The sequence below is a fragment of the Kitasatospora sp. NPDC002965 genome, from assembly GCF_040611255.1.
GTDB lineage: Bacteria > Actinomycetota > Actinomycetes > Streptomycetales > Streptomycetaceae > Kitasatospora.
In genome coordinates this window covers 1-47802 of the sequence record NZ_JBEXNT010000072.1, presented here as the reverse complement: position 1 = coordinate 47802, position 47802 = coordinate 1, and the positions used below count along the sequence as shown (strand labels likewise).

Sequence of the window (47802 nt, the reverse complement as noted above, 5' to 3'; positions counted from 1 at the left end):
CCATCGCCGCCTGGTGCGACCTGGACGCCGACGGCATCGCGATCGTCGACAACCTCGCCCGTAGGCTTGGCACACCCGTGCACGCGGTCGCCATGGAAGCCGCGCACTGGCGCCAAGGACCCTACCGCAAACGCGACAACCCGGAGAAGGACAAGGCCCGGGATCGGAAGCTGGCCGTAGAGCTCGCCGAACGGGTCGCCCCGGACTTGCGTGACCTGGCACTCGCGATCAGCCACAGTGGCGAATCCCGGGAACAGGAGACCATGTACACCGACGCGCTCCCGCAACTGCCCGCACTTCTCGAACCACTCCTGCACGAGGCCACCACCGGTGCAGGGGCGTCGCTGTGAGCGCCGTCCAACTGTCCTGGGACGACGCCGGGCAAGAGGACCTGCTGGCCCCGGCCGAGCGGCTGACGAACTGGCGTGCGTTCATGGCCCCACTGGCAGCCCACCGCGAAGCCGTCGTCAAGGACCCGGAACTGGTGCGGCTGGCCGCAGACGTGGTGGCGGTGTTCGCCGAACACGCCGCCCTGAGCGGCCTCACCCGCGCCCGGCTCGCGGAACTGCTCGGCCCATCGGGGCGCGGCTGGCCGACCACCGTGGTCGACAACCGTCTCGGCCTGCTGATCGACATGAGATTTCTGGAGCCCTACGTCCTCAAAGCCCACCAGGACCGCTACGTGATGCGCCCGGCCGGACTGGCCGGGGCGATCGCGGCCGAACGGCTGGCCCTGCACGGCGGCGTCGACGAACTCATCGCCCTGCTGGACCGCACCCGCGAACTCCTGGAGAAAGGAAAGGACCTCGACCCCGGCACCGTCCTGCAGGAACTGCGCACCTGCCGGCACGGGCTGACGGTATTCGCCCTCGACCTCCAACGGCAGGTCGCCACCGCCACCCCCGCAGAACTGATCCTCGCCCAGCGCCGCCACGATCACACCGACTTCATGCGCCAAGTGAAGGCACTGAACGAACTGGTCACCCGCCACTTCTCCGGACACCTCCTCCTGGAGGACGCCGCCACCGAATTGATCGAGGCGGCACAGTTCCACCACCAGGAACTTCTTGCGGCGATCGGGAAGATCCTCGAACACGGGGGCGGCAGTCTGAACCTGGACGTCCTGACCGCAGCCGAGTACCTGCACACCGCACGGACCGCAGGAACCGCACAACTCGCGCACTTCGGCGAACACCTGATCGCGGATGCGCCACCACCATGGACGGACGGCCAGACAGTGGTCGACATCGTCGCCTCCTACGCCCCCGCACGCCCCCACCGGAGCCGCCCAGCCCCACCCGCGACAGAGCCGGGACAAACGCCAGACCCCTTCGCCGGCCTGGACGAAGCGGACGGCATCGAAACGATCCGGCGGACCGTCCTGGCCGAGGACCTGCTCGACGGACGCGAACACGCAGACATCACCGCGGCCCTGGAAGAACGGGGATGGCCGGCCGCAGCCCGGCTGTTGGTCGATCTCATCGATATCGACCGCGACCCCGATCTGCCCCACCGCATCGACATCGCCATCCCCGTCCGCATCGACCCGCAGGCGAACGTCACCTACCTCCATCAGATCACCTTCGGCCTCGACACCCCCACGGTGGACACCGATGACTGACGGAACCGATTTCCGAGCCGCGCTCCTGCTCGCCGCCATTCGTGCCACAGGACAGGTAGCCCCGCCACGCGACACCACCGTCACCGCCCGAGCTGCCCAGGCCGCCGCCCAGGCAGGACGGACCCTGCTGGAGCTGCGCGGCCCCGCCGGTACCCTGCCGACGCTGCGCCTCGGCTGGCCGACCGGTTCCGCGCCCAACGACGAGCACCTGGCCGACCAGCTCCCGCCAGCCCTGCCGCCCGTCGTGACCCTGGTGTGGGCACTGTGCGTCAAAGCGGCCTGGCCCGACCCCTCCGTACCGCTCTACCCCGGGCTCCCGTTCTCCGCGGCCCGGATAGAAGAAGCCTGCAGCAACCTGGGAGCCGACCCGAAGCGGGTAACCTCCGCCCTGGAGCGTGTCCTGCCCGAGCACGCCCTGATCGTGCGCGCAGGCCGACTCCTGCACCTCGGCCCCGCAGCGGCGACCCTGCCCGACCCGGTCGTCGCCGCGCTCCGCAGGGGCCACCACCGCCTGCCAGAGGTTCCCCCTGACGCACCACCACCGCCGACACAAGCCTCCGATGCCCCCATGCTCCACTGGACCTGGGCCCGGTGGACACCGACCCGGCACCAGGGACAGGGACCGACCAGATCGCGCGCAGCACGGTCACAGCCCTGGAAGCCGCCCGCGGACCACTGCCGCCGCGGTACGTGACAGCCCTCGCCGACCCGCACACCAAGGCCAGGATCGAACAGATCCTGCAAGGAACAGGCCGCAACCTGCTCCACACCCCCAGCGGCAGCTGGACCACCGGCTACCCCGACCGGGTCGCCGATGCCCTCGCCACCGCCGGAATCGGTACCCTCCCGCCGACCGAACGCGCCGTCCTCGCCCTGGTGCTCATCCACACCGTCGCGCTGCCCCGCGCCCGCGGCCGCCACACCCACCCGCACTGGAACACCACCGCCCATCCGGTCACAGCGAACGAACTGGCACGCAACCGGGCGCTGTCCCGGACCGAGATCGACAAGGCACTGCGCACCCTGCGGGGCACCGGAATGGTGGACACCGCCGGCGGACAGGGCCAGTACGTTCCCGGTCCCGCCCTGCAACGCCTCAGCCCAGCCCGCGCGGCCGCCCTGTGGGAGGACTTGATCCTCGCCGGACGCCCCGGCGGCCACCTGGCCAGGGCGATCACCGAACGCCGAGCCACTCACCATGACGACACCCTGATACCGGGGGAGAGCCAGTGAAGTCCGACACCAACTTCGGCACCACCACCGGGATCATCGGATCCCGCCCGCTCGCCGCAGTACAGACCTTCGGCATCGCCCGGCTCACCAGCGACCCGGTCGCGCTGATCCCCGGCACCTTCGTTGCCGTCACCGGCCGAGGCCCCAAAGACTCCAACGAGTCCGGGAAGACCAGCTTCCTGGCCGCCACCGCCCTGCTCCTGGGCGACCCCGAGTGGCAGATCACCGGCAACGGAACCGCCAACGCCACCAGCCTGCTCTTCGAACCCGTCATCGCAGGAGCCTCAGCCCACCTCGCGGGTGCCGCCGAACGCGGCTACATCGTCGGCATGTTCACCGACCCGCGGGGCGAGCGGCCCCACACGGTCTGGCTGCAGATCAGCAACGACAAACCCCACGTCCAAGTCCGCCACCGGCCCGGCATCCACCTGCTCACCGAAGGCACCGACGAAGAACGACACAAGGCAGCACCCGAGTTCTACAAGAAATTGGGAGGTGATCCGCTCGGATCCAGCGAATACGCCCACCGCCTCTACGGCCGCGCCCCGAAAGTCCTGGCCTACGTCGCCTCCCGAGGCCAGGTCCGTTCCCGGCCGTCCCTGCTCAAACTCGAAGCGGCCGCGTACACCCCCGACCGCATCGGAGAGGCCCTGATCGCCCTGTCCGGCAGATCGGGCCTTCTGGAACACGACCGGCAACAACGCCAGGACCTCGCGCAGAAACAGCGCGAGTTCGCCGAAGCGCTCGCAAAACACGAGAAGGACCTCACCCGCGAGGAAGAGATTCTGCGTGCCGTCGCCATCCGCACCGACCTCCGCAACAAGACCCGAAGCGCCGAAACAGACCGCCGTGCCGCATTCGCCAGAACCGTTCTCGACAGGGTAGCTCTCACCCACAGCGCCTGCACCCTGCTCCCGCACCTCGAACAGCAACTGAACAGCGCCAACACCGCCTGCCGCACCCTGAAGGACGACCAGCGCCGCTACAGCGACACCAAAGCGCTGGAGCAAGCCGCAGAACAAGCAGAGAAGCAGGCCCGCCTCCTTCACAAGGCACTGCTCAAAGCCGGCATCGAAGAAGCGAAGGCGGTAGAGGAGCTGAAGGAGGCGAAGAGGCAGCTCAACGAACTGAAAGCTTCGGCCGCCCAGCACACAGGCGAGTCATCCGCAGTCGTAGCCGACCGGCTCAACGACCTCACCGAAGCACGCGCCGACACGGACGCGCGCCGCCGTATAGCCAAGCAGGACGAGAAGCACTGCGAGGAACAACTGCGCGAGGCCGAGCGCGGCCAGGCCGGATTCGCAGGCCGGATCCTCGCCGTCCTGCGAGCCGCCGGCATCCGGGCCCAAGGGCTTCACGACCGGATCGAACTCGACGATAGGCAGCGCGATATCTGGGAAGCCGCCCTGCACCCCTGGCGCGAGGCCGTGTGCGTGCCGGGCCCCGTCCTCGCCGCAGCCCTCGCAGCACTGACAGACACCCCTGGCGCCGTCCTCATCTCCTCCCCCCAGACCGTTACCACCAGGGAAGGCGACCCCACGAGCCTGCCGCCCGGCATCCGATCGGCCCCCGACGCTGCCCACGGCTTCCTCCAGGCTCTCGCCGAACAGAGCACCTGGACCCCGCAACCCCCGCACGCCACGATGACCGGCCTCGGTGTCCACATCACCGGCGCGTTCCCCACCCCCGTTGTCGGACGCGAAGCCCTGTCCGCACACTGGCACGCCCGCAAAGAAACAGCCCGCAACAGTGTCCAGGCCCACCAGGACCAACTTCGCAAGCTCGACACCCGGATCGCCCTCGCCCACAAGCAACTCGAATTCGCTCAGGCCGCCGAGGCGCTCCCCGCAGCAGACCACCAGCACACCGAGGCCACCGGAAAACTTGCCGCCCTGCGCCTGACCCTGCCCGTACAGCAAACCCAATCCGAGCAGGCGAACACAGCCTGGACCGATGCGAAAGCGGCACTGAGCAGCCGCACGGACCGCCTCGGCCAGCTCAACCGCGAGATCACCCGGGCCGAACAGCTCATCACCGACCTCACCGCCCGCCGCACCGCGCTCACCACCGCAGCGAGCGAGGAGCCCCTCACCGAGGCCGCCACTGCATTCGGCGGAGACCAGGATGCTGCCCGCACCCTCCTCGGCTGGCCCGCCGACTGGCTGCCCGAAGACCCCGGAGAACTCCTCGAAACCGCCCCGCCACCGCCAGCATCCACCCTCGACGGCTCCCCCACCGAGCGCCGTACCGCAGACCAGTTGCGCGCGGACGCCACCAGCACCACTGACGCCTGCCGCAGCCTCCTCCAACTGGAGGCCCGCACGCAGGGCTACCCCACCGACGCACTCGCCCGCGCCGCACAAATGGACAGTGCCGACCCCGAGACCCGGACCACCGCGACCCTGCGAGCCCTGACCGACTGGCTCGCACACAACGAGGCCACCGACGCATCAGCGCAGACGGAAGTCGAGAACGTCCGCCGAAAGCGCCAGGGGGAGCACCACTTCATCACCACCCGCATCGACACATTGACCGAAGACCTTCGCAACACCCAGACCGTCATCATCCAGCGGGTCGAAAGCGCCCTCGACAACATCACCACCGCACTCGACCGCCTGGACCACAAGGCCGGAGGCTTCGGCGCCGACCTGCTCCACCAGATCGCCCCACCCTCCGACGACAACCACGGCTGGCGCTGCTCCGTCACCCCCCGCTGGCGCCGTAACCCGGGCGGACCGCTCTTGCCCTACAACACCGCGACCAACACCGCCCAAGAGAAGCTCTTCTCCATCAACCTCGTCCTCGCCGCGCTCCTCGCCGCTCCGCACGCACAAGGACGCGTTCTCATCCTCGACGAACTCGGCGACTCCCTCGGCCAGGAACACCGTAGGGAAGTCCTTGCAGCGATCAGCACCGTCGCCGCCGAACACGGCATCACCGTCCTCGGCACCTGCCAGGACACGATCATGAAAGACGTCGCTGGAGTCTGGGGCGAAATCCTCTACTTCCACTACCCCTCGAAATCCGAATACCTCAACCTGCCCACACGCATGTTCGGGTACGACGGCGATGCCAGGCGTGTGGAACTGACTGCAGAAAAACTCCTGCGGCCTGATGAGACAACGAGTGAGCACTGATCGACTTATCGCCCCCAGGAACCCCTCACAACCTTCCTGGGGTCCGACGACTTCTCTGGCGCCATCCTTGACGTTCAGGTATCTGAGACGGGACTACGACACGGAGCCGAAGGCGAGGAACGCAGCACGGGCCTGGAGCCGGTGAAGCAGCAGGGTGCCCCTGAAAGGGGCCGCGCCCACGACAGGCCGTCATGCCCGCTCCGGTGAAGCCCTGGCCTGTTCGAGAAGCCTCTGGGCGTGTGCGCGTAGGTGCCGCGCCTCGGCGGCCATCACCGGATCGAACAGGCTGTCCTCGACGTGGCCGCCGGTGAGACGGTGGTGGGTGCGGGCGCCGGCGAGCAGCGGACGTGCCCATGTTGGCACAGTGTGCAGGCTGCACTGGCGGTGTCCTGGGCCGTGGGTCCTGACCGCGGAGATGTCGCCGTTGATGTCGATGTCGCGTACGGACCGCAGTCCGACCGCGGTGCTGCGGGTGAGTGCGAGGACGGTGAGGGCGCCGGCGAGGAGGGGGTGGGCGAGGACGGCCAGGGCGGCCGCGGTCTCGGGTGAGACGCCGAACGCGGCTGTGGGCCGGACCCGTTGGGCGGCGGCGGTGGCCCCGGGGCAGTGGGCGCGGACGCGCGGCGTGCTGGGGGGTCTGCTGGATCGCGGGTGTGGGTGCTGCCCGTCCGGGTCTGGCACGGAGGCGTCGGTCTCCGCGGCCGCAGTGGGGGCTGATCGGGGCGGGTACAGGTGCGGGTGCGGGTGCGGGTGCGAGGGGAGCGAGGCCGGTTCTGCGAGCAGCGCGGTGAGGTGGCCCAGACCGTCTGCAGGGCGCTCAATGCGGTTCAGCCGGAGTGGGATGCGCCGAGGGCTGGCCTGCCACAGCAGTGTCAGCCGGAGCCCGGCCTTGTCCTGCCAGGTAAGCAACTGGTCCAGGCGGCGGGCGGTGAGCAGGTGCGCGCGGATGACCACGGCATCCCTCACACCGATCGTGGCGCTCCATGCCGCGGCTGCCAGCCACGCGGTGTCCAGCGAGTCCATCCACACGTCGGGGGAGTCCGGCCCCGGGGCCAGTCGCTTGCCGAGGGCATAGAGGACGTCGTGGGCGAGGGTGGCGGGGGCGCCGCTGGCAGGGGTGGGCTGCACGGTGATGCGCCCTTCGGCGGGGCAGTGTGCCTGGAGGGCCGTTCGTGTGTGGGAGACGTCGTCGCGTTCGTCGACCACGAGGATCACGTCGCCGATTCCCACGGCCATCGTCGCCTTCCGCCTTGTCGTCTCGAGGCGGACCCGGGCGTCGTGCCCGGCCGTTCCCCCGGGGAGTAGCCGGTCGCGGCGGCCTCGCACGGTGCCGCCGCGACCGGCAGCGGTGGCTACATGCCGCCGATCCTGCTGTAGACCCAGTTCACGAGGTCGTCGTTGATCTCGGTCAGGTTCATCTTCTTCATGCCGTGCTGCAGGTGCTTGGTGACGGTCGCCCAGTTGCGGAAGTTGCCGTGTGCTGCGGCGCGGTCGATGTCGCGGATCATCTCCGGGCGCACCCCCGACCACACCTCGTGGAACAGCGGGAGAGTGCCCGCGACCTCGTCCTCGGGCATGCGCTTGAACTTCTGCCAGATGTAGATCCGTGACGCGAGCATCGGCTCCCGCTTGAGGACCTTGTAGCAGTTGTCGCCGCCGGCGAAGATCACCGCGATGTCGGTGTGCCGGTCGTCCCACAGGTGCCGCCAGTACTCGAAGGAACTGCGGCCCATCCACTGCGCCTCGTCGCAGACCAGCACCCGGAACCTCTCGGAGAGGGTCTCCTTGAGGAGCGTGTCGAACTCGATCGGCCTGCCCGGGGGCTCTCCGGGCAGCCCGAGGACCTGGAACAGGCCGTAGCGGATGTCGCGCACAGTCGGCCCCGAGCGCAGCTCCAGACGGACGGTGGTGTCCGGGGCGAGTTGGCGCAGCGCAGAGTTCACGGACATCGTTTTGCCGTGGCCGGCCGGCCCGAACGCGCACATCATGGCTTTCGCCTCGATGGTGGCCTCGATGTTGTCCAGCGTGGTCATGAGGGCGTCGGTGGCGACCAGGTGTGCATCAAGGCGGTGGATGTGGTCGTCGGCCTCGGCCGGGAGCCTGCCGCAGCTCACACTGTCGATCACCGCGTCTCCTCATGATCGGTCGGCGGGACTGGGGCGCCGCCGGGTGGCAGCGGGCGCGCCCAGCCTTCGGGAACAGTCCGGTGCGGGACATAGGAGGGGTTTGCCCGCCGGCGCAGGTCCAGGGTGGCCGTGCCGGCCAGCTCCGCGTCGGCTTCGGCCGCGGTCAGCGCCCCCAGGCGCTGGGGCGGACCCGCGACGGTGACGGCCTTGAAACGGTCGCGGCGCAGCCGCGCCGCCGCTTTCAGGTCCGCGCGGAGCTGGCGTGCCTTGGCAGTGCGGGCGTTGCGCAGCGCGCGCACCTGCTCGGGGCTGGCGGCCTCGGCCAAGTGCGCGGCGCCCAGGTGCTCGCCGTGGACGTCGAAGACCTCGATCGTGGCGTCGTGATGGGGAAGGTGGCGGAGCGTCACCTTGCGCCCGGCCTCGCCCACCATCCACGGGGCGATGTAGTGGCGGCTGCGCCACTGCACGCCGTGGGTCGTGATGACCCGGGTGCGGCCGTCGTCCTCGAGCCCGAAGTGCGCCATCCGGCCGGCGGGGACGTCGTACAGCGGAGTGGGGTCCGCGAGCCATGCCTGCATGGGGGTGCGGCCGGAGAGGGCCTTGGGCTTGTGTTCGGTGTTCCACCAGTGGACCCACTTGAGCAGCAGTTCCACGAATGCCTCGAAGGTGAGTGCCGGGGCGTGCGGGTCGACATTGCGTTTGCCGGGCAGGGTCTGCTGGTGGACGTAGTGCGGGAGGGAGACGAAGAACATCTCCTCCACGGCGTCGTTGAGCGCTTCGATGGTGCCCTTGAGGTGCGGGGTGTAGGCGGGCAGGTCGACGACGGGGACGGCGAACGCGCCGAGCGCCGATGTCGTGGTGTGGCAGAGGAATTCCTTCCCGCGGTCCACCCGCACCAGGCCCGGCAGGCCGCCCGCGGGGCCGAAGGGCTCCGAGCGGTCCAGGGACGTGCGCAGGGCTGCCAGCACCGCGTCCCTGCTCGCCGCATGCGGGGTGATGGCCACGCCCTGAACGACCTTGGTGGCGCAGTCGATGAACCAGGTCACCCAGGGCTGGGCGAGCTCGTCCTCCACCCACACCCGCACGGGCACGCACTTGTGGTCGCCTTCCCAGGCGGCGTTGCGGTGCTCGGCCGGTCGTTTGCCGAACACGTCGAAGGCCCGCCGGGCGCTCTCCCCGCGGGCGAGCCCGGCCCGGTACCCGGGGGTCAGATCCCGTCTCAGCGCCCGGTGGAGTGTTGCCAGGGACGGGGCCGCAGGAAGCTTGGGGTCGGCCAAGGCCCGCTGGTCGAGCTCGCGGTGCACGGCGGAGGCGTTTCCGCCCCACAGCACCAGCAGCCGTCGGATCTCAGGAGTGACGGCGAACCGCCCTCGCGCCGCCGGCTCGGTGCGGCCGGAAGCCCGCGCCTGGGCCAGCCACCGCCACACCGTCCGCTCGGAGCACCCCAGGGCTTCGGCGGCCAGCCGCACGTGGGCGGTGGTCAGTTCGCCGCAGGCGTCGAGCGCGAGCAGGCGCGGCACCGAGGCGGGGCGGCCCGCGCTGCGAGTGAAAACAGGTCTGCTGACGCCAGAGGCGTCACCGGGGGAGTAGCTCACGCGGTTGGGCCCTTCCTTGGTATCGACGAGTGGGGGTGGCAGGTCTCGGCAGCGCGCTGGACGTGCACGGTTTTCGGCAGCGCTGGGTGCGTCGCGCCCTGCGGGCCGCAGCGGGCCGCCTGCGCGGCCACCGCGGCCTCGTAGGAGCGATCGCGCGGCGTGCCCGGCGCCCGGCCGCTGCCCGCCGGGGCCGGGCGGGGCGGCGCCTGTGCCGCGCGGGGTATTGGGTGGCCGGGCCGGCCCTCGGGCGCCCGCCGGGATCGCCCGAGGGCCGTCTACCTCGCCGGCGCCGGGCCGTTAGACCCGGCCCCGGTGAAGGCGGTCGTCCTCACGTCCGCGACCCGGCCTGCGGTGCCCGGCTCAGGCGTGCTCCAGCATCTGCCTGATCTCGTTCCGGATCAGGTTGTCGCGCTCCTCGGGCTGCAGCCAGCGGGCCTTGGACGACGACCCTTGCGTTTCCCTTCGGACCACCAGGACGTCGTTCACCGCTTCGGCCACCGGAAGCAGGTGGCTGATGACGGTGACGGACCTGTCTCCTGTCACGCTCTTGCGCAGCACCTGCAGCGTGTCCTTCAGCCGCACGGAGTCAAGCGAGCCGAAGCCCTCGTCCAGGAACAAACTCTCCAGCCTGTGAGTGGAGCTGTGGAGTTCGACGAACGCGAGCGCCAGGGCAAGCGACGTCTGGAAGGACTCCCCGCCGGAGAGCGTGCCGGGTTTGCGCTCGAGGTTCGTGTTGACGTCCACGACATTGAATTTCTCGGTGAACCTGTAGGTCTGGGCGGACAGCGTGTGGAGGATCCTGCTGCCGTGACTGAGCAGCAACGTAGTGCGCCGTTCGGTGAGGTAGGCCAGGAAGCGTCCGTCGGTGAGCTGGTCGCTCACGGTCTTCCAGACCAGGACCTGTTGGTCCGCTGCCTCCAGGGCGTCGGTCAGCGCATCGGCGTAGGGAATCTGGGACTTCGCCCTGCGAAGGTCGGCCTTCGTCCTTTCGTGAGCGGCCTCGGCGTCGCTGGTCTTGCGGCTGAGCGGGTCGAGGGCAGCGGGCGCCAGCAGCTTGCCGTCCCCCGGCACCGGGAACCCGGGGTCCGGGTCGGCTTCGGTGGCCCCCGCGCCGGCCTCGCGGACGAATTCCTCCTCGAACGCGCGGACCTCGGCCGAGGCCTGACGCATGGCCTGCTTCACCTCCACCGTCAGGCCCTGGCCGAGCGAGGCCAACGTGGCGACGTAGGTGTCGACGAAGTCCAGGTCGCTGCCGTCCGGAACGGCCGGCAGCTCGAGGGCGGCCGGGTGGCCGAGGAGGCCGTGCGCGTCCGCGGCCGTGTCCGCCCACCGCGCCAGCCGGCCGACGAGCTTCCGGGTCGGGGTGTCGACCGTACGCTGACGCCGTCCGACCAGCTCCTGCCGGTCCCGAGCGTTGGCCGACATGGCCTCCCGGGTCTCCTCGTGCTCCTGCGCCGTCGCCTCGAGCCGGGCCAGGCGCTGCTTGGCAGCTTCCCGGGCACAGGTGATGTCCTCGATGCGGGGCAGCTCGTCCGGGCCGATCTGGACGGGGCGGACGGGCGACGGGATCGCGGCGATCTCCGCCAGTAGCGCCTTGCGGTCGCTCTCGGACTGCAGTCGGGCCTTGTCCAGGCGCTTGCGTTCGCGCTGGAGACGGCTGCGCCGCTGCTTGAGGTCGGCCCGCGCAACCTCGTTTGCGGTCTGCGCCGCGACGAACTCCGCCTGGGAGGCCTTCAGCGCCGCAGCACGGTCCATCTCCGCCTCGCGCAGCGGCTGGACCATCGAGACCACGGCGGCGGCGATCTGGGACGGGGTCTGCGGGGTGCCCCTGCAGAGCTCGCGTGCCTGGGCCGACACGTCCTGGCGCATCGTGTCCAACGCGGCGCCCCTGGCAGGATCCGCGCCGGACCGCACTGCCTCCATCCACCCCTGCACCTGCAGCAGCGCCGCTTCCATGCGCTCGTCCGCCGCCAGGTACTGGTGCCGGTGCGTGTCGGCGGACTCGACGGTGGCCTTGAGCCGGGAGTCGGCCTCCGCGTGCGCCATCGTGCCCTTGTTGAGGGCCGTCATGTGTTTGCTGACAGCGCGCTTTGCCCGGCCCAGAGCCGTGCCGTCCAACGGCTCCGGCGCGATGAAGCCCTCGCCGAGGGGCCGGACACAGACCGGGCAGGCGTCGCCCGGGGCCAGGTGGGTACCGGCGGTGTGGGCCGCCTCGCTGCGCTGCAACACCACCAGGGCGTCCTGGGCCGCGTCGTAGGAGCTGCGCAGCCCGGCCAGCTCCTCCTGCTGGCCGGCGTTGCGAGCACGCAGGTCCTCGGCCTGCCCGAGCATGGTGTGCTCCGACTGCCGGTGCCCTGCGGCGGTGGAGGCCTCCTGCAGGGCTGCTCGGACACCGTCCTGGATCCGGTCGGCGTCCGCACGCATCTCGGCGACGGCGCGCTCGTCCTGCTCGGTCGCCTCCTGCAGAAGGACGGCGCGCTCCTCACGCTGCGCGAGCTCCTGGGCGGCGGCCGCGTCGTCCTGCTCCTGCTCGCGGTGCTGGAGCTGTTCCTGCTCCAGCCGCTGGGCCCGGGTGCTCAGGTCGGTGACGCGGTCGGGAAGGGGCGAGAGCACGGCCAGGGCGGTGGACAGGGAGCGGACTGTGACGTCCTCCAGGGCGGCCGCGTCCAGGGCGGCCTGCGAGGCCGCCAACTGCAGTACCAGGTCGGCTTCCGTGCTTTTGAGGACGAGCTCCTCGGCGTCGAGGCTCTCCTTCACCTGGGCGAGTGCGGCCATGGTGGCACCGGCGTCGGCGACGCGGCGCTCCCGCAGCGACCGGGCCGCCTTGTCCAGGGCGGACTTGTGATGCGCGCACTCGGCGGCGCGGATCTGGGCACCTCGCAGACGGTCGAGCCGTTCGCGGCGCTGCCGTGCGGCGGCGAGGGTGCGTTCCAGGTCCTGTTCGGCGCGGGCAGCGCTGGCACGTGGATCGTCCAGGAGTCCCTTGCGGGCCTTGTGGGCTGTGAGGATGCTCCCGTTGAGCCGGTCGATCCGCGTGAGGATGTGCTTGCGTACGCGTTCCAGCTCGGTGATTCCGAAGAGGTTGCGCAGGAGGAGGGTGCGATCGGCCGGGGTGGCCTTGAGGAGCGTGTCGAAATGGCCCTGGCGCAGCATGACCGTGCTGACGAAGCCTTCGCAGTCGAGTCCGATGATCTGGGTGATTGCCCGGGTCACCGCTCGCGTGTTGTCGACCGTGGCGGCGGTCCCGGGGATCACGGGCTCGAGTACGGCCTGTGGGTCCTTGCGGTTCGCGAAGATGGCGCGCCGCGCCCGCCAGGCGAAGCCGTCCACGGTGAATTCGACGGTGACGGTCATCTCCTCGCAGCCGTTGCTGATCAGCTCGTAGCCGTCCGATGCCCACGAACTTCGCCCGTACAGGGCGAAGATCACCGCTTCGAGGAGCGTGCTCTTGCCCGCGCCGGTGTTGCCCAGGATGGCGACGAGCCTCTTGCCGGTGAAGTCGAGGCTGCACTCGTCGGTGTAGCTGCGGAGATTCTGGAAGGTGAGCCGGTTGACCTTCACGGGGCCTCCGTCCAGGTGCGCTCCAGCGCGGCCTGCAGCATGTCCTCGGCCGGTGACGGCGGCGGTGTCTCGTGGTCCACCTCGGCGAGCAGGCCCGTGAACGCGGTGACGGCGGCTTTCACCGTGCTCTCGCCCAAGTCCTTGGTCTCCATGTAGGCCCGCAGGGACTCGGGGAGGTCCGGTTCCTCGTCGGTGCCGGCATCGACCACGGCCCCGGGAGCGGCGACGACCGCCGGTACGGCGTTGATGAGGATCGCCTTCGGGACGATCTCGGCCACTCTGCCGACCAGCAGCGGATTCGGCTCCTCACCGACGATCACCGCCTTGAGGAAAGCCCCCTCGTACTGGGGCGCCATGGCCCGCAGCTCCTCCAGCGTTCCCTCGAACTTGGCCAGACGCCTGCCGCTCGTCAGCCGCTGGGTCCTGACTCGAACGGGCCGTCCGGGATCGGCGTCGACGATCACGACGCTCTTGGTCTCGTCGGCCTCGCCGAAGTCCAACTGGAGCGGACTGCCGGCGTAGCGGGCCGTACCCGGCGCCCCGGCAACGGCCTGCGGAGCGTGGATGTGCCCCAGCGCCGTGTACGACACCGCCGGCAGGTCCGCGGCGGCGGTCGCGTAGGCCGCGTCGATGTCCACGGAACGCTCGCTGTAGGAGGGCTTCGACCCGGCGACGAACACATGGGCGGCGAACACCAGCACGTCCCGGTCGCGGTCGTAGCCCTCGCGCAGACCGGCTGTCAGCTTTGCCTGCACACCGCGCATCGCCGCCGCGTAGTCCGCGTACGTCACGCCGAACACCGAGGCCGGCTGCCAGAACCGGTTGGGATGCACGTACGGCATCACGGCCAGGCGGATCCGCTGCTGCCCTCCGCAGGTGTCGAAGGTGAGGACGCCTCCCTCGTCCGGGGCGCGCAGCCGGTCGGTGAAGAACAGCCCCCGGCCGCGGGACGGGCCGCTCATGTAGGCCAGGAACTCGAAGTACGCGGGGGAGTCGTGGTTGCCGGCCAGCACCACGGTGGGTGCGACGGCGGCCAGTTCGTCCAGAGCGCGCATGGCACGCATCAGCTCCCGGGACGTGGGGCGGGAGGAGTCGAACAGGTCGCCGGAGTGGACGATCAGGTCCGGTTCGCTCTCGCGGGCGATGCCGGCGATCTCGGCCAGGACGGCATCGAAGTCCTCCTCGAGCGGGTGCCGGTACAAGGTCCGGCCCAGGTGCCAGTCGGAGGTGTGGAGCAGTCTGCTCATGCCTGCATGAGCCCTTCTGTCTACGAAAGCCCAATGAGCACTCTTGGTGCTCAGGTCGTGACGGAGTGTACATGAGAATTACAGGGAGCACAGGAGCGATGACTTGCTGTTAGCATGCGTGGATGCATGAGCACCTGGACGCTCTTGAGGCCCACATGCAGCGCCTGCAACACGCGATGCGGCAGGCGCAGGAGCAGCACGACAGCGCCCAGCTCACCACCCTGCGCCAGGAACTCCAGCGCACCCAGAGCGCCTGGAACGCACTGTTCACCCCGGGCGGCGAACCCCAGCGGCCCCAGCCGCCGGCCGCACCCCCGGCCCCCGATCGCACCTGGGGGGACGCACCCGTCCGCGAGCAGGTCCAGCAGGCACTGACCCTGACCGCCGTCCCCACCGCACCCAGGATCCTCAGCGAGGTCCACGAGGCGTTCCTCTCCCGCCCCCTGAACACAGCACGGCTGACCACCCTGCGCCGCGACGAGGAACGGTCTTTCCGAAACGCCCCCTACAACCGCAACTACTACGTGTGCTCCGCCCTGACGTTCGACCTCCTCTCCCCGGCCCGAGCCCTCCTCGCCCTGAGCACATGGCCGCTGGAACAACGCCTGATCGGACCCCTCACCCACCGTGTCAACTTCCTGACCTCCACCATGCACCTCGCGGACGCGGCCGAACGCCTGCCCGGCGACGCCCCCCTGCCCGCCGCCGTCCAGCAACTCCTCCTGCGCTGCGGCCGCAACATCCCCGACTACCCGCTCCGTGGCCCCCTCGACCTCGACGCACTCCGGCACACCGCCGCAGCAGAACTGGCGATCCACGCCGACGACGACGCCGACACCCGCACCGAAGCGGCCCGGCGCGCACGAGACCAACTCGGCGACGTACAGCAGATCTTCGGCAGCACCCTGCACGACGCCGCCCGCCAACGCCGCACCTCCTGACACCCTCCCCCCGGCAGCACCGCTCGCCGTGCCCCGCTCCATCGAGGAACCCGGTGAACCCGCTCGACGCACGACTGGACGCCCTGCGGGGCTCCCGCCCGCCCGTCCCGCACAACGCCCGAACCCTTGCAGCACTGACCGCCAACCCCGGCTGCGACCGACGTGCCCTCCTGGACGCAGCCGGCGTCGACAAAGACGCCCTCGCCACCCACCTGGGCCTGTCGCGCCCCCTGCGCAGCAGCCGGCTCGCGCTCGACCACGCAGCAGCCTTCGAGCACCGGGTCACCGTCCACGGCGGCGCCGAACTCGTCCGACTGCTCCGCGAGACCCTCGGCCTCACCATCCCTGAGGTCAGCTACGAGGACGTCAACAGCGTCGGCAGCGACAGCCCGTCCCCCCTGCCGCTACGCCATGCCCACACCCGGTCCCGCATCCTCAGCGCCGCGAAGGGAACCTCCGACCCCCGCATCCTGCTGGACCACCCCGTGCTCCGGCTGACCGTCGCCGGCCACCAGGTCTACCTGGAGCCCGACGTCGTCGCCTTCCAGCACCACGGAACCTTCCACATCGTGGAGATCAAGCCCTTCGCCGTCATCGACGGGCAGGCCGACAGCGCCAAACTCACCGCAGCAGTCACCCAGGCCGCCGCCCACGTACTGGCCCTGCAAGAACTCCTCGCCGACGAGGACCTGCCCCCGGAGTGCGTCAGCGACTCCGTGATCCTGGTCAACCCGCTCAACTTCTCCAGCCGACCCGTTGCGACACTCGTCAACGCCCGCCAGAAGATCAAATCCCTCAGCCGGCTTCTCGGCAGACTGCGGCGCCTGCCCGAACTGCTGGACCGCCTTCCCCCCGGAACCACGTTCGACCTCGCCGCCGGCCCGGACAACACCCCGACCCGGCCCCACGGCGAACTCACCGACGCACTCACCGCCACCCGCCCCCTCTACACCCCCGGCTGCCGCCAGCACTGCGACCTCGCCTTCTACTGCCGCAGCGAGGCACGCAACCGGGGCACGACCGGCGCCCTGGGAACCAAGGTCCGCGACGACACCGCAGGAATCGACACCACCGCCACGGTCCTGGCCCTCACCGACGGCAACCTGCACCCCTCACGCGACCAGGCCGACATCACCCAGGCCCTACGACACGCCCACCGCGTCCACGCGGACCTCCTGGCAGGCCTCGCATGAGCCTGCTCGCCTCACTCCTGCGCATGCGCGCCGCCGCCACCGGCAACGCCGTTCCCACCAGCCAACTGCGCCACCTGCACCTCAGCGACCGCCCCCTGATGATGCTTCCCCTCGAACAGACCGGGCCGGCAGCCCGACCCCTGGCGGTCATGCTCGGCACCGACCCGCGCCACCCCCAGCTCCTGGTCGCCCCACCCTCAGGCAGCACCGCCCCCATGCTCGGCGCCCTCGCAGCGACCGTCACCGCCTACATCGACGAACACCAACAGCGCAGCGAGCAGATCCCCGCCGGCACCAACAGACCGGCACGCCGGCGCTACACCGACGCCCCCCAGATCCTCGTGCCCAACCCGAAGACCGTGGCGTACCTGGACAGGCTCGGACGCGACCTGCGATTCCGCCCCGCCGACACCGACATCCCCGCCCAACACGGCGTCCCGCGCCTGGGACAGTGGCTCACCCACTTCGCCGACCGCGCCGAGATCCCCGGCTCCTGCGCCCTCGTCCCCCTGACCGGCCTCCTCACCATGCACTGGATCACCGGCCAGAGCCCGCTCGAGGACGAGGACCTCACCCTCCTGCTGGCCTGGATCGACCCACCCCGTGACGCCGCCTCAGGCCGCGACGCCGCCCTCGCGGCGGAACACCCGGACACCCACCGACCCGCAGGACCGGCCACCGACGCGAGGTTCGACACCGAGCAACTGGCACCCCTGTTCGAGCAGTACGCCCGCACCACGGCACAACCCCGCGCCCTTCAGGACCTCGAGCGGCTGCTGGCCCACTACCTGCAACCGACGTGGGACCTGATGTGGCAGGCCTACACGTTGCTGCACGCCCTGCCCGAAGCCGACAGCACCGCGCGCCGCTGGAACAAGGAGCGCAGCGTGTTCACCGACTTCAGCACCTACCTGATCCAGGACGGACGCCCCCAGGCAGCCCGCGACCAGGCCGTCAGTGCCGCCGTCGGCCTGGCCCGCAGAGAAGAAGCCACGGCCGCCTTCGACACCGAACGCGCGATGGACGACCCGTTCGCAAGGGCGGAACTGCGCACCGCAGGACGAGCCTTCGCCGGGACGGTCACCATCGTCGACGCCGACCGCTGTGTCAGGCCCAAGACCCGGCGGCAGTGGCGCCCCATGCTCACCGTGTCCACCGCGGACCCGGTGAGCATGGAGCCCGGTCAACTCCTCGCCTGCCACGCGCACCGCAACGCCCGCTACAAGATCTGCGACATCGCTCCCGGCAGCGACACCACCCAGGTCCAGCTGGAGATCACCGCCGGGATGGGCCCCGAGTCCCGCCCCAACTACAACGTCCTCCCCGACCCCGGCGACCTGCTCACGTTCACCGCGGCACCGGACCACTACCGGCTGCCGGAGTTCCCGCCGCGGAACCAGACGCCCTGGACCCACGGCGGCCCCCCGCCCGAACACCCCGACCACGAAGGGGAGGAACGGTGAGCCCCACCAAGCCGCAGGAGGACGCCGACCGGGTTACCCGCGCCGTCCTCGGTCAGCTCCGCACCCTGACCCAGCGCGGACTCGTCGTCGACTCCCCACCCGGCGCCGGCAAATCCTCCTTGGTGGTCCGGGCCGCCGCCGACCTCGCCCGGTCCGGGGAACCGTGCGTGGTCATCGCCCAGACCAACAGCCAGGTCGACGACCTCGTACGGCGGCTCGCCCAACACCACCCAGACCTGCGGATCGGCCGTCTGACCGCACGCGAGCACATCGTCCCGGCCGACCTGACGGCCCTCCCCGGCGTCGACGTCAGCGACCGCGTCCAGGACTTCTCCGACGCCCGGGTCATCGTGGGGACCGCGATGAAGTGGACGACCGTCACCGACTCCCCGTGGCCGTGGGCGATCATCGACGAGGCCTACCAGATGCGCTCCGACACCCTCCTGCGCCTGGCCGCGCGCGTCTTCGACAGGGCGCTCTTCGTCGGAGACCCCGGTCAGCTCGACCCCTTCTCCGTCGTCGAGACCCGCCGCTGGGAGGGCCTGACCCACAATCCGATGAACAGCGCGGTCGCCGTCCTCCTCGACAAGAACCACGACCTGCCCGTCCACTCACTGCCCGTGTCCTGGCGCCTGCCACCGTCAGCCGTGTCCGTCATCAGCGACGCGTTCTACCCCCTCAACGACTTCCAGGCCGGAAGCCCGCCCGAAGCCCGCACCGTCACCTTCCCCGCGCTCGGAATGCGCAGCCATCTGGACGCCGTCGTCGAGCACGCCGCCCGAACCGGCTGGGCCCTGTTGGAACTCCCGGCCCGCTTCACCCACCGCCTCGACACGGAGGCCTTCCACGCCGTCCTCGGCCTCGCCGAGCGGCTGATGATCCGGCGCGCCACCGCCACGTGCGAAGACCACGCCCAAGGGAAGGAGCTCGAACCGGGCGACCTGGCCATCGGCACCGCACACCGTGACCAGGCGCACCACATCCGAGCGCTCCTGGCACATCACCACCCCCGCTTAAAGGGGGTCACGGTCGACACCGCCAACCGGCTCCAGGGCCGGGAATTCGCCATCACGCTCGTCCTGCACCCCCTCTCCGGTCGCAGCGACGCCTCCGCATTCCACCTGGAAGCCGGCCGCCTGTGCGTCCTCACCTCACGGCACCGCCACGCCTGCATCGTCGTTGCGCGCGCCGGCATCCCCGAACTCCTCGACGCCCACCCCTCCGACGACCCCATCCACCTCGGAGCCGCGTCCAAGATCCCCGACGGCTGGGAGGCCAACCACACCGTCCTCGCACACCTGACCGAACATGTCATCCGTGCCTAGCAGCCACGGGACCTCAACCACAGGAACGAGCCAGCCCATCGCCCGGCCACCCCACACGCGCGGGCGCGGTCTGAAACAATCTCCGATGACTGAGGAGGGACATCACGGGAGCACGAGAGTCCAACGCCGGTGACGACTACCACTTCTGGTGGGCGTCCAGGCGGGCACTGGCCCTGATCGACCCGGCGAGCACGCTGCGTGTACTCACGGTCGAGGGCCTGGTGCACGTCGACGATCCGGATGACATCTACGAGGCGGCCGACGCCGCCGAGTACTTCGGCGGCGAGGACGCCACGACGGCCACCGCACTCGTCGTCTCCCAGCTGAAGCACAGCACCACCAGCCCCGACAAGGCGTGGACGGCGTCACGGCTGTGCCACATCAAGCAACGCACCAGCTCGGTGACCGGCAAACCGACCGGTACCGCCCGCGCGGTCATCCGTGACCTCGCCGACGTCTGGGCCAAGTTCGCAAAAGTCCACGGCCGAGACCACGCACTGCGTGTCCTGACCATCCGGCTGGTCAGCAACCAACCGGCGGACGCCCGGCTGGTGCAGGCGGTCGAAGCAGCCAAGAAGGCCATCGCCGCTGCCCCTGGCCCCCTCCAGGCGGCTGTTCTGCTCAGTGCGCTCACCGACCAGGACCGCACCGTCATCGACACGCTCTACCAGAACCTGAAGGGCGACCTGGGTAGCGGCGGCTTCTGCGACTTCCTGACAGTGCTGGACCTTTCGGACTGCGGGCAGCAGGGCCGCGTGAGCCTCGAACTCGCCGTACGCACCGCGATGTCCGCCCACTCCCCGGGCCAGCCCGACACCTCCGCGCTGAAGCTGTTCGACCTCATCCGGCGGCACGCCCTTCCTGACCTCGCCCACCGGCCCGGCATCCGCCGCGCGGACGTCCTGGCCGCACTCGGCATCCCCGGAGCCCATACCCTCTATCCCGCCCCGCCGATGCTCGCCGAGGTCGACGACCCACTGCCCGCGCCCAGCGCCCGCGAGATCGCCGCCGCAGCCCTCGCCACACCCCGCGCAAGAGTCCTCGTCCACGGCGGCGCCGGCGCCGGCAAGTCCACCACCATGACCCAGCTCCAGGACAACCTGCCGCCCGGCTCGGTCGTCGTGATGTACGACTGCTTCGGCGCCGGTGGCTACCTCCACTCCGGGCAGGGCCGCCACAGTCCACGCAGGTTCATCACCCAGGTCACCAACGACCTCGCGAAAGCCTGCGGAACCCCGCTGCTCCTGGAAGCGCCCCGCGACGAGGAAGACCTGTGGGAGCAGTTCACCCGCACCCTCCAGCAGGCCGCCGACACACTCCCCGAGACAGGCCGTCTCGTCCTGGCCGTTGACGCCGCGGACAACGCCGCCACCGCCGCCGAACGGAAGCAGGAGCGAGGCTTCCTGCCAGGGCTGCGCGACCTGATCCTGCCCGACCGGACGAGCCTGATCCTCACCGCCCGCTCGCACCGCATCTCCCAACTCACCCAAGGAGCCACCGCGACCGTCGCGCTGCGCCCCTTCGACCGGTCCCTGTCCGGTGCGCACCTGCGCCGCTACGCGCCCGGCGCCACCGACGCTGAGGCGGTGCTCTTCCACGAGGCGACCGCAGGAAATCCCCGGACCCAGTTCTACGCACTCAGCATCGCCACCACCCAAGGCGACGGGATCCCCCACATCCTCGCCGAGTGCCGCACCACTCCGGACCACCTCTTTGAAGACCTGGTCAACTCGGCGCTCCAGACCACTGGTACCGACGCGGGCGGTCTTCGATGGCTCGCGCTCCTGGCAGCCCTGTCCCGCCCCGTGCGGATCGAAGCCCTCGCGCAGGCTCTCGGCGTCACCACCGCCCAGATCACCGCCTTCGCCCACGGCCTCCAGCCCGGCGTCACCCTCGAAGACGACACCATCGCCTTCCGCGACGAGGACTTCGAGGCGTACGTCATGGGCGTGCTCACCGAAGACGACCTCCGGGAGGCCCACCGCCGCCTTGCCGACCTGTTCCTGGCAACACGCGCCACAGATCCCGACGCGGCCACGCATGTCGCCGACCACCTCTACGACGCCGGCCGCGAGGACGAGATCATCGACCTCGTCCTCGACGAGCCCGAGCCCGCCGGCATTCCGGACGGCTTCGACCGCCTCGACGTCCGCGACCGCCGCATCGACCTCGCCCTGCGGGCAGCAGCCAACAGCAGCACCGGCAGCCAGGCCGTACGCCTGGTCATCCGGACCTGCACCGCCACATTCTCCACCACCGCCCTGACCGAACTGTTGCGCAGCCGACCAAGCCTCGCCGCCCGCTACAGCAACCGCCCCACCCTCGCCCGCCGGCTGGTACGCGACACATCGCAGCCGTGGCTCGGTCCGGCCCACATGCACGCCGCAGCCGTCCTCGCCCACGACGACGCCACCCACGAGCAGGCCCGCGAACACCTACGCAACGCCGAAGCATGGCTGCAGCGCCGAGCAGACTTGCCCTCCCGCGAAACCTGGGAATGGTCTCTGGAACCGGAGGACCTCGCGGCCGGCGCGCACGCCCACCACCTGCTGTCAGGTCCCGGGGCCGCGGCCCACTGGATCAGGCGCTGGTCCAACCCCGCCCACCTGCTCGACACCGCGGCAGCCCTCGCCCACACGACCGCCCCCTCCACCACCCCGCAGCAGGCACGGGCCGACCTCGAGTCTCTCAACATCCCTCCGCTCTACCACGCCCCCTTCATCGCTTATCTGAGCGCCAGACTCGACACCTCGGACAAGACCTGGATTGACGCATGCGCCCAGGCCTGCCTGGACGCACCAGCCGCACAGGCCTGTGCCTGGCAGGTCCAACTGTGCGAGAGCGCCGCCCAGCACGGCGACCGCGCCCTCGCCCGGCACCTCACCGAGCACTGGCTCCGCCCCACCTACGACTTCCCGTCCGAGATGCGGCACCCGGAGGCGGGCACCGTTCTGGCACTGCGCCAACACGCCCTGCTCGCCGCCCTCGACGGCCGCGACCCGGACATCACCGCCTGCCTGCCCAGCCACCTCAGGCCAGACCCCAACGACCGCACCGGCAGCGGCCGCCACTCCCACAACCGGCAGCAATGGCTGGACCACGCCACCCCACTGCTGCGCATGTGCATGCTCCGGGCACAGGCGATCCTCGCGGAAGACACCGACGCCCTCCCGTCCGCCATCACGGACGAACTCCGGCGGCAGGACGACAGCGCCGTCCACCGGTGGTTCCGCGGCGCGAAGACATACCGGGCCTGGGCACTGCTGGCCACCGAGGCGATCCTCGCCGCCGGCGCGCACACCAGCGACCCCGGCCTGCTCCGCGACCTCGCCGACCGCGGCCCGGTCCTCCTCCACAGCCAGACCCCCTGGCTGTGGCTCGACATGGCCGCCACCCTGAACACCCGCAACGCCGACCAAGCCCTCGCCGCCGACCTGTGCGAACGGGCAGTCACCCACACCCAGGAACACCAGCACACCGCGGCAGGCCGCGTCGACCTCCTGGCCACCTGCGCCCAGCACGCCGGGCAAGTGTCACCTCACCTCGGTGAGATGTACTTCGCCCGTGCGACGGAAGCCGCCGCAGGGATCGACGACAACGGTGCCCGCTTGCTGAGCGCCCACGCCCGCCTCGCGGCCCGGGGCACCCCTGCCTGCTCCGAGCAGCAGGCGACCGACCTCGCCGAGCGCCTCCTCGCGGCAGGGGAGACCGCAGCCAGCCATGCCGCGGACGAGGACGCCGTCCCCTACCAGAACCTGCTGCACGCAGCCGCCGCCCTCAGCCCGGCCACCGCGTTCGCGGCCGCGAGCCGCTGGGACGACGAAACGCGCCACACCCTCGCGGACGCCGTAACCCCACTGATCACCGCGTCCGTCGCCACCGGATTCCTCACCCCCCAGGACGCCTTCCACCTGCAGCACCTGATCGACGACCCCGAACAGCGGACCGCAACCACCCTGACCCTCCTCGACGCCCTGCCCAAGGACGCCCAGCGGATCAGCCTGGCCCGCAGGGAACTGCGACGCACCGCCCGATGGCTGCGCTCCAGCGTGCCCGCGGTCCAACAGCCCGGCCTCGCCCAAGACCTGCTTGACTGGGAGCAGGACAACCGCGTCACCGACAGCGAACTGCACGCCATGCTCGATCCGGTCATGCCGTTCTGGACCTATGACGAGTTCTCCCAGCGCCGCCAGCAGGCCTATGCGAGCCGCATGCGCCAGGCCAAGGCACCCGCCGCCGGCGCACCCGCATGGAGGCAGCTCGCCGACAGTGCCTTTCTCGACGGCCTCCTCCAGACCTACCCCAACCGCCAGGAACTAGCGGAGCTCATCGCCGCGAGCGTGCACAACACCCCACCCCAGGAGCGCCTCCAAGCCCTCGACGCCACCCTCGCCCTGATGGGCAACGACGAGATCGACACTCTCGCCGCCCTGATGGCGATCGCCGAACTCATCCGCACCTGGCAGGCATGGGCTGACGTGCGGACCTGGGCCGCCCAGGCGCTGCCCGGCATCCTGAACCGCCACCTGCCGCAGCTCACCCACGGCACCGCACCGCACCTCCTGCTGGCAGCATTCAGCGCTTTCGCCACGACACAGACCCTGCGCGGCGACCTCCTCGCCGCGATCCACGAATGCCGGCCGCACCTGACAGCCGGGCACATGATCAACCTGGCCCTCGTCTTCGCCGAACTCGCCGAACCACACGAGGCGGCCGACGCCGCCACCCGCGAACTCCGCCCCCTGCTCCCCGCCGCAACGCAACCCGGCCCGAACCTGCCGCCCGCGACCACGCCGGCCGACATCGTCGGCGCGCTGCTATGGAGCGCGTTCGGACACCAACGCAAGGCCGTCCGCTGGCAGGCCGCCCACACCGCCCGCGGCCTGCTCCTCGACACCCACAGCCCCCTGTCCCCGGCCCTCGCTGACTGCCTGGCCACATACCTGCACAGCACCACGGCCGGAGCGTTCCGCAGCCCCGACCTCCACTTCTACTGGCTGTCGGCCCGAGTGTGGCTGCTCACCGTCCTGCAGCGTGTGGCCGACGAGAACCCCGCCGTTCTGGCCCGCCACCTGCCGGCGATCGCCGCGATCGCCACCGACCGCACCCTCCCGCACGCCCAGATCAGGGAACTTGCCCGCACCACCGCGCTCACCCTCGCCGCAGCTACCCCCGGAGGCGACCCCGGCGACCTCGCCTGGGCGAACCGCCCCACCTCCTGCCACACACCCCGAGACCGCCACCGCCCCCTCGGAGACGAAAACCGCAACCGGACAGGCGCCCGCTACGCCTTCGATGCCATCGACACCCTGCCGTACTGGTTCGCGCCCCTCGCCAGGGTCTTCGGCATGGAGATCGCGGACGTCAGCGAACGGGCCGAGCGGTGGATCGTCGAGGAGTGGCAGCTCTCCAAGGACGACTGGATGACCGACGTCCGGGAGCTGCGCGACGAGGAAACAGCCGGACGCATGATGCACCGTCACGGGACCATCCCGCCGGAGGAGAGCCTCCACCTCTACATGGAGTACCACGCCATGATGCTCGCCGCCGGTGAACTGGCGGACAGCGGAGCCCCGGTGAGCATCGGCAAGTACGACGAGGACGGCCACGACCCGTGGATGCACTGGCTCTCTGGGCACCTCCCGATGTCCACCACCAGTTGGCGCGCCGACCTGCGCTCCGCGATCCCGGCAGAGCCCGCCCTGTTCGGCACTCGGCCGCTGGATAAGTGGCTCGGCACTCGGCCCGCCGACTTCGAGGCCCTGCTCGGCCTGACAGAAGGCGCCCTTGCAGAGCACGTGTGCGTCGCGGCGAGCACCGACGTCGCCCGTCCTGGCGAACGCGGCACCGCCTTGATCAGATCGGCACTCGTCGGCCCGGCCCACGCACGAGCACTCCAGCGCGCTCTCCAGGCCGCGAAGGACCCCCACTCCTGGAGACTGCCGATGCTCGGTGATGACAACGCCGAGGTCGATCACGGGCCGTTCCAGCTACGAGGCTGGCTTGCCGCGGGCCCCTACGAGCGCGAAGGCCTCGACGGGCTCGATCACCAAGCCCGCGGACTGGCCTGGGAACTCCCCCTACCGGGTGATGAATTCCGACAGTGGGCCGCGTGCACCGTCGACTCCAGCGGCCTTGCCCTGCTCGGCCCGACGGGACGCCCCCTAACGTGGACCACGCTGTGGTCCGACGAGGACTTCGACACGCGATACTCGATCCGGCGGGTCCAGTCCTCGGGCTACCGCATTACCGTCGCTCGCCAGCAACTGCTCGGGTTCCTCGCAGCCACCGATATGCAGCTCATCGTGGAGGTACAGGTTGACCTCAGATCTGACGGATCCGCAAAAGCCAGGATCCAGCGCAGCAGGCTCTACCTCCTCGACGGAGCCGGACGGGTCAGCGCTCTCTGACGCCGACCTGATGAGGCTTGGGGAGAAGATCCTCCACGAGCTCGACCCCGCCGGAACCGGCGACACACTCACCAAATGGCTTGCCCACCACATCGCCGAACTCATCACCACGGCCGACCATGCACGGGTGACCGGGACGGCAGAAGAGGCCACCCACGCGGCCGAGCAGTGCCGGCGTGCCGTCCTCGACCTGTGGGCGCACCGCACCGCTTGGCCGAACGGGTGGCCGCCGCCGGGCGCGAAGCAAATGGCAGAGATCCTGACCAGCATCGACGCACCTGTGTACGGCTTCCAACAAGGCAACGGGCTCTCCGCCCTTGAGCGCCTCCACCACCAGGTCCTCGCGGCGCTGACCGATGAAGAGACCGCGAACGAACCGACCGATGCCGTGCAGGACTGGCTCGAGTCCTTCGAACAGCTGCTGGCCGTCGACGAGCGCAAGTTGCTGGAGCTCTACGCCGGCCGCGCCGACCGCGCAGCCGCCCCGGCAGGCCCACCCCCAACGGAGCGGTCCACCAACGACGACGCCGAGGCGAGCGGGCAGACCGACCTGACGCCACAAGCACGCCGAGCCTTGGATCTGGCGCACAGGTACCATGAGACCGTCCGTTCACTGCTCGCGGATGAAGCCAAGGACACGCCGACCAAGCCGCGTTGATGCACTGAGCGCACGGAGGGACAAGGACTTGAGCAGGTTGCCCCTCCCGGGAGCCGCGTCGGCGGCAGCCTGTCGGCGCGATCAACAGCCCTCACGTCGCCTCGACCCCGTCGAGTCGGCCGAAGACAACACGCCGCGGGTGCAGATAGGGCGCCTGCCGACAGGCGACGAGCTGCGAGGCCCACCAGGCCACGTCTGCACAGGCAGAGGCCGAGGCCTCTCATCGCTGTCACACGGACGGCCTGGTGTCCCCGGACGGTCACTACTGCGCAACCGTGTGTGTCTTCTCGGGTCTGTACGGTCATCGGCTCTGGCCCGTAATCGGTGGTGACCAAGTGTGACTGCCGTCGTTGGCATGGTGTGCGTGATGTCAACGAGCTTGTGGGTGTGGTTTTTTCGGGCCTGTCGGCCCTGGTCGTCGAGGGCGTGGCAGACGAGGTCGAGGTGATCCGGGTGTCGGCGCGGACTCGGGAGGATCCGGTGCCGTGCCCGGGGTGCGGGCGGCCGACAGGGTGGGTGCACGGCTTCCACGGGCGAATGATCGCGGACGTGCCGGTCGACGGGCGGAGGGTCGTGGTGTCGGTGCGGCTGCGGTGGCTGGTGTGCCCGGTGCTCGGCTGCCCGTGGCAGACGTTCCGCGAGCAGGTCCCCGGCGTGGTGGAGCGCTACCAGCGCCGCACCAGCCGGCTGGCCGACCAACTCGGCTCGGTGGTGCAGGAGTTAGCGGGCCGGGCGGGCGCCCGTCTCTCCCGCGCGCTGACGTGCGCGATCTCCCGCTCGACCGCTCTGCGGCTATTGATGCGCCAGGTGCTGCCGCCACTGCGAGTACCGCGGGTGCTCGGCGTCGACGACTTCGCCCTCAAGCGCCGGCACCGCTACGCGACCGTGATCATCGACGCCGAGACCGGCGAGCGGATCGACGTCCTGCCAGGCCGCACCGCCGCGGCCCTGGCCGCGTGGCTGCGCGCGCACCCCGGAGTCGAGTACGTCTGCCGGGACGGATCCGGCTGCTACGGCGAGGCGATCCGCCAGGCCCTGCCCGAGGCGGTGCAGGTCAGCGACAGATGGCACCTCTGGTCGAACCTGTGCGACAGGGTCCTGGCCGAGGTCCGCTCCCACTCCGCCTGCTGGGCCACCGCCGTGAACCCCGTCCGGCCCGGGGGCGTGCGCGAGCAGACCACCCGCGAACGCTGGAAGCGAGTCCACGACCTGCTCGGCCAGGGTGTCGGCCTGCTCGAATGCGCACGCCGCCTCGACGTCGCCCTGAACACCGTCAAGCGGTACGCCCGCATGAAAGAGCCCACCGGCGACCGCCGCGCACCCCGCTACAAGCCGACGCTCGTCGACCCCCACCGCGACCACCTGCGCCGACGCCGGGCCGAGAACCCCGCAGTGCCCGTCACCCACCTCCTGCGCGAGATCAGACAACTCGGCTACACCGGCAGCGCGAACCTGCTGGTCCGCTATATCACCCAGGGGCGCGCCGACGGCGACAGGCCCGTCACCACCCCGAAGCACTTCGCCCGCCTCCTGCTCTCCCGCCCCGAGAACCTGCGCGACAAGGACACCGCATTCCTGCGGGAACTCACCAATGCCTGCCCCGAGATGACAGAACTCGCCTGCCTTACCAGCGAGTTCGCCAGGCTACTGACACCGGCCGAAGGCAACGGCGCCAAGCTCACCGACTGGATCGCCACGGTCCGCGCCGCCGACCTACCCCAGCTGGACTCCTTCGCGAACGGCCTCGAACTCGACCGCGCCGCCATCGACGCCGGACTCACCCTCCCCTACAGCAACGGCCGCACCGAGGGGGTCAACACGCGAACCAAGCGGATCATGAGGCAGATGCACGGCCGAGCCGGGTTCCCCCTGCTCCGCCACCGCATCCTCCTCCAGTGACCACCACACAGCGTCACCACCGATTACGGGCCAGAGCCGTTGGCTGGACACACCCCTCCGACCTCGCCTACCAGAGCATGTGGCTCGGCGAGGGCGCCCCCGCCGTCGCGGTCCTGGACCGCGCGCTCATCCGTACGCAGGATTCGACCGCCCGCTCCCTGCTGAGCCTGCGCAAGGCCCGCGCGCACGCGATGATTGGCGAGGCCCGGGCCGTGGGGGCGGACGGGGCCAGCGACTCTAGCGTCGGCAGCCAGCGAACTGATCTGGGCCGCGCCCCGATACTGCACGCTACGCTGCGTCCTGGGGCGGCCAGCCCGCTGCCCCGCTGCGTGATTTGGCCTCGTGGACTTCACACTTCCGTGGCCTCCACCTTCTGCCGCGCCCCTACCGAGGCCGATATGGCGAGTAGGGCGAGAAACTCCTTCGGGCTTGTCGTAGGGGCGTCCTACCATCAGGTATGACCTACGAATCTGCGCATGACCTGCCGTCGTTCGTGGAACTGCGCCAGCAGCTCGCGCTGTGCCGGGTGCTCCCACAGCAGGGCCGCGACGTGAAGGCGATGCAGCGGCAGGTTCGAGAGATCGCGGACACGGTCGACCGGTTCTACGCACTGCTGGGTGTCCGGAACTGGGTGTTCCACGACATGATGTTGGTACAGGCCGTGGCCACGATCCTTGACTCCGCGCAGGACGCCGAGTGCGCCGAGGCGATGCTGATCGATTATCACAACGACCGTGACCGTCTTTTCTTCATGGTGAACTCCCTCAGGAAGCTTCCGGCGATGCGGAAGCGCTTCGGGCTCATCGACAAGGCGAAGGAAGACTACTTCGCCGGCCGGTACTACTCCTGTGTCCTGGTCCTGCTCGCGGCCATGGACGGATTCGTCAACGAGTTCGAGACTGTTCGCCGCGGACTGCATACCCGACAGCCCGAGGAAATGGACGCCTGGGACAGCGTCGTCGGCCACCACATGGGGCTGGCCAACGCCCACAAAACCTTTACCAAGGGGCGCAGCGCAACCAACGAGGAGCCGGTGTACGAGCTCTACCGCAACGGCATCGTGCACGGCAGCATCCTCGACTTCGACAACATCATCGTCGCTACCAAGGCATGGAACCGGCTCTTCGCTGTGGCGGACTGGGCGCGAGCACGCGAGAGGGAGAACCTGAAAGGTCAGGTCACGCCGCCGACATGGTCCTCCGTACTCAGGGATCTGGCTGGCGTGGCCGCCCGCTCCGCCGAGCAGGCCAAGATTGATCGCGTTGCGAAGCAGTGGAATGCCCGACTGCTCCTGCCGGCCGACCCTGACTTCGCGGCGCATCCGGTCAACGAGCGGGCACACAGGCTGCTCACCTTCTGGACGCGGCGGAACTACGGAGGTATCAGCCAACTGGTGACACGTGGGGTGCGGGCGAAGCATGCCAACGCGGCCCCTCTTCGTGTCCGGCACTCCTACGAAGGTTTCGCTCTCACCTCGTTCGAGATCCTCCGCATCGAACACGGTATGGCAGCGGCCCTCACCCTCAGAGTCGCCCTGCGCTTCGCCAGCCACGAGCTGGCTGAAGCCGACCTCCGATGGATTCGCGAGGACGAGACCGGCTATCCCGTGCCCGACCCATGGGAGGGCGAGTGGCTGCTCTGCAACTGGGAACCAACCGCTTTTCTGGCATCGCAGAACCAATACCGCCACAGCCGCTCCGGATGACCTGTGCTGCGAGGAAGGCGACCGCGCCGGACGGACAGACTCTCTCAGCCAGCCATTCTGACGGTATGTCAGTGGCTGCTGAGATGCTCTCGGCGGGGATGGCGCGAGGATCGGAGTGGCATGGCGCTGGGACGTCCGCGGAAGGATCCCCGTGATCCGGTGGTGATCATGCGAGAGGCCGGGCTGGAGCCGCTGGAAGCCTACCCGGGCACGGACAAGCCGTGGCGGTGCATCCACCGGGAATGCGGGCGGGAGGTGACGCCCCGGCTGGGCAACATCGCCTCCGGCCGGCAGCGCGGCTGCCGGTACTGCTCAGGAACGGCGCGCATCCCGCCCGACGAGGCCGCCGCCCTGATGCGCTCGGTGGGCCTGGAGCCGCTGGAGTCCTACCCGGGCTCGACGGCGCACTGGCGCTGTCGGCACGAGTCGTGCGGGCGAGAGGTGAAGGCCCGCCACTCCAACGTCAAGCGCGGCGTCGGGATCTGCCGCTGGTGCGCACCGAACGCGCCCGTCGACCCGCAGGAGGCCGAGGCACTGATGCGCTCGGCGGGCCTGACGCCGCTGGAGCCGTATCCCGGAACGGACTTCCTCTGGCGCTGCCGCTGCGCCACGTGCGGTACCGAGGTCACGCCCACGCACGGCTCCGTGAAGCGCGGGCAGGGCGGCTGTGGGCCGTGCGGGCGCCGGAAGGCCGGTGAGGGCATCAGCCGGGCGTGGGGGCGCCGCCGGACGCTTCCGCGCACGGACGGCGAGCAGGCGGACGCGGAGGTCCGTGGTCATGGCCTGGAGCCGCTGGTGTCCTATCCCGGCCCGGCGGAGCTGTGGAAGTGCCGCCACACCGGCTGTGGGCGGCAGGTGGAGATCCGGCTGAGCAACCTGCGTATCGGGTTGCGGGCCTGCCCGTACTGCCCGGCTGTCGAGGGCGGGCGCCGTCGCTGGCCGGCGGATGAGGCCGAAGCGCTGATGCGCGCCGCCGGGCTGCAGCCCCTGGAGCCGTACTCCGGCCGCCGACAACGTCCATGGCGGTGCCGGTGCACCGGCTGCGGCCGTGACACCGCGCCGTCCCTCGGCGGCATCCTGGGCGGGCAGGGCGGGTGCCGGCACTGCGCGGACGTGCGCGCGACCGAGGCCCGCAAGGCCGACCCCGCCGTCGCCGCCGCGGACATGCGGGCCGCCGGCCTGGAACCACTGGATCCGTACACCACCTCGATGACACCATGGCGCTGCCGCTGCACCACCTGCGGCCGCGAAGTAACCCCCACCCTCACGAAGATCCGCACCGGCGGCGGATGCCGCTTCTGCGCCACCCACGGCTTCGACCTCACCGCCCCCGCCCGCGTGTACGTCATGCACCACCACCGGCACAACGCCGTCAAGGTCGGCATCGGCGGCACCGCCGGACGCAACGAACGCGTCAACCACCACCGCCGCGCCGGCTGGGCCCTGGCCCAGGACTGGCACTTCACCACCGGCGCCGAAGCCCACGCCGTCGAACAGGCCGTCCTTCAGCAACTCCGCCAGGCCGGCCACCGCCCCTACCTGAGCGCCGAGATCATGCCGAACGGCTGGACCGAGACCTTCGACGCCGACCTCATCACCACCACCGCCCTCGCCACCTTCGTCCAGGCCCACATCGAGCGCCTGGCCGGAGAGGTCAACCCCGTGCCCGCGCAGCGCATCCTGCGCCCCGACCGGTGGGCAGTGCGACCACAGCCTCCCCTCCAAGGCGGGGTTCGAAAGGGCCGCGGCGCGGGGACAGGACAGCTGTCACTCTTCGACCAAGACCAATCGCCTGCCACCGCCGGAGTCGAGCCGGCGGCGAACCGGAAGCTGGGAGAGCCGCAGGATGGCTGACACGGACCTGGTCGAGAGCGTCGTCCCGCGACTGTGCGACCACCCGCACAAGGAAATCGGCCAGGCCTGCCGACGCCTGGGACTACCCGAGCCGCCCCCCGAGGGCACCAAGTTCGAGCGCGTCTCCGCCAGCTTCACCGCGCTGCCGGACACGGACCTGCCGGCCGTCGCCCAGCACGTCCTCCAGCAGCGCCTCGTCGAGGCGGCGGACCGCAACGCGATCCAGGACGAGCTGGGGGCCGGCCAGGAGTCCGGTGAGCGAGGTATGCAGGTCGCGGTCAGCGTGTCTGCCCTGCTGCTACCCGGCACTGAGTATGTACGGAACCCGCCAGGCGGGCGGGGACCCGCCGGGTCAGGCTGGACAGGACGGGTCGCGTGCGGAGTCGGCCCGGCGGTTACAAACAGTAGCGAGCCGCGGCCCGCAGGCTGCACCACGAGAGGGGCAGGGCCATGCCACGGGAAGACTCGGTTTTCGTGAAGGACGCCGGACCCGCATCCATCATGAACGAGATCAATCGGACCCAGCGCCGGAAGGAAACGGAATCACTCTTTCACTACACGAGTGCGGACACGGCGGTCTTTGGCATCCTCGGCAGCGGCATGTTACGTCTGTCGCCGTTCGAGTCAACCAACGACCTCTGGGAAGCGCGCCCCCACTACCCGATCCTGTCGCAACACCATGACGACGAAGACTTCGCTCAGGAGTGGATAGACAAGGGCTGGGCAGAGATCGACGGCAGCATTCGGCTCCACGCCAAAGTCGTTTGCCTGACCCGAGACTTCGATCTACTTGAAGATGTCCCCCATCCCGATGCACGGCGGGGGTGGGCGCACCTGTCGCTGTGGGCCCACTATGGCGCTGGCCACGCGGGGGTCTGTCTCGGGTTCAACCGCGAATCCCTGATTCGCACTATGAACCAGCACGACGAGGCGGACACTCTGAAGTTTCACGGCCCGGTCAGCTACCTCGCGGATCCACCAGCCCCACGCAATCTCGGCATCGGGCAGATCCGCCACTTCGGTGTCGATGCCGCGGCCCTGGACTACGCCGCAGCGAACCCGCGAGCGGTCTTCTTCAGCAAGCACTATGGCTGGGCCAGTGAAGTCGAGTACCGGCTGGTTATCCTCAATCAGTCCCTCCTTCCTGTCGCCCTACCGATCCGCGATGCTCTGACCGACATCTGTCTTGGTGAGTCGTTCCCGGAGCGGAGGATCCCGGCATTACTCGAAGCTGTCACTACGTACCCGAATGTGCACGTGTGGCAGCTGCGCTACCACGGTCGCCACCTCATCAAGACCCCCGGACCGACCGCGCTGCCCGCCACGGCCAAGAGCTCGCGGATGAAGGGGAGCCTGTCGGCCCGGTTTGCCGCGCTGCGCGCGTCCACAAGCGAGGCCAAGGCACTTCGCAACCAAGCCGAACTGCGGCACCGCAAGCTCATGACGACACTTATCGACTCTGTGAGGCAGCTCCCCACCCGCCTGCAGTGGGCAGACACAGAGAGCCAGGTCCTTGAGGGGCGACTCGATGCTGTGTTGGAGCCGCAGCGTGGTCGCGAGCCAGGCGTGCCCGGGGAGCGCGTGCACTGGGAAGACGGCGCGATGTGCTGTATCACCGATGAGTCCAGCCACGGGCCCGTCCTCTGTTGCGCCGCCGCGCTGCAGGTTCTGGATCACGACGGCCTGCGATTCCATGCCGTCGTTGCCATCGGATACCCGGGAACAGATAGCCGCGTGAAGGAAGGGCTGTGGCGGGCTGTGCGCGAAGTGCCGACGGCGGACGCAGCGGAGGTTCTACAGGTAGTGCTGGACGACCTGTATGGGCGGGCCAAGGCAGCACAGCCCAGGTTCGAGAGGCTCCGATCGAGTACGTGAGCACCGGTTACGACTTCGCTCCGCCGATCCGGGTCTGGCCGGCTGGCCGAACACGTGCTGCCGGTCCCGGAGCTTCGTCGGGTTGCCGCCCTGGTCTCGCCTCAGCCTCCGGTCTCCGCCCGTCATGCCCGAGCTGGGCCTGGCCCGGCCCGCTGCTTTGCCAGCGGCGGCCCTCACGGGGAGGGGTGGGTGGTGGGAGATCAAAATCGGGTGAGGTATACGGGTGTTGGCGCTACGGTGGTGATGCGGTCCTCTTCTGGAGGTCTGCTCTTGCGAAAGGCCCCGGCTTCGGTTGGGGCTTTCGTCGTTCCCGGCCGTGCCGGTGGTGCCGGTTGCCGGACGGCCGCTGTGCCGGCCCACCATGCCCGCTGCCGGTTCGGCCGCCGCGGCTGTTGGCCCGTCCGCCGTGGCCGCGCCCAGGGCCTCCGTCGACCCGTCGGAGCCGGCCGTCGCAGGGGGCACCCTGGCTGCCTCGGCCCCGCCAACCGGAACCGCCGCCGTCCCGGCCTTCGAACTTCCGGTGTGCGGGGACGGGGGGAATACGTCGCAACCGCGTGGACGTGCGGGGACCTATGGTCCCGGGAATGCCCACGGAAAGGCGGCGCCGGCGGCCATATGTCGTATTCGACATATGGTCAGGGGGTGTGCTGCACTAGCAGCATGACGACTCCACGGCTGACGAAGCCGACCATGGGGGTGTTGGACGTGCTGATCTCCGCCGACGACGCCGATCCCGCCTGGGGGCTGCGGATCTGTGTCGAGGCAGACCTGGGCTCCGGCACCGTCTATCCGATCCTCGAACGCCTCGCCGACCTCGGCTGGGTCGAGGCCTGGCCCGAGAGCACGCCCCACCCGGGCCGACCCGCCCGGCGGTTCTACAAACTCACCGCCACCGGCAGACGGAAGGCGTCCGAGGCACTCCAGGCCCGAGCCAAGCGGCGACTGCCTCTCGGCTACAAGGGGCTGGCGGGAGGTACCGCGTGACAACCCGTTCCTTCGCGCTGCTCCGACACGTCAACCGGTTGTGCGCCCTACTGCAGAGGCACAGTTCCGCGCGGAAGAACCTTGCGAGACGCCAGCGGATGCTGCACCACGCGCTGAACCGCGTCCGCCCCGATCTCGTCGGCCCTGACCCAAAAGACTGGCCCCTAGAACTGGAAACCACCGCCGCGCTCTACCTCGACCCGCATACCCGGGCCGTCCTCGAAGGCTACCAACCCATGATCACCTCTCAGAGCGAGGTTGTCCTGGCCCTTGAAACGCGGATGAACACCGCGGTCGACGAGATCCCAGTTGATCTCCGCCTCCCCGTCCTCAGCAGAATCCAAGACATCATCAATGCCAATGCGCTCGCGGCCGCGCAGCGCCGCATTCGGGCCCAGGCCCGGCTCTCCGCACCCCGCGGGTGGAACCTGACTCGGGCCGCCGCCTGGATTGCGGGCCCCCGCCACGCCCACCTGCGTGGTGCCTGGTTGGCCGACCTCGCCGGCGCTCCGGAATCCGGGCTGGCTCTCACCGACAGCCGGCGTCTTGCGCTGGCCGTCGGGTTCGTGCTGGCCGCGCTGCGGCTGCGACTGCGTCACCTGGGCCGCCCCTTGTGGGCGCCAGTGGACTGGGCACTGTCCACCTCCTCACGGGTTCGCGCGGCCATCGCCGCGCTGGTTGGGGCGCAGGCGGTGTACATCGACGCCACTGGTGGCCTGCACGAACTGCTGACTGAAGGCGTCCAAGCCTGCGCCGTAACCGGCGCCGGACTCTACGCCCTCAGCCGGTGGCTGCACCGGATCCGGGCGGTCGAGCTGGCGTCCCGGCAGAGAGGTAACCAGCAGGAGGAGTGAGCCGGTGCAATGGTGAAGGACCCCGCACCGTGGTGCTTTTGGCAGTTGCAAGCTGGCCGCTCACCGAGCAGTCCCGGCGGTCCGCCCGTCGGCTGTCCGGCGCCCGGGGCCTGCCGCCCGTCCGGCTGTCCCGCCAGCGGTCACCCCGCCTGGCCGCTCCGTTCGCGGTTCGCCTGCCGCGGGCCGGCGACGGTGCCCGCGGTTCGTTCTGCCGCCCTGTTCGCCGCTGCCGGCCCGGTCCGGCCCCTGCCGCCCGGCGTGCCGGCAGGGCCGCCCGTCCGCCGGGCCCGCCGGGCCCGCCGGGCCGGGCAATCCCGGTTTGCTGCGGGATCGGTGGCGGGACAATGTCGCCGCTGCGCCGGCCCGGGCCGTTCGCCCTCGCCCGCCCTGATCGGGTCCGCTGACCGAAGCCAGCCTGTGTCGGGGGATGTGTCAGCCGCGGGAGAGATAATGCCCGGATGACGCAGCCTGAGTCGCGGCGTAAGCCGATCTCGCATCCGAAGCCCAAGCACAGCACCGTGAGGCAGTTGTACGCGACAGCCTTCCGCTGCGGGAAACCGGAGTGCCGGCGGCCGCTGTACCGGACGAACGACGAGACCGGCGAGTGGCTGCTGAACAGCCGCGTGTCCCACATCCACGCGCGCAGTGAGAACGGCCCGCGATGGGACTCGCAGATGTCCGCGGAGGAGAACCGGAGCGAGTCGAACCTCCTGCCTCTCTGCAGTGATCATGCCGCCGAGATTGACGACACGCCCGAGCACTTCCCACCGGAGTTGCTTCGTGAGTGGAAGAAGGTCCAGGTACAGGAGTACCTGGACCTGCAGCGCTCCTGGCCGCTGAACGACGAGCAGGCCGAAGAGGCTGCAGCCGCCTCATTCGACGCGCACCGGACCGGTATCGCCGGCGCCGGCGCGGAAGCGGTGGTCGCCGCTGCCCGCAACACGGGGCTGATGATCGAGCTGGCGCGTGCCCACCGCGTGGAGGCAGCCCACGCCGTGGTGGCGTGGAACGCCGTCCGTGACCGCGTGAACCGCGGCATGCCTGTGTTCGACACCGACGGAAACCGGCTACGGGTGGAGCCGTCGCGTGCGGAGATCACCCCCCTGCAAGAAGCTCTCCACCTGGCCCTGCGAGAAGCGGAGGCGGCTCAGGCAGGACAGATCCGTCTGCTGGTGGGCGAGTTGCACGCGGCGCAGGCCGCGAACCCGGCCCTGGCGCCCTGGTGCGACTGGGTGGAGGCGGCATCGCGTGATCTCGTCCGGGCCGCCAGCAGGTGGCCAAGCCCGCCCGGACCCGACGACACGTTACTGAGCGAGGCGACGGACGAATTGAAGCAGGCAGCGAAGGCACTCGCCGCCGCCGGTCGAGGGGAGCAGACACCCGTGCCACCCCAGCGGCCCACTCCATCGGAACCCGAGGAGGACGCCGACGTCCGAGCAGCACATCTGCATCGTAAACTGCTCGAGCAGGCCGCTCCGTGGGGCAGGGTGACGCACCGCCCGTACGACCCGGACCTCTACGGTCGGCTGGTTGACGCGGCCGGGACGGTGTCCGGTCTGCCGGAGCTGCCGTCGCTACTGACGATCGGCCTCGACATGACTGCCCGCCTGGCGGCCCGGGTCGCTCGAAACGCTGACAACTCCACGTTCCTAGAACTGATCACCCAGGCCAGTTCGCAGGCCCCTCTATGCGTGGCGGCCTTCCTCCTGCGGCAGTTGGCCATGACTGCCGAACAGGATGGGCGGACCGATCTCCAGCGGGTGGCGCGAGACGCAACGCGCCGGATCCTGGTGGCCGAGACATGGCAGAGCGTGGAGGTCTGGGAGGAGAACCAGGCGAACGTCATGCCGCTGATGGCCTGGACAGCAGACCTCGCTGGCGCTGACCGTATCCAGTCGACCTTGGACACTGCCCTCGAACGGGACCCTGGCCTGCTGGCGCCGATGCTCGCGGGGATCGCCCAGTGGAGCGAACCGATAGACGACGGCCGGGAAGGGGCGATGCGAGGACCGACCTCGTCCATCAGCAGCCTGCCCGTGTGGTTTCCGGTCGGCCGAGCCGTGGCGTTGATCAACGCGCGAATGCCAGAGGTACGGCCCGGGGACGAGGACGAGAGTGAGCGGTACTCGGACAGGGTGGAGCGTCATGCGTCCCAGGCTCTCTGGCTGGCAGCAGGCAATCCATCTGCCTGGTGATCGGCGCCCTCGCGCCGCTCCCGGACTATCCCCAGGGGCAGCCCGGAGGCTGCCAGTCCCGAGTCCTGGTCTCAGCCGCCCCGAGAGGGTTCTTCGGGAGGGCAGGCCGAGGCCGGACGACACACGAAGATCCCGCCCGAACCAGCTGTCCGGACGGGATCTTGTGGACTGTCCGCTGCTCGAGTAGCAGGACCCGGGCAGCCCGATCGGCCAGGCCAGCACCCTCGACTGCGGCAAGGGAGCTGCCGGTGGTCGCTGCCGCTCCGCCGCCCTGGCCGACTGCTCCATTGCCGTTCCGCTGCCGCGGCTGGCTGGCTGGCCGGCCGTCCGTTCGCCGTCCGGCCCATCCCGATTTCGGGCTCTGCCATGGCTGGCTCCCGCTGCCCGGCCGCCGCTGCCCGGGGCCGCGTCGGCCGCCGGTCTGGGCTGTTGCTCCGCGGGCTGGCACCAGAGCGCGGTCTCAGGGTCTGCTGCCCGCTGTTGTCCGGTTGCCGCCGGGGCGGGCCGGGTGGGGGAGAGACCTCTCCCCTCGTCCCGTTGTTGCTCCGTCGCCGTGGCCGGCCGCTGCCCGTCTGCCCGCCGGTCCGTGCGCCCTCGTCCGCCCGTTTGCCCGGGCCGCCGGCTTCCCTGCCCGCCGGGCGGGCGCCGGTCCGGGCTGTTGCCGCCTCGACCGTGCCGACCGTGCCGACCGCGCCGGGCCGGTCCCGGTCTCAGTGCTTGCCGCTGGTTTCACTCGTTCTCGTTACAACAATCCGTCCCGGGTTGTGTACCGGTGTGGCTAGACTGCCAATCGGGCGTTACACCTTCGGTGGGTGGTCCTGGCCGGGGCCTGCCCGGCCCGGCTGCTTGGTGGTCCGTGGTGCCCGGCCGGTCCCGGGCCGGCCGGCGGGGTGTCCGGGCCGCTTGTGGCCCATCGAAAGCCCCTGTCCCGGCCCCCGTCGCGGCGTCGGTGGGTGGCTGCCGTGCCCGGTCCCTCCTCCTCTTCTGCCCTTCTGGAGTCCCTGGTGTCCTCCTCTCGTTCGCGTTCCTCCCGCGTAGCCGCGGACAGCACCGGCAGCCCGGGCGGCGCCGGCGGTGGGCGCGGCACCGCGGCGGTCACGGCCGTCGGCGCCGCCCTGGTGGCTCCGGTCGGCGCCGCCCTGGTGGCTTCGGATTCCGGGCCCGCCGTGAGCGGTGCGCCAGCCGTCGGCCCCGCCTCGGTGTCGGCGGAGGAGGGCTCCGCGCCCACCCCGGCCGCTCTGGTGGCGTCGGCCGGCTCGGACACGATGTCCGCTGCGCTGTCCGCGTCCGTCCCGGCCGCCGAGGCCGCGGCGGGTCCGCCCGCCCCGGCCTCCGTGGTGCCGGCCGCCGGGGGCGTCCCGGTGCCCGCTGGGGTGCCGGCCACAGGGCCGGTGGCGTCGCCCACCCCGGCCGCCCCGCTCGCCCGGGCCGCCCCGGCGGTGGCCGGTCGGGCGCGGGCCGCCGCCATGCCCCCGGCCGCTTCGGCCCCGGTGGCGGTGGCGGGGGCGGCCGGGTACCTGGTCCTTCCCGGCCCGGCGGACCCGTTCTGGCAGACGGTCCCACGGGACGCGGGCCGGACCCTGGCCATGTCCGCGTACCAGCTGGTGAACCCGGCGCGCGGTCACCTGGCCACCCCGGCGGGTCGGGGGCTGCGGGCCGCGCTGGGGGCGGCGGCCCGGGGCAGGATCACCGGCGCGCACTGGCTCGTGCTCCTCACCGCGCCGCGCTCCGCGTTCGGCGGCCCGGCCAGCACCCGGGCCGGGCAGGCCTACGCGGGCCTGGAGCGGGTGGTGACGCAGTATCTGCGGCCCGCACTGGCGTCGGTCGCCGCGGCCGGGTTCGCCGCGGGGGTGGAACCGGCCGCCACCGCCCCGGCCGCCGGTGCCCGGCCGCAGCCGGACACCGGCATGCCTGCCCTGTCCCCTGTTCCCGCCGCCGACCCGCTGCCTTCCCCGGCCGCGACGGGCGGGCCGGCAGGCGCGGACACCACGCCGCCGACTGCTGCCCCCGCACCGGTGACCCACCCGCTGCGCCCGATGGCGACCGGTTCGCTGCCCGCCGCGCTGCCCGGGGCCGCGTCGCCCGCCGTGCCAGGCCGGGCCGTGCCCGGCACCTCCGGGGCCCCGGCAGCCGTGCCCGCCTCCGCCGGCCCCGCCGGCCCCGCCGGCCCCGCCGGCCCGGCCGGGGCTGTGCCGGTCGCCGCCGTTCCCGCTGCGGCCGTGCCCGCCGTCGCCGCACTGCAACCCGCCGCCAGCCCGGCGGGGGTGAGCGTACCGACCGCCCCGGCTCCGACCGCCCCGGTTCCGGCCGCCGTGCCCGTGTCCGTCACTTCGGCCGCTGCTGTCCCGGCTGCTGCCGTGGCTGCCGGCACCGCCCCGGCTGCTCCCGCTGCCGCTGTTCCGGTTTCTCTCGTGGAAGACCTGCGTACGACCGTTGAGCTCGGGGCGGTCCTGTGCGTCACCGCCCCCGCGGTGTCCGCCGACCCGGGGGTGTCCTGCGCTGCGGCGATCGTCGCCGCAGCGCTCGAACAGATGCCCGCCCTCCTGTCCGCGCTCTGGGTTCGGCCGCACCCCGAAACCGACGAACGGTCCCTGCGCCGCGCCCTGTACTCCGGGCTCGGTCTCGACCAGCAGCAGCCGCAGCCCCGCGCGGTGAACCGCACCCTGGAGCTGATCGCCGCCGAACTCGACGGCTCCGGCCGGCTTCTGGTGGTGCCCGACGCCCACCGCCTGTCCCCTGCCGCGCTTCAGACGCTCTACGGACTGTGGGCACCCGGCGGGCCGGAGCGCTTCGCCCTGGTCCTGGTCGGCGAGCCCGCTCTCCACACCGTCCTTGACCGCCCCGAGCTGGCGAGCCTCAAGTCCTGCGTGTTCATCCGGCACCGCCTGGCCCCCGCCCCGGCCCCGGCCGCTGCCGGCGTCCCGGCACCGGCGGGGGAGGAGACTCCGGGCACCGCTCCGGCCGCTGCTGCTGCCCCCGCTTCCCGCCCGGCCGCTTCGGTGCCCGGTCCTGTACCGGCCGCTGCCGCTGGAGAAGGGGCTCCGCCCGCAGCCGAGGGCACCGTCCCGGCCGCCGTCGTCCCGGCTGCCTCGGCCGGGCCGCAGCGGGACGCCGTCCTGCCCGCTGTGTCCGCTGTGTCCGGCCGGGTCGCGGCCGCCGGCCCGTCCGCCGTGGCCGCACCCAGGGCCTGCGCCGACCCGGCGGAGCCGGCCGTCGGCATGCCCGCCGCAGGGGGCACCCCGCCCGCCCGGACGGGCGGCACCGCCGCGGCCCCGGCCCCGGCCCCGCCCGCTGCGGGTCCCGGCGACGTCATCGTTCCGCACCTGCCCGCGCCGTCCCGGCCTCCCGTGCCCGCCAAGCCGCAGCCGTCCCGGCCCGCCGTCGGGGCGGGGACCGCGGACCCGGCGCCGTTCCCGGCTGGGGCGGGAGCGGCGTCCGACACCGACCCGGTGCCTGCCCAGGCTGCGCCGGGCGCGCGGCCGGGCGCGGACACCGCGCCGACCGCTGCCCCAGCCCTGCTGCCCGGCCCGCTGTCCTCGCTGTTCCCGGTGGCGGCCGGGGCGCCGTCCGCCGGAGCGGGGATGGAAAACAGCCTGTTGGGTGTGTTGGCTGGTCCGGGGGGTCTGTCCGGGGAGGCCGCGGGTGTGTTGGCCGAGACGCTGTCTGTCGCCCCCGCGCTCGCCGTCCCGGCGTCCGAGGCCTCCGCCGGGCCGCAGCCGGGCCCCGGCACGCCCGCCCCGGCCCCGGCTCCCGTCCCGCCGACGCTCACCGCCCCCGCCCCCGCGGCCGGCCCGGAAGCCGGCTCCGCGGCGCGCCCCGCCCTGGCTGCTGCCGTCGCTCCGCCCGTCGCTCCGGCCCCGGCTCCCGTTCCGGCGGGCGAGGTGACGGAAGATGCCCCCGTCCCGCCGCCCGCCGCCTACCTGATCGCCGCCCCGGCCCCGGTCGCGGGTGCGAGGTTGGCGGGAGTGGCCCAGGCGCTGGGCGACACCGCCCGCTCGCGCGGCACCATGACACTGACCGGCCCCGCATCCACCACACTCCTGGACACCCTGGCGGCCGTGGCGTGCGGCCCCGACGCAGCCGCCCTGGAAATGCCGGGCCTGGACACGGTAGGCCCGCCCACCGTATGGATCCACCCCGAGCAACCCACCGACCGCGCCGCACTCCTACGCACCCTCTACACCCGCCTCGGCCTGGACAGGCGCGGCCCGCAGCCCCGCGCCGTGGCCGACACCACCGCCCTGATCACAACCGAACTCCAACGCACCCACCGCCCGGTGATCGTCACACGCGCCCACCTGCTGCGCACCGACGCGCTGGAACACCTGTACAGCGTGTGGAAGCACACCCGCTTCACCCTGGTCCTGGCGGGCGACCAGCACCTGGACACGCTGCTCGGACGTCCCCGGCTGGAGGGCCTGAACTCCCACGTCTTCCTCCAGCACCGCCTGCCCACCGCCCCCGCCGCGGCGGCCGGCCCCGCAGCCCCGGCCCCGCAGCCGACCGGCACCGCCGCCCCGGCCCCAGCAACCGGGACCGGGGCCGTCGTGCTCCCGCCGGCCGCTGCGCCCGGCTCCAAGGCCGCCCCGGCACCCGCCCCTCCCGCCGCCGGTGCCCCCGCCGCCGACGGTTCTGCCGACAGGGCGCTCCTCCCGATCCCCGCCCCGGCACCCTTCGACTCCCCGCCCGGCAACCCCGTACCGTCGCCCGCCGCCCCGAACCCCCAGGACGCCCCCGTGCCCACCACCCCCCACACCACCGACACGGCCCCCGCCCTGACCCTGACCCTGACCCTGAGCCCGGGCCCGGCCACACTCCACGAGGCCCGCAGCGCCCTCCCACAGCTGCTCCGCGCCACCGGCGAAGGCATCTCCACCCTCCTGACCCGCGGCACCCACCACGCCCTGCTCACCACCCCCACCACCGCCACCGCACTCGGCTGGGACCTGACCACCGCCACCGCACACGGCACCGCCGACGCCCGCAAGAAGCTCGGCGACCTCATCCAGCACGCCGCCACCGGCCACCCCCAGGTCCTGCGCCGCCACACCACCCCCCTCGCCGTACTTGTCCCCGCCACCCCCGACGGCACCCCACTCCCGCCCGCCGAAGCACCGAAATCCCCGTCCGGCAGCGGAGAAGACGCGCCACCCGCCGACCGGGACACCCCCGAGCCGGCCGCCGGTCCGGCCGCCGCCCCGGCGGTCCCGGTCGCGCAGCCGGCCCCCGACCGGGCCGACCCGGGCGTCGTACCGCCGTCCGCTGGCCAGCCGGCGCCCGCCCCCGCGGTCCCCACCACGCAGCCGGCCCCCGGCCAGATCGACCCGGGCGCCGTACCGCCGCCCGCCGACCCGACCCCGCCCACCAGCACCTCGAGCGGGCCCGCACCATCGTCCGACCCTGCCCCGGACAGCCGGCCCACCCCCGCCAGCCCCTCAACGACACCAACAACCCTGTCCAGCAACGGAGTTGACGCGCCAAGCGACACCCTTGTCGCCGCCCCGACCGCACCCACCGGACAGCCGGCACCCACCGCCGCCGCCCCGGCCCCCGTCCCGACCGCCCCCGCTGCGCCCACCCCGCCGGCCGACGACTCCGCACCCGCCCTGCAGACCTCACCCACCGCCCAGGCCCCGGCTCCGGCCGTGGTCCTGCCGGCGCGGCCGCCGGCCACCGAGCCGGCCGCCCCGGCCGACGACACCCCGACCACACAGACCGCACCCGCCGACCAGCCGACCACCACCCCCACCCCATCCCCGGCCGCTCCCCGAACCCCGCGCCGCCTCGCCCCCCTCGCTCAAGCCCTCACCACCGTCCTCCCCACCACCCCCACCCCGGACGCCGACCCCACCAGCACCCCGGCCCCGCGCGGCCTGCCCACCGGCATCCCCACCCTCGACAACCTCCTCGGCGGCCTCCAGCCCGGCCGCTTCTACCTCGCCGCCGCCGCCCCCGGCACCGGCGCCAGCCTCCTCGCCACCACCACCGCCCGCGCCACCGCCCTCGACCACCACCAGCCCGTCCTCTACGCCGCCTCCGGCCTCACCCGCGCCGACATCGCCGCCCGCATCGTCGCCGCCCACCTGCCCGTCGACTACCGCCGCCTGCGCGCCGGCCGCCTCACCCCCACCGAACAGGCCGACGCCACCACCCTCCACACCGAGCTCGCCGCCGCCCCCCTCTACATCGACGACGGCACCGACCTCACCCCCGAAGCCATCGCCGAGACCGCCGCCGAACTCGCCCACACCACCACATCCGACGGACAGCCCGGCCTCGCCCTGGTCGTCGTCGACCGCCTCCAGGCCACCGACGACCCCCGCCTCCCCCTCTCCGGCCCCCGCCTCACCGACGCCGCCCAAGCCCTCGCCCACCTCGCCCGCACCCACCACGTCCCGGTCCTGGCCATCCTCGACACCGACCACCCCGACCTCATCACCACCCTCGGCCTCGACACCACCCTCACCCTCCACCCCCACCAGCCCACCCACCGCCACCACGCCGACCCCACCACCCAAGTCCTCCTCACCATCACCGAACGCGACCTCGGCCCCCAGGCCACCCTCACCCTCACCGCCGACCTCACCCACGCCCGCCTCACCGACCACACCCCCTTCGACCCCTACGCCGGCATCCCCCAACTCACCCCCGACGAACTCGACGCCATCACCCCCACCACCCAGGCGCCGGAGGCGCCCACCACCCCGACCACCACCACCCCAGCACCGGAGGTACCCACCCACCCCACCACCACAGCGCCGGAGGCGCCCACCAACACCACCGACCCCGCCCCGGCCACCCCCTGGCCATCCGTCACCACCCCCGGACACCCCACCCAGCCCCCCACCGCTGCGCCCCAGCCCGACCTCGAACCCGGCTCCGATCCCAGCTCCGCCATCCAGGCAGCCCCGAACACCCTGGCCACCCTGACGCCCGACCAGCCCCCTGCCCACCCGCTGCGCCCGACCCGGGCTGCCGCAGCCCGTACGGCCACCTCCAAGCCCACCCGCAGCGGGGGCGGGGACTACGCGGGCCGGGACTACGGCTACTACCTCGACATGATCAGCTCGTTCGTCGAACAGACCCTCCAGGAGCACGGCGGCGACACCAAGGCCGCGATCGCGGACCTGGAGAAGAAAGCAATTCCAAACGGAATGGCCCTCTTCGAGGCAACCCGAGTCGGCGGAAACTACGAACACACCGTCTACCCGGAACGCCTCGAATTCCTCAGCAAGAAATCCCGCGACGGGGCCGACGACATCTGGGAAGGCCGCCACAAGTGGGAGAACGGCCCGCTCATGGACCAGCTCAAGGCCGGCACCCACCCCGACGTCGACGTCGACGTCCTGGACACCAACGCCGCCTTCTGCAGCGCCCTGAAGACCTGGCTGCCCATCGGCGCCCTGCAGTACCAGCCTGACGGCGGCTTCGACCCCAAACGCTCCGGCATCTACCTCCTGCCCAAGCGCCCCACCTGGGAACACCTGCACCTGCCCGACCCCATCGGCAACCGCCGCGAGCCGGGCCCGGTCCTCCTGGACGACGCCACCATCCGCCTCCTGATCCGCTGCCACAAGCTCGGCCTCGCCGAAGCCCCCCACATCACCCAGGCATGGACCTCCGGCGCAACCGAGAACCTCGCGGAGAAGTTCCGCCGCGTCCTCACCATCGGCCGCGAAAAGGCCATCCTCGAAGGCGACGACGTCACCGAGAAATACATCAAGGCCATCTACGCCAAGTTCGTCTCCACCATCGGCGAATCCACCTTCAACCGCGACCTCCGCCGACCCGACTGGATGCACATCATCCGCAGCCAGGCATTCGCCAACCTCTGGTACAAGGCCCACCGCGCCCACGAACACGGCCTCACCATCGTCCGCCTCCGCGGCACCGACGAACTCCACATCACCGGCAACACCGCATGGCGCACGGTATTCAACGAAGGCCGCCTCACCACCCAACTGAAGCTCAAGACCCAGTACACCCTCAACGCGAAGGCCGCCTAACAGTGTCGACCGACGGATGGAAGAACTTCGGCAAATACGGCGCACACCTCGACCCCGGAAACATCCACGGGAAAATCGCCCTCGGCCGCGCCCTCGAAGACGCCCTCGAACGGATGATCATCGAAGGCGGCATCAAATCACCACCCACCACCCGCCGCGGCCTCACCGCCCGCATGAAGTACCTCACCACCACCCAAGGCGGCGCCCAAGCCCTCGCCGACGCCGGCATCACCGCCGTCCCCCAGACCATCCGCGCCTGGACCAAGGGCAAGCAGCACCCCCTCCCCGCCAACCTCGAAGCCATCGACACCGCCTACTGGAACCTCCGCGCCGCCAACATCCTCAACAACCCCGGCGCCTTCAAACAGCACCTCAACAACAACGGCAAGGGCACCAAAGTCGAGATCCACCCCATCAACCAGAACGTCGTCGACGAACCCCGCCGCCGCGACAACCTCCGCATCCGCACCCTGCAGGTCCGCTACGTCTGGGACGACGCCGTCGACGCCATGGTCGCCGGCGACGCCAGCAAACTCGAAGACGTCTGGGACGACGTCATCGCCGACCTCGACTCCGACTGGGGCGCCTACACCTACATCTCCTACCTCGGCCTCGGCGCCTAACCACCCCACAGCTGCGCCCTGCCCACGCCTGACCACCCCACAGCCGCGCCCCACCTCAGACCAGCACCACCAGGCACAGCAACACGTACGCCCCCGCTGCTGCGCCCCCGCGATGTCCCGGGGCCGGTGATGCTGCCGGCCAGGGTGAAGAAGACGCCGTGGCGGCGCGCGGTGCGGCGCCAGGCGCGCGCTGTTCAGGTTGCCCTCGTAGAACGGGGGCGCCGACCCGCCCGGTCACCGTGAGGACGTCGCCGGCCACGTCCAGGACGGCCGACCAGCGGCCGCCAGCTCCGAGCCCGACCAGGTGCGGGCCCGGGCCGCGGCCGCCGGCCGACGCGAACCTCGCGAGCCGGCCCGAGGCCGCGAAGACGACCTGCGCACGCTGCCTGTCGACAGCCCAGGTGCATGCCCAGCGGCTGCAGAGGCCCGCTGATGACGTCGCCGGCGTACATCGTGCCGCCGTCCACGGGGACCACCCCGTCGCCGGCCGGCACCCAGCTGTGTACCGCCGGCCCCGGCCCGCCGCCCGGCCGACCAGGAGCCGGCCGGCGAGCCAGCGGCACCGAGGCGCCCCCGGAAAGCAACGCCCGGTTCCTACTCCGGAAGAATTCCCGGTACAATTCACCGAGGGCACCGAAGAACGAATCCCCAGTGCAACCCGAATAGGGGCACAGGCCTTCCGGCGGGATTCCCCGGCAGATCAATTCTGATACAGGACCCGACCCGGCAGAGCGGTACACAACTTCCCTCTGAGGAGAGAAGTGCATAGGATAGCAACGCGCTCTTTGCTCTGCAGAGTCGACCACAATTCAAGCGCGTTACAAAAATCCCCCAGGAACCCTGTACATACCTTAGTCCGGTCGCTAGAATTGTCCCAGTGGTACAGACCAATTGGGGAAGGTTGCAACTGACTGAGAGTTACGAATCTTGAGCTGATGACTTGTAACGCAGCGGGGATCGTGACACACTGGACACCGGTACAGAACACGGGCAGCGCCCGGAGGGCGCCCGAAGAAGCCGAGGCCGGCCCGAGAACCAGCACCGACAACAGGGCAGCAGGACCCCTGAACGAAGAACAAAACCCCAGTTCAGAGCCATAATTGAAGCTCCGAAGACCCGGAAGGGGAGGGAGACACCCTCAAGTGCGGACGTTACACAAGCCGGCCCTGATGCACAGTCGACCGACCAGAGTTGTACCGGGGCCCACCCTCCCAGTCAGCCAAGAGCCACGAAGTGGCGTTACATCATTCCGTCACGATAGTGACGGCGCGTCATGTGTCCGGAGGACACGGCGCGC

24 protein-coding genes and 1 pseudogene are annotated in these 47802 nt (G+C 71.0%); 20 read left to right on the top strand and 5 right to left on the bottom strand.

All coding sequences use genetic code 11. The features are described 5' to 3' along the window. The 5 genes and pseudogenes from ABZY91_RS25435 to ABZY91_RS25415 all read left to right on the top strand — a co-directional run. Positions 1-350 (top strand): annotated as a pseudogene (locus ABZY91_RS25435) (hypothetical protein); the annotation flags it as partial. Continuing rightward, the gene (locus tag ABZY91_RS25430) at positions 347-1621 is read left to right on the top strand and encodes a hypothetical protein (RefSeq protein WP_355405383.1); all 1275 of its coding nucleotides are present in this window, start codon (positions 347-349) and stop codon (positions 1619-1621) included. The pseudogene ABZY91_RS25435 and the gene ABZY91_RS25430, both read left to right, overlap by 4 nt. Next, positions 1614-2315, top strand: a complete 702-nt coding sequence (locus tag ABZY91_RS25425; RefSeq protein ID WP_355405382.1) for a hypothetical protein — start codon at positions 1614-1616, stop codon at positions 2313-2315. The genes ABZY91_RS25430 and ABZY91_RS25425 overlap by 8 nt, the downstream gene beginning before the upstream one ends. Then, positions 2312-2854 carry a hypothetical protein gene (locus ABZY91_RS25420; protein WP_355405381.1) on the top strand — a complete coding sequence of 181 codons (543 nt, stop codon included), beginning with the start codon at positions 2312-2314 and terminating at the stop codon, positions 2852-2854. Before ABZY91_RS25425 ends, ABZY91_RS25420 begins: the two co-directional genes overlap by 4 nt. Next, positions 2851-5991: a hypothetical protein gene (locus tag ABZY91_RS25415; RefSeq protein WP_355405380.1), complete on the top strand. Its 3141-nt coding sequence runs from the start codon at positions 2851-2853 to the stop codon at positions 5989-5991. The genes ABZY91_RS25420 and ABZY91_RS25415 overlap by 4 nt, the downstream gene beginning before the upstream one ends. A gap of 189 nt (positions 5992-6180) precedes the next feature. Here the strand turns inward: ABZY91_RS25415 and ABZY91_RS25410 are convergent, their stop codons facing one another. The 5 genes from ABZY91_RS25410 to ABZY91_RS25390 form a co-directional block, all read right to left on the bottom strand. Next, positions 6181-7227, bottom strand: coding sequence for a hypothetical protein (locus ABZY91_RS25410; RefSeq protein WP_355405379.1), 1047 nt, complete (start codon positions 7225-7227; stop codon positions 6181-6183). Between the two features lie 116 nt (positions 7228-7343). Further along, entirely contained in the window at positions 7344-8117 is a 774-nt protein-coding gene (locus ABZY91_RS25405) for an ATP-binding protein (RefSeq protein ID WP_355405378.1), read from the bottom strand. Beyond that, entirely contained in the window at positions 8114-9712 is a 1599-nt protein-coding gene (locus ABZY91_RS25400) for a Mu transposase C-terminal domain-containing protein (protein WP_355405377.1), read from the bottom strand. The genes ABZY91_RS25405 and ABZY91_RS25400 overlap by 4 nt, the downstream gene beginning before the upstream one ends. A gap of 360 nt (positions 9713-10072) precedes the next feature. Next, on the bottom strand, positions 10073-13273 hold the full coding sequence (locus ABZY91_RS25395; RefSeq protein ID WP_355405376.1) for an SMC family ATPase: 3201 nt from the start codon (positions 13271-13273) through the stop codon (positions 10073-10075). Next, positions 13270-14520: an exonuclease SbcCD subunit D gene (locus ABZY91_RS25390; RefSeq protein ID WP_355405375.1), complete on the bottom strand. Its 1251-nt coding sequence runs from the start codon at positions 14518-14520 to the stop codon at positions 13270-13272. Before ABZY91_RS25390 ends, ABZY91_RS25395 begins: the two co-directional genes overlap by 4 nt. A gap of 122 nt (positions 14521-14642) precedes the next feature. On the opposite strand from ABZY91_RS25390, the gene ABZY91_RS25385 reads away from it, so the two are divergent. The 15 genes from ABZY91_RS25385 to ABZY91_RS25315 all read left to right on the top strand — a co-directional run bounded on the left by ABZY91_RS25385 (position 14643) and on the right by ABZY91_RS25315 (position 46505). Continuing rightward, entirely contained in the window at positions 14643-15461 is an 819-nt protein-coding gene (locus ABZY91_RS25385; RefSeq protein WP_355405374.1) for a hypothetical protein, read from the top strand. A gap of 53 nt (positions 15462-15514) precedes the next feature. Next, entirely contained in the window at positions 15515-16654 is a 1140-nt protein-coding gene (locus ABZY91_RS25380) for a hypothetical protein (RefSeq protein ID WP_355405373.1), read from the top strand. Next, positions 16651-18117 carry a hypothetical protein gene (locus ABZY91_RS25375; protein ID WP_355405372.1) on the top strand — a complete coding sequence of 489 codons (1467 nt, stop codon included), beginning with the start codon at positions 16651-16653 and terminating at the stop codon, positions 18115-18117. The genes ABZY91_RS25380 and ABZY91_RS25375 overlap by 4 nt, the downstream gene beginning before the upstream one ends. Beyond that, complete coding sequence (locus ABZY91_RS25370; protein ID WP_355405371.1) at positions 18114-19442, top strand: AAA domain-containing protein; 1329 nt, start codon at positions 18114-18116, stop codon at positions 19440-19442. Before ABZY91_RS25375 ends, ABZY91_RS25370 begins: the two co-directional genes overlap by 4 nt. A 221-nt stretch (positions 19443-19663) precedes the next feature. Further along, positions 19664-25852 carry an AAA family ATPase gene (locus ABZY91_RS25365; RefSeq protein WP_355405370.1) on the top strand — a complete coding sequence of 2063 codons (6189 nt, stop codon included), beginning with the start codon at positions 19664-19666 and terminating at the stop codon, positions 25850-25852. A gap of 10 nt (positions 25853-25862) precedes the next feature. After that, positions 25863-26510 carry a hypothetical protein gene (locus ABZY91_RS25360; RefSeq protein ID WP_355405369.1) on the top strand — a complete coding sequence of 216 codons (648 nt, stop codon included), beginning with the start codon at positions 25863-25865 and terminating at the stop codon, positions 26508-26510. 360 nt (positions 26511-26870) lie between these two features. Then, positions 26871-28409 carry an ISL3 family transposase gene (locus ABZY91_RS25355; protein ID WP_355405368.1) on the top strand — a complete coding sequence of 513 codons (1539 nt, stop codon included), beginning with the start codon at positions 26871-26873 and terminating at the stop codon, positions 28407-28409. A gap of 457 nt (positions 28410-28866) precedes the next feature. Beyond that, on the top strand, positions 28867-30114 hold the full coding sequence (locus ABZY91_RS25350; protein ID WP_355405367.1) for a hypothetical protein: 1248 nt from the start codon (positions 28867-28869) through the stop codon (positions 30112-30114). Between the two features lie 159 nt (positions 30115-30273). Then, positions 30274-31968, top strand: coding sequence for a GIY-YIG nuclease family protein (locus ABZY91_RS25345; RefSeq protein ID WP_355405366.1), 1695 nt, complete (start codon positions 30274-30276; stop codon positions 31966-31968). Positions 31969-32418: 450 nt separating this feature from the next. Continuing rightward, entirely contained in the window at positions 32419-33843 is a 1425-nt protein-coding gene (locus tag ABZY91_RS25340; RefSeq protein WP_355405365.1) for a DUF2971 domain-containing protein, read from the top strand. A gap of 660 nt (positions 33844-34503) precedes the next feature. After that, positions 34504-34827 carry a helix-turn-helix transcriptional regulator gene (locus ABZY91_RS25335; protein WP_355405364.1) on the top strand — a complete coding sequence of 108 codons (324 nt, stop codon included), beginning with the start codon at positions 34504-34506 and terminating at the stop codon, positions 34825-34827. Between the two features lie 98 nt (positions 34828-34925). Next, positions 34926-35681: a hypothetical protein gene (locus tag ABZY91_RS25330; RefSeq protein WP_355405363.1), complete on the top strand. Its 756-nt coding sequence runs from the start codon at positions 34926-34928 to the stop codon at positions 35679-35681. A 458-nt stretch (positions 35682-36139) separates the two neighbouring features. After that, a complete protein-coding gene (locus ABZY91_RS25325; protein ID WP_355405362.1) occupies positions 36140-37876 on the top strand; it encodes a hypothetical protein in 1737 nt (578 codons plus the stop codon). Between the two features lie 1004 nt (positions 37877-38880). Then, positions 38881-45882: a DnaB-like helicase C-terminal domain-containing protein gene (locus tag ABZY91_RS25320; protein WP_355405361.1), complete on the top strand. Its 7002-nt coding sequence runs from the start codon at positions 38881-38883 to the stop codon at positions 45880-45882. A gap of 2 nt (positions 45883-45884) precedes the next feature. Beyond that, complete coding sequence (locus ABZY91_RS25315) at positions 45885-46505, top strand: hypothetical protein (protein WP_355405360.1); 621 nt, start codon at positions 45885-45887, stop codon at positions 46503-46505. Positions 46506-47802 lie beyond the last annotated feature (1297 nt).

Coding starts and splice junctions, on each gene's coding strand:
- ABZY91_RS25425 (WP_355405382.1), top strand. CDS start 1,614: ATGACTGACGGAACCGATTTCCGAGCCGCGCTCCTGCTCGCCGCCATT.
- ABZY91_RS25410 (WP_355405379.1), bottom strand. CDS start 7,227: ATGGCCGTGGGAATCGGCGACGTGATCCTCGTGGTCGACGAACGCGAC.
- ABZY91_RS25390 (WP_355405375.1), bottom strand. CDS start 14,520: ATGAGCAGACTGCTCCACACCTCCGACTGGCACCTGGGCCGGACCTTG.
- ABZY91_RS25385 (WP_355405374.1), top strand. CDS start 14,643: ATGCATGAGCACCTGGACGCTCTTGAGGCCCACATGCAGCGCCTGCAA.
- ABZY91_RS25375 (WP_355405372.1), top strand. CDS start 16,651: ATGAGCCTGCTCGCCTCACTCCTGCGCATGCGCGCCGCCGCCACCGGC.
- ABZY91_RS25360 (WP_355405369.1), top strand. CDS start 25,863: ATGAGGCTTGGGGAGAAGATCCTCCACGAGCTCGACCCCGCCGGAACC.
- ABZY91_RS25350 (WP_355405367.1), top strand. CDS start 28,867: ATGACCTACGAATCTGCGCATGACCTGCCGTCGTTCGTGGAACTGCGC.
- ABZY91_RS25340 (WP_355405365.1), top strand. CDS start 32,419: ATGCCACGGGAAGACTCGGTTTTCGTGAAGGACGCCGGACCCGCATCC.
- ABZY91_RS25335 (WP_355405364.1), top strand. CDS start 34,504: ATGACGACTCCACGGCTGACGAAGCCGACCATGGGGGTGTTGGACGTG.
- ABZY91_RS25330 (WP_355405363.1), top strand. CDS start 34,926: ATGCTGCACCACGCGCTGAACCGCGTCCGCCCCGATCTCGTCGGCCCT.
- ABZY91_RS25325 (WP_355405362.1), top strand. CDS start 36,140: ATGACGCAGCCTGAGTCGCGGCGTAAGCCGATCTCGCATCCGAAGCCC.